The 55,273-nt window shown below is 59.4% G+C and carries 59 protein-coding genes and 1 other RNA gene (2 of these 60 cut by a window edge); 16 read left to right on the top strand and 44 right to left on the bottom strand.

Annotated elements, in window-relative coordinates; translation table 11 throughout:
- On the top strand, nt 1–393 hold the 3' portion of the coding sequence (locus CXK91_RS05200) for a ferritin-like domain-containing protein (RefSeq protein WP_103455234.1). The gene continues 141 nt to the left of window position 1, outside the view; 393 of the gene's 534 nt are visible here — the last part of the coding sequence; its start codon lies off the left edge, out of view; it ends in the stop codon at nt 391–393.
- Between the two features lie 129 nt (nt 394–522).
- On the opposite strand, the gene lpxC is transcribed toward CXK91_RS05200, so the two are convergent.
- The 18 genes from lpxC to rsmI all read right to left on the bottom strand — a co-directional run bounded on the left by lpxC (nt 523) and on the right by rsmI (nt 19,847).
- Nucleotides 523–1,434: a UDP-3-O-acyl-N-acetylglucosamine deacetylase gene (lpxC, locus tag CXK91_RS05195; protein ID WP_103455233.1), complete on the bottom strand. Its 912-nt coding sequence runs from the start codon at nt 1,432–1,434 to the stop codon at nt 523–525.
- A gap of 115 nt (nt 1,435–1,549) precedes the next feature.
- Entirely contained in the window at nt 1,550–2,737 is a 1,188-nt protein-coding gene (ftsZ, locus tag CXK91_RS05190) for a cell division protein FtsZ (RefSeq protein WP_103455232.1), read from the bottom strand.
- 48 nt (nt 2,738–2,785) lie between these two features.
- Entirely contained in the window at nt 2,786–4,033 is a 1,248-nt protein-coding gene (gene ftsA / locus CXK91_RS05185) for a cell division protein FtsA (RefSeq protein WP_103455231.1), read from the bottom strand.
- A gap of 12 nt (nt 4,034–4,045) precedes the next feature.
- On the bottom strand, nt 4,046–4,903 hold the full coding sequence (locus CXK91_RS05180; RefSeq protein WP_103455230.1) for a cell division protein FtsQ/DivIB: 858 nt from the start codon (nt 4,901–4,903) through the stop codon (nt 4,046–4,048).
- Between the two features lie 2 nt (nt 4,904–4,905).
- Nucleotides 4,906–5,850 (bottom strand): D-alanine--D-alanine ligase, encoded by a 945-nt coding sequence (locus CXK91_RS05175; protein ID WP_103455229.1) that lies wholly within the window; start codon nt 5,848–5,850, stop codon nt 4,906–4,908.
- Nucleotides 5,847–7,304: a UDP-N-acetylmuramate--L-alanine ligase gene (gene murC, locus CXK91_RS05170; protein WP_103455228.1), complete on the bottom strand. Its 1,458-nt coding sequence runs from the start codon at nt 7,302–7,304 to the stop codon at nt 5,847–5,849. The genes CXK91_RS05175 and murC overlap by 4 nt, the downstream gene beginning before the upstream one ends.
- A complete protein-coding gene (gene murG / locus CXK91_RS05165) occupies nt 7,297–8,367 on the bottom strand; it encodes an undecaprenyldiphospho-muramoylpentapeptide beta-N-acetylglucosaminyltransferase (protein WP_103455227.1) in 1,071 nt (356 codons plus the stop codon). The genes murC and murG overlap by 8 nt, the downstream gene beginning before the upstream one ends.
- The gene (gene ftsW / locus CXK91_RS05160) at nt 8,357–9,580 is read right to left on the bottom strand and encodes a putative lipid II flippase FtsW (protein WP_103455226.1); all 1,224 of its coding nucleotides are present in this window, start codon (nt 9,578–9,580) and stop codon (nt 8,357–8,359) included. Before ftsW ends, murG begins: the two co-directional genes overlap by 11 nt.
- The gene (murD, locus tag CXK91_RS05155; protein WP_103455225.1) at nt 9,580–10,923 is read right to left on the bottom strand and encodes a UDP-N-acetylmuramoyl-L-alanine--D-glutamate ligase; all 1,344 of its coding nucleotides are present in this window, start codon (nt 10,921–10,923) and stop codon (nt 9,580–9,582) included. Before murD ends, ftsW begins: the two co-directional genes overlap by 1 nt.
- 6 nt (nt 10,924–10,929) lie before the next feature.
- On the bottom strand, nt 10,930–12,012 hold the full coding sequence (gene mraY, locus CXK91_RS05150) for a phospho-N-acetylmuramoyl-pentapeptide-transferase (RefSeq protein WP_103455224.1): 1,083 nt from the start codon (nt 12,010–12,012) through the stop codon (nt 10,930–10,932).
- The gene (locus CXK91_RS05145) at nt 12,012–13,388 is read right to left on the bottom strand and encodes a UDP-N-acetylmuramoyl-tripeptide--D-alanyl-D-alanine ligase (RefSeq protein WP_103455223.1); all 1,377 of its coding nucleotides are present in this window, start codon (nt 13,386–13,388) and stop codon (nt 12,012–12,014) included. Before CXK91_RS05145 ends, mraY begins: the two co-directional genes overlap by 1 nt.
- Complete coding sequence (locus tag CXK91_RS05140; RefSeq protein WP_103455222.1) at nt 13,381–14,844, bottom strand: UDP-N-acetylmuramoyl-L-alanyl-D-glutamate--2,6-diaminopimelate ligase; 1,464 nt, start codon at nt 14,842–14,844, stop codon at nt 13,381–13,383. Before CXK91_RS05140 ends, CXK91_RS05145 begins: the two co-directional genes overlap by 8 nt.
- Nucleotides 14,844–16,571, bottom strand: a complete 1,728-nt coding sequence (locus CXK91_RS05135; protein WP_103455221.1) for a peptidoglycan D,D-transpeptidase FtsI family protein — start codon at nt 16,569–16,571, stop codon at nt 14,844–14,846. Before CXK91_RS05135 ends, CXK91_RS05140 begins: the two co-directional genes overlap by 1 nt.
- Nucleotides 16,571–16,840 (bottom strand): cell division protein FtsL, encoded by a 270-nt coding sequence (ftsL, locus tag CXK91_RS05130; RefSeq protein ID WP_219856823.1) that lies wholly within the window; start codon nt 16,838–16,840, stop codon nt 16,571–16,573. Before ftsL ends, CXK91_RS05135 begins: the two co-directional genes overlap by 1 nt.
- 17 nt (nt 16,841–16,857) lie before the next feature.
- Nucleotides 16,858–17,805 carry a 16S rRNA (cytosine(1402)-N(4))-methyltransferase RsmH gene (gene rsmH, locus CXK91_RS05125; protein WP_003281169.1) on the bottom strand — a complete coding sequence of 316 codons (948 nt, stop codon included), beginning with the start codon at nt 17,803–17,805 and terminating at the stop codon, nt 16,858–16,860.
- Nucleotides 17,802–18,257 (bottom strand): division/cell wall cluster transcriptional repressor MraZ, encoded by a 456-nt coding sequence (mraZ, locus tag CXK91_RS05120; protein ID WP_003281171.1) that lies wholly within the window; start codon nt 18,255–18,257, stop codon nt 17,802–17,804. Before mraZ ends, rsmH begins: the two co-directional genes overlap by 4 nt.
- 294 nt (nt 18,258–18,551) lie before the next feature.
- Nucleotides 18,552–18,911, bottom strand: an RNA gene (gene rnpB, locus CXK91_RS05115) — RNase P RNA component class A.
- A 72-nt stretch (nt 18,912–18,983) separates the two neighbouring features.
- Nucleotides 18,984–19,847, bottom strand: a complete 864-nt coding sequence (gene rsmI / locus CXK91_RS05110) for a 16S rRNA (cytidine(1402)-2'-O)-methyltransferase (protein WP_058063887.1) — start codon at nt 19,845–19,847, stop codon at nt 18,984–18,986.
- Between the two features lie 123 nt (nt 19,848–19,970).
- Here rsmI and CXK91_RS05105 point away from each other — a divergent pair, with 123 nt between their 5' ends.
- From CXK91_RS05105 to CXK91_RS05090, 4 genes are all read left to right on the top strand, one after another.
- Nucleotides 19,971–21,767: a penicillin-binding protein activator gene (locus tag CXK91_RS05105; RefSeq protein ID WP_103455220.1), complete on the top strand. Its 1,797-nt coding sequence runs from the start codon at nt 19,971–19,973 to the stop codon at nt 21,765–21,767.
- Complete coding sequence (locus tag CXK91_RS05100) at nt 21,764–22,126, top strand: YraN family protein (protein ID WP_103455219.1); 363 nt, start codon at nt 21,764–21,766, stop codon at nt 22,124–22,126. The genes CXK91_RS05105 and CXK91_RS05100 overlap by 4 nt, the downstream gene beginning before the upstream one ends.
- Before the next feature lie 107 nt (nt 22,127–22,233).
- A complete protein-coding gene (locus tag CXK91_RS05095) occupies nt 22,234–22,827 on the top strand; it encodes a phosphoheptose isomerase (RefSeq protein ID WP_103455218.1) in 594 nt (197 codons plus the stop codon).
- Nucleotides 22,824–23,402, top strand: a complete 579-nt coding sequence (locus tag CXK91_RS05090) for a BON domain-containing protein (RefSeq protein ID WP_003281177.1) — start codon at nt 22,824–22,826, stop codon at nt 23,400–23,402. The genes CXK91_RS05095 and CXK91_RS05090 overlap by 4 nt, the downstream gene beginning before the upstream one ends.
- Nucleotides 23,403–23,450: 48 nt before the next feature.
- Here CXK91_RS05090 and CXK91_RS05085 read toward each other — a convergent pair whose 3' ends face one another.
- From CXK91_RS05085 to rplM, 7 genes are all read right to left on the bottom strand, one after another.
- Nucleotides 23,451–23,855 (bottom strand): ClpXP protease specificity-enhancing factor, encoded by a 405-nt coding sequence (locus CXK91_RS05085; protein ID WP_003281178.1) that lies wholly within the window; start codon nt 23,853–23,855, stop codon nt 23,451–23,453.
- A gap of 14 nt (nt 23,856–23,869) precedes the next feature.
- Complete coding sequence (locus tag CXK91_RS05080; RefSeq protein ID WP_103455217.1) at nt 23,870–24,487, bottom strand: glutathione S-transferase N-terminal domain-containing protein; 618 nt, start codon at nt 24,485–24,487, stop codon at nt 23,870–23,872.
- 88 nt (nt 24,488–24,575) lie between these two features.
- The gene (locus CXK91_RS05075) at nt 24,576–25,355 is read right to left on the bottom strand and encodes a cytochrome c1 (protein WP_003302793.1); all 780 of its coding nucleotides are present in this window, start codon (nt 25,353–25,355) and stop codon (nt 24,576–24,578) included.
- Nucleotides 25,355–26,566: a cytochrome b gene (locus CXK91_RS05070; protein ID WP_003302794.1), complete on the bottom strand. Its 1,212-nt coding sequence runs from the start codon at nt 26,564–26,566 to the stop codon at nt 25,355–25,357. Before CXK91_RS05070 ends, CXK91_RS05075 begins: the two co-directional genes overlap by 1 nt.
- Nucleotides 26,566–27,159: a ubiquinol-cytochrome c reductase iron-sulfur subunit gene (gene petA / locus CXK91_RS05065; protein ID WP_014821354.1), complete on the bottom strand. Its 594-nt coding sequence runs from the start codon at nt 27,157–27,159 to the stop codon at nt 26,566–26,568. The genes CXK91_RS05070 and petA overlap by 1 nt, the downstream gene beginning before the upstream one ends.
- Before the next feature lie 253 nt (nt 27,160–27,412).
- Nucleotides 27,413–27,805, bottom strand: coding sequence for a 30S ribosomal protein S9 (gene rpsI, locus CXK91_RS05060; protein WP_003281187.1), 393 nt, complete (start codon nt 27,803–27,805; stop codon nt 27,413–27,415).
- Between the two features lie 14 nt (nt 27,806–27,819).
- Nucleotides 27,820–28,248, bottom strand: a complete 429-nt coding sequence (gene rplM, locus CXK91_RS05055; protein ID WP_003281188.1) for a 50S ribosomal protein L13 — start codon at nt 28,246–28,248, stop codon at nt 27,820–27,822.
- A gap of 437 nt (nt 28,249–28,685) precedes the next feature.
- Here rplM and CXK91_RS05050 point away from each other — a divergent pair, with 437 nt between their 5' ends.
- A complete protein-coding gene (locus CXK91_RS05050; RefSeq protein ID WP_058063883.1) occupies nt 28,686–29,723 on the top strand; it encodes an NADP(H)-dependent aldo-keto reductase in 1,038 nt (345 codons plus the stop codon).
- Nucleotides 29,724–29,790: 67 nt separating this feature from the next.
- Nucleotides 29,791–30,471 (top strand): energy-coupling factor ABC transporter permease, encoded by a 681-nt coding sequence (locus tag CXK91_RS05045; RefSeq protein ID WP_003281192.1) that lies wholly within the window; start codon nt 29,791–29,793, stop codon nt 30,469–30,471.
- Between the two features lie 30 nt (nt 30,472–30,501).
- Here CXK91_RS05045 and yacG read toward each other — a convergent pair whose 3' ends face one another.
- From yacG to pilB, 5 genes are all read right to left on the bottom strand, one after another.
- Nucleotides 30,502–30,696, bottom strand: a complete 195-nt coding sequence (gene yacG, locus CXK91_RS05040) for a DNA gyrase inhibitor YacG (RefSeq protein ID WP_003281194.1) — start codon at nt 30,694–30,696, stop codon at nt 30,502–30,504.
- The gene (gene coaE, locus CXK91_RS05035; protein ID WP_103455216.1) at nt 30,693–31,301 is read right to left on the bottom strand and encodes a dephospho-CoA kinase; all 609 of its coding nucleotides are present in this window, start codon (nt 31,299–31,301) and stop codon (nt 30,693–30,695) included. Before coaE ends, yacG begins: the two co-directional genes overlap by 4 nt.
- 157 nt (nt 31,302–31,458) lie before the next feature.
- Nucleotides 31,459–32,328 (bottom strand): prepilin peptidase, encoded by an 870-nt coding sequence (locus CXK91_RS05030; RefSeq protein ID WP_103455215.1) that lies wholly within the window; start codon nt 32,326–32,328, stop codon nt 31,459–31,461.
- Nucleotides 32,329–32,330: 2 nt separating this feature from the next.
- Nucleotides 32,331–33,548: a type II secretion system F family protein gene (locus tag CXK91_RS05025; RefSeq protein WP_103455214.1), complete on the bottom strand. Its 1,218-nt coding sequence runs from the start codon at nt 33,546–33,548 to the stop codon at nt 32,331–32,333.
- Nucleotide 33,549: 1 nt separating this feature from the next.
- Nucleotides 33,550–35,253: a type IV-A pilus assembly ATPase PilB gene (gene pilB / locus CXK91_RS05020; RefSeq protein WP_103455213.1), complete on the bottom strand. Its 1,704-nt coding sequence runs from the start codon at nt 35,251–35,253 to the stop codon at nt 33,550–33,552.
- 312 nt (nt 35,254–35,565) lie between these two features.
- Between pilB and CXK91_RS05015 the strand changes: the two genes are divergently transcribed.
- Nucleotides 35,566–36,015, top strand: a complete 450-nt coding sequence (locus tag CXK91_RS05015) for a pilin (RefSeq protein ID WP_103455212.1) — start codon at nt 35,566–35,568, stop codon at nt 36,013–36,015.
- Nucleotides 36,016–36,579: 564 nt separating this feature from the next.
- Nucleotides 36,580–37,134, top strand: coding sequence for an REP-associated tyrosine transposase (locus CXK91_RS05010; protein ID WP_103455211.1), 555 nt, complete (start codon nt 36,580–36,582; stop codon nt 37,132–37,134).
- Between the two features lie 242 nt (nt 37,135–37,376).
- Here the strand turns inward: CXK91_RS05010 and cysN are convergent, their stop codons facing one another.
- The 3 genes from cysN to CXK91_RS04995 form a co-directional block, all read right to left on the bottom strand.
- Nucleotides 37,377–39,275, bottom strand: coding sequence for a sulfate adenylyltransferase subunit CysN (gene cysN, locus CXK91_RS05005; protein ID WP_103455210.1), 1,899 nt, complete (start codon nt 39,273–39,275; stop codon nt 37,377–37,379).
- An 11-nt stretch (nt 39,276–39,286) separates the two neighbouring features.
- A complete protein-coding gene (cysD, locus tag CXK91_RS05000; RefSeq protein WP_014821370.1) occupies nt 39,287–40,204 on the bottom strand; it encodes a sulfate adenylyltransferase subunit CysD in 918 nt (305 codons plus the stop codon).
- Between the two features lie 190 nt (nt 40,205–40,394).
- The gene (locus CXK91_RS04995) at nt 40,395–41,153 is read right to left on the bottom strand and encodes a Nif3-like dinuclear metal center hexameric protein (RefSeq protein WP_103455209.1); all 759 of its coding nucleotides are present in this window, start codon (nt 41,151–41,153) and stop codon (nt 40,395–40,397) included.
- A gap of 162 nt (nt 41,154–41,315) precedes the next feature.
- Here CXK91_RS04995 and algW point away from each other — a divergent pair, with 162 nt between their 5' ends.
- Entirely contained in the window at nt 41,316–42,473 is a 1,158-nt protein-coding gene (gene algW / locus CXK91_RS04990) for a Do family serine endopeptidase AlgW (protein ID WP_103455208.1), read from the top strand.
- A gap of 79 nt (nt 42,474–42,552) precedes the next feature.
- Here the strand turns inward: algW and hisC are convergent, their stop codons facing one another.
- The 11 genes from hisC to CXK91_RS04935 form a co-directional block, all read right to left on the bottom strand.
- Nucleotides 42,553–43,599 carry a histidinol-phosphate transaminase gene (hisC, locus tag CXK91_RS04985; protein ID WP_103455207.1) on the bottom strand — a complete coding sequence of 349 codons (1,047 nt, stop codon included), beginning with the start codon at nt 43,597–43,599 and terminating at the stop codon, nt 42,553–42,555.
- Nucleotides 43,600–43,712: 113 nt separating this feature from the next.
- Nucleotides 43,713–45,023, bottom strand: a complete 1,311-nt coding sequence (gene hisD, locus CXK91_RS04980) for a histidinol dehydrogenase (RefSeq protein ID WP_003281212.1) — start codon at nt 45,021–45,023, stop codon at nt 43,713–43,715.
- A 169-nt stretch (nt 45,024–45,192) separates the two neighbouring features.
- Complete coding sequence (hisG, locus tag CXK91_RS04975) at nt 45,193–45,825, bottom strand: ATP phosphoribosyltransferase (protein WP_003281214.1); 633 nt, start codon at nt 45,823–45,825, stop codon at nt 45,193–45,195.
- A 76-nt stretch (nt 45,826–45,901) separates the two neighbouring features.
- Nucleotides 45,902–47,167: a UDP-N-acetylglucosamine 1-carboxyvinyltransferase gene (gene murA / locus CXK91_RS04970; RefSeq protein WP_003281216.1), complete on the bottom strand. Its 1,266-nt coding sequence runs from the start codon at nt 47,165–47,167 to the stop codon at nt 45,902–45,904.
- Nucleotides 47,168–47,270: 103 nt separating this feature from the next.
- A complete protein-coding gene (locus CXK91_RS04965) occupies nt 47,271–47,510 on the bottom strand; it encodes a BolA family protein (RefSeq protein WP_103455206.1) in 240 nt (79 codons plus the stop codon).
- Nucleotides 47,511–47,609: 99 nt separating this feature from the next.
- Nucleotides 47,610–48,098, bottom strand: coding sequence for a phosphate-starvation-inducible protein PsiE (locus CXK91_RS04960; RefSeq protein WP_003281219.1), 489 nt, complete (start codon nt 48,096–48,098; stop codon nt 47,610–47,612).
- 11 nt (nt 48,099–48,109) lie between these two features.
- Nucleotides 48,110–48,424: an STAS domain-containing protein gene (locus CXK91_RS04955; protein WP_058063872.1), complete on the bottom strand. Its 315-nt coding sequence runs from the start codon at nt 48,422–48,424 to the stop codon at nt 48,110–48,112.
- Nucleotides 48,417–49,064 carry an MlaC/ttg2D family ABC transporter substrate-binding protein gene (locus CXK91_RS04950; RefSeq protein WP_003281221.1) on the bottom strand — a complete coding sequence of 216 codons (648 nt, stop codon included), beginning with the start codon at nt 49,062–49,064 and terminating at the stop codon, nt 48,417–48,419. The genes CXK91_RS04955 and CXK91_RS04950 overlap by 8 nt, the downstream gene beginning before the upstream one ends.
- Before the next feature lie 11 nt (nt 49,065–49,075).
- Entirely contained in the window at nt 49,076–49,534 is a 459-nt protein-coding gene (gene mlaD / locus CXK91_RS04945) for an outer membrane lipid asymmetry maintenance protein MlaD (RefSeq protein WP_058063871.1), read from the bottom strand.
- Nucleotides 49,534–50,331 carry a lipid asymmetry maintenance ABC transporter permease subunit MlaE gene (gene mlaE, locus CXK91_RS04940; RefSeq protein ID WP_003281224.1) on the bottom strand — a complete coding sequence of 266 codons (798 nt, stop codon included), beginning with the start codon at nt 50,329–50,331 and terminating at the stop codon, nt 49,534–49,536. Before mlaE ends, mlaD begins: the two co-directional genes overlap by 1 nt.
- A complete protein-coding gene (locus CXK91_RS04935) occupies nt 50,324–51,139 on the bottom strand; it encodes an ABC transporter ATP-binding protein (protein ID WP_103455205.1) in 816 nt (271 codons plus the stop codon). Before CXK91_RS04935 ends, mlaE begins: the two co-directional genes overlap by 8 nt.
- Nucleotides 51,140–51,420: 281 nt before the next feature.
- Here CXK91_RS04935 and CXK91_RS04930 point away from each other — a divergent pair, with 281 nt between their 5' ends.
- The 6 genes from CXK91_RS04930 to CXK91_RS04905 all read left to right on the top strand — a co-directional run.
- The gene (locus tag CXK91_RS04930; protein WP_058063870.1) at nt 51,421–52,395 is read left to right on the top strand and encodes a KpsF/GutQ family sugar-phosphate isomerase; all 975 of its coding nucleotides are present in this window, start codon (nt 51,421–51,423) and stop codon (nt 52,393–52,395) included.
- Entirely contained in the window at nt 52,395–52,919 is a 525-nt protein-coding gene (locus CXK91_RS04925) for a KdsC family phosphatase (RefSeq protein ID WP_103455204.1), read from the top strand. Before CXK91_RS04930 ends, CXK91_RS04925 begins: the two co-directional genes overlap by 1 nt.
- 8 nt (nt 52,920–52,927) lie before the next feature.
- The gene (gene lptC, locus CXK91_RS04920) at nt 52,928–53,500 is read left to right on the top strand and encodes an LPS export ABC transporter periplasmic protein LptC (protein ID WP_058063869.1); all 573 of its coding nucleotides are present in this window, start codon (nt 52,928–52,930) and stop codon (nt 53,498–53,500) included.
- Nucleotides 53,487–54,032, top strand: a complete 546-nt coding sequence (gene lptA / locus CXK91_RS04915; RefSeq protein WP_003281230.1) for a lipopolysaccharide transport periplasmic protein LptA — start codon at nt 53,487–53,489, stop codon at nt 54,030–54,032. Before lptC ends, lptA begins: the two co-directional genes overlap by 14 nt.
- Nucleotides 54,032–54,757 (top strand): LPS export ABC transporter ATP-binding protein, encoded by a 726-nt coding sequence (lptB, locus tag CXK91_RS04910; RefSeq protein WP_058063868.1) that lies wholly within the window; start codon nt 54,032–54,034, stop codon nt 54,755–54,757. The genes lptA and lptB overlap by 1 nt, the downstream gene beginning before the upstream one ends.
- Before the next feature lie 146 nt (nt 54,758–54,903).
- Nucleotides 54,904–55,273, top strand: partial view of an RNA polymerase factor sigma-54 gene (locus CXK91_RS04905; protein ID WP_103455203.1) — the 5' portion only. Its footprint extends 1,139 nt past the window's final position; only the first 370 of its 1,509 coding nucleotides appear in the window; the start codon lies at nt 54,904–54,906; its stop codon lies off the right edge, out of view.

Genomic DNA, 55,273 nt, shown 5'->3' with positions numbered 1-55,273 from the left:
CTGGTCTGCTATCTGCGCTACAAGCGCCACTACTACATGGCCACAGGGCTTAAGTCAGGCGCTGCCGCCGACGAGTTTCTTGAGCACGCCAACGAAGAGCAGCAACATGCCGACCGCCTCGCCGAGCGTATTGTGCAGCTGGGTGGTGAACCAGACTTCAACCCCGATAGCCTGACCGAGCGCGCCCACGCGCAGTACACCGAAGGCAACGGGTTGCGCGACATGGTCTTCGAAAACCTGGTAGCCGAACGCATTGCTATCGATAGCTATAGAGAAATCGTCCAGTACATCGGCGATAAAGACCCCACCACCAGGCGCATCTTCGAGGACATCCTAGCGCAGGAGGAAGAGCACGCCGATGATTTGGCGGGGTTGCTCGACGGCATGAACTAGATTGGGCGTATCAGTGCTGCGCCGAGCCTCGTCATCAGGCGACGGCGTATTCGCTCCGCCTTGCTGGCAGTGACGAGCACAAAAAAAGGCCACCCGAGGGTGGCCTTAAATTTTGGAAGAGAGGTACAGCTAGCCGGCTGCCACCGGACGCATGTAGGAGATCGGTGCGGTCTGCGGGTCATCGAAGGTCACCAGTTCCCACGCATCCTTTTGTTCCATCAGGGTACGTAGCAAGCGGTTGTTCAACGCGTGGCCGGATTTATAGCCGCGGAATTCGCCGATCAGGCTGGTTCCCAGCAAGTAGAGATCACCAATGGCATCGAGAATCTTGTGCTTAACGAATTCGTCCTCGTAACGCAGGCCGTCCTCGTTCAGCACACTGGTTTCGTCCACCACGATGGCGTTTTCAACGCTGCCGCCGAGCGCCAGATTATGCGAGCGCAGGAACTCGATGTCGCGCATAAACCCGAAGGTGCGTGCACGGCTGACTTCCTTGACGAAGGAAGTACTCGAGAAATCCACACTGGCAGTCTGGGTGCGACCCTTGAAAACAGGATGGTCGAAATCAATCTCGAAGCTCACCTTGAAGCCGTCGAAGGGCAGGAAGGTAGCGCGCTTGTCACCCTCCTCGACAGTCACTTCACGCTTGATGCGGATGAACTTCTTGTGGGCGTCCTGCTCCTGCAGGCCGGCGGATTGAATCAGGAATACGAAAGGCCCAGCGCTACCGTCCATGATTGGCACTTCCGACGCGGAGAGCTCGACGTAGGCATTGTCGATCCCCAGGCCGGCCATTGCCGACAACAGATGCTCCACTGTATCGACCTTGACGTCACCGCTGACCAGCGTCGTGGACATGGTGGTTTCGCCAACGTTCTCCGCCCGCGCAGGAATCTCCACGGGTGGATTGAGGTCGGTACGACAGAACACGATTCCAGTGTCCACCGGTGCCGGTTTCAGGGTGAGATAAACCTTTTCACCCGAATGCAAGCCGACGCCAGTGGCGCGAATGATGTTCTTTAGTGTGCGTTGTCTGATCATGGCCTTTTGCTTCGCTATAGCGCTAGTTGCGAATTGTTTTCAACAATTGGCGGCGATAATAGCAGAAGCCAACTTTGCTGAACACCAATCACAACAATACTCCTGATAACTTCAATCAATCGGCCTGACGACGCAGGAATGCAGGAATGTCCAGATAATCCAGATCCTCTTGCGGGTTCATCTTCGCCGCAGTGGCAGCTGCATGGGCCTGATTGCGCATTACGGTCGGGCGCTCCAGATCACGATAGTTGACTGCCGCGTGCTCTTGTTGACGCTGCGCCGGTGCGGCGGAAGCAGCAACGGTGGTCTGCACGGTGTTGTCCACCACCTTGACCGGCTTTTCATGACGCGGACCAAGGCCGGTCGCGACAACGGTGACATGCAGCTCATCGGTCATGTCGGGATCAATGACGGCACCGACCTTGACGGTCGCTTCATCGGAGGCAAACGCTTCGATGATTTCGCCAACCGCAGCGTATTCGCCGAGGGACAGGTCCAGCCCAGCAGTGATGTTCACCAGGATGCCGCGGGCGCCCTGCAGATTGACGTCTTCCAGCAGCGGGTTGCGAATGGCCGCCTCGGTGGCCTCGCGAGCACGGTTCGGGCCGGTGGCACAGCCGGTACCCATCATCGCCATGCCCATCTCGCCCATGACGGTCTTGACGTCGGCGAAGTCGACGTTCATCAGACCAGGACGCTGCATGATGTCGGAGATGCCACGGACCGCACCAGCCAGCACGTCATCGGCCTTGGCGAAGGCGGCCAGCAGGCTGGCGTCCTTGCCTAGAATGGTCAGCAGCTTCTCGTTGGGAATGGTGATCAAGGAATCGACGCAATCGGACAGCGCGCGGATGCCTTCATCGGCCACCTGCATGCGGCGACGGCCCTCGAAGGGGAATGGACGGGTGACCACTGCGACGGTAAGGATGCCCATTTCCTTGGCTACCGAAGCAATGATCGGCGCAGCGCCGGTACCGGTGCCGCCACCCATACCGGTGGTGATGAACACCATGTCGGCACCTTCCAGCACTTCGGCGATGCGCTCACGATCTTCCATTGCAGCCTGGCGACCGATATCCGGATTGGTACCGGCACCCAAGCCCTTGGTGATGGCCGAGCCGAGTTGCAGCACGGTGCGCGCTTCGACTTTCTTGAGCGCCTGGGCATCAGTGTTGGCGCAGATGAATTCGACGCCTTCGACGTTGTTGCGAACCATATGGTTCACGGCATTGCCACCGCCACCGCCGACACCGATGACCTTGATGACTGCACTTTGCGGGGTATGATCTACGAGTTCGAACATTTCCCTCTCTCCTTCCAGCTTTCTAGTTTTGGTTTTACAGCGCACTGCTTAAAAATTGCCCTGAATCCAGCCCTTGAGCCGATCCAGAACAGACGTCTTTGAGTCTTCGGCGAAATTGCCGATGCCAGGCATGGGATTGCCGTCGGTCTGCTTGTGCAGTCCGTACAGCAGCAGGCCCACGCCCGTCGAATAGATTGGGTTGCGTACTACGTCGGCCAGTCCCTTGACCCCGTGCGGCACGCCAAGGCGCACCGGCATATGGAAGATTTCTTCGGCCAGGTCGATGGCTCCTTCCATCTTCGCTGTGCCGCCAGTGAGGACGATCCCGGCCGGAATCAGATCCTCGTATCCGCTGCGCCGCAACTCGGCCTGGATCAGCGTGAAGAGCTCGTCGTAACGCGGCTCGACAACCTCTGCCAAAGCCTGGCGAGAGAGCTCGCGCGGCGGACGATCGCCGACACTGGGGACCTTGATGGTCTCGCCTGCGCCTGCCAGCTTGGCCAACGCGCAAGCATAGCGAATCTTGATCTCTTCGGCATACTGAGTCGGCGTGCGCAGTGCCATGGCAATGTCATTGGTGACCTGGTCGCCAGCGATCGGAATGACCGCCGTGTGACGAATCGCGCCTTCGGTGAAGATGCAGATATCAGTGGTGCCACCGCCGATGTCTACCAGGCAGACACCCAGCTCCTTCTCATCATCAGTCAGCACGGCATGGGCCGAGGCCAGTTGCTCGAGGATGATGTCGTCCACCTCGAGACCGCAGCGACGCACGCACTTCTCGACATTCTGCGCAGCATTCACTGCACAGGTGACCACGTGGACCTTGGCCTCAAGGCGAACACCGGACATGCCCAGCGGCTCGCGTACACCTTCCTGGTTGTCGATCACGTAGTCCTGAGGCAGCGTATGCAGCACACGCTGATCCGCAGGGATCGCGACCGCCTGTGCGGCATCGAGCACCCGCTCCAGATCGGCGGCGCTGACTTCACGGTCGCGGATCGCGACGATGCCGTGGGAGTTCAGGCTGCGAATATGGTTACCGGCCAGGCCAACGAAGGCCGAATGGATGCGGCAGCCGGCCATCAGCTGAGCTTCCTCGATGGCGCGCTGAATCGACTGCACAGTGGACTCGATGTTGACCACCACGCCCTTCTTAAGCCCGCGCGAGGGGTGGGTACCGATCCCAACGATTTCCAGCTCACCATCGGCGGTCACCTCGCCCACCAGCGCCACCACCTTGGAGGTGCCGATGTCCAGGCCGACGATCATCTTGCCGCTTTGCACGCTCGACATGTGTTTCATTCCTCAATTCTTCGCAGCAACGGTCGTATCCGCCGCAGTCGGGACCGGCTCATGCCAGGCGACGGCCAGGCCGTTCGCGTAGCGCAAATCGATCCGTGCGATCTTCTCGCTTTCCTGCTCCAGCGCCTTTTGATAGATGGCGGTGAAGCGACGCATTTTTTCTACAACCTGATCCCTGCCCAGCAGCAACTCGATGCCCTGGTTGGTGGTCAGAAACCAGCTTCCACGTTCACGCAGCTCAAGACGGGAAATGGAGAACCCCAGCGGGCGCAGCATCTGACTGAGCATCTGGTATTGCTGCATGACACGCTGTTGGGCCCGCTTCGGACCATATAAATGTGGCAAGTGTTCATATCGGCTCAGGTCATCCGGCGAGAAAGCCTGTCCTTTATTGTTAAGCAATGCTTCACCCCCCCAGCGGGCAATCGGCAATTGCTCATCCAGACGCACCATCACCTGGTCCGGCCAGACGCGGCGAACTTCGACGTGAGCGATCCATGGCATCTGTTCGAGTTGGTGACGCATGCCGTTCAGATCAACCTTGAAGAAGCTCTGTTCGACAAAAGGTGCGATACGCTGCTGAACCGCTTCACGGCTGACATAACCCAGCTCACCTTGCACGCTGACCTTGGCGATCGGCCGGTCGGCATAGGGCAGCAGGCGCTCGCCCAGATCGTAAAGGCCAACTACCAGCCCAACCAGCAGCACAGGCCAGACGAAGCGCTTCAGGCCGGCGAGATTAGGCTTTGGCAGGCGCTGCGAAAGCGGCTGCGGTTGCACCAGTCGGCTCGCGCCCCGTTGCACGGGCTTGCGCGAGGCTCGGCCGCTTCCGGGTTGCGAATGGCGCAGCGTGACGATCATTTTTAGCTCCCCGCCTCGAGGCTGTCATCGAGAATGCTCAAGACCAACTGCTGAAAATCCAGGCCGGCGGCACGCGCCGCCATGGGCACCAGACTGTGGTCGGTCATGCCGGGTACGGTATTCACTTCCAGCAACCAGAAATTGCCAACGGCATCCTGCATCACGTCAACGCGGGCCCAGCCGCGAATACCAACCGCTTCGCAGGCGCGCGCGGACAATATCTTGAGTTCCTGTTCCCGAGCGGCGTCGAGGCCACAAGGAATCCGGTATTGGGTATCGGAGGCCAAGTACTTGGCGTCGTAGTCGTAGAAGCTGTGCGGGGTGCCCAGGCCAATCGGCGGCAGCACTTGGCCATGCAGCACCGCAACGGTAAATTCCGGACCTTGTATCCACTGCTCGACCAGCACCTGCGAATCGTAGGTACTGGCGGCACGCCAGGCGTCGATCAGCTCGGCAATGCCGGCGACCTTGGCCATGCCGATGCTCGAGCCCTCATGAGCCGGCTTGACGATCAGCGGAAAGCCCAGCGTTTCGGCAGCGGCCTTGCAATCGTCTTCGGTGGCCAGCACGGCGTGCTGCGGTGTCGGCAACCCCAGGCTCTGCCACACCTGCTTGGTGCGCAGCTTGTCCATTGCCAGGGCCGATGCCAGGATGCCGCTGCCGGTGTAAGGGATGCCGGCGCATTCCAGCAGGCCTTGCATACTGCCATCTTCTCCGCCACGACCGTGCAGGACGATAAAGGCGTGATCGATACGCTCGTTACCCAGGCGTTGCAGCAGGTCGTCGCCGGCGTCTATACCGAACGCATCTACACCTGCCTCCTGCAACGCAGCGAGGACCGCCGCGCCGGACTTCAGGGAAACTTCCCGCTCGGCACTCCTGCCGCCAAAAAGCACAGCGACGCGGCCGAATGCTTTGGGATCCCGAGTCGAATGCAGGGCCATCATTTGGATTTCCTCGCAGTTCCATCGCCACCGAATAGCGGGCTATTGAGCAATTGCGGCGCAAGCCCGCCGATATCGCCGGCACCTTGGCAGAGCAGGATGTCGCCGGCGCGCAGCAGCGGCTTGACCAATGGAGCGAGGTCGACGCCACGCTCGACGTAGATCGGATCCAGCTGCCCGCGCTGGCGGATGCTGTGGCACAGCTGACGGCTGTCGGCACCAGGTATCGGCTCCTCGCCAGCCGGATAGACTTCCATCAGCAGCAACACGTTTGATTCACCGAGCACTTGCACGAAGTCGTCGTAGAGGTCGCGGGTGCGGCTGAAGCGGTGCGGCTGATAAACCATCACCAGGCGCCGCTCCGGCCAGCCTCCACGTACCGCCTTGATCACGGCCGCAACTTCACGCGGGTGGTGACCGTAATCGTCGACCAGCATCACGCTGCCATTCTCGACCGGCAGATCGCCGTAGACCTGGAAGCGGCGGCCAACGCCCGCGAACTCCGCGAGCCCCTGAACGATGGCGTCGTCATCGATGCCTTCATCCGTCGCGATAGCGATAGTGGCCAAGGCATTGAGCACATTGTGGTTGCCGGGCATGTTCACCGACACATCCAGCGGCTCGCAGCCGTCGCGCAGCACGGTGAAGTAGGTGCGCATGCCTTCCTGGCGGATGTTGATCGCGCGTACATCGGCGTCTTCGCTGAACCCGTAGGTCGTGGTTGGCCGGCCGATCTGCGGGATGATCTCGCGCACGAACGGATCATCGACGCAGAGCACGGCCAGACCGTAGAACGGCAGGTTGTGCAGGAACTCGACGAAGGTCTTCTTCAGCTTGCCGAAGTCGCCGCCATAGGTGCTCATATGATCGGCGTCGATGTTGGTTACTACCGCCACCATCGGCTGCAAGTGGAGGAAGCTGGCATCGCTTTCATCGGCCTCGGCAATCAGGTAACGGCTGCTGCCCAACTGTGCGTTGGTGCCGGCCGCAGTCAGACGGCCGCCGATGACGAAGGTCGGATCGAGTCCACCAGCAGCAAACACCGAGGCAAGCAGGCTGGTCGTGGTGGTCTTACCATGCGTACCGGCGACCGCAATGCCATGCCTGTAACGCATCAGTTCGGCGAGCATCTCGGCACGTGGAACCACTGGAATACGTTGCTCGAGTGCCAGCGCAACTTCCGGATTGGCCGAGTTGACAGCGCTGGACACTACCAGCACGTCGGCACCGGCAACATTGCCGGCCTGATGGCCGATGAAGATCTGCGCACCGAAACTCTGCAACCGATCGGTACTGGCAGACTCCTTGAGATCGGAGCCGGAAACTTCATAACCGAGGTTAAGCAATACCTCAGCGATGCCGCACATACCAACGCCGCCGATACCGACGAAGTGAATGCGACGGATGCGACGCATGCGCCGTACTTCCGCTTTAACCGCGGCGGGGGATTTAGCCACGGGCCACCTCCAGACAGATTTCGACCACGCTGCGGGTGGCGTCGGGCCGAGCCAGACGGCGCGCGGTGGCCCCCATGGCCTTTAGTTTTTCCGGCTGCATCATTACCTCGGTCAGCTGAGCGGCAAGCGCGGCCGCGTCAGTCTTGGCTTGTGGCATAAGGACGGCGGCGCCCTCCTTCGCCAGATATTCGGCGTTACGAGTCTGGTGGTCGTCGATCGCATGGGGCAGCGGCACCAGGAAGGACGGCAGGCCTGCTGCGGCCAGCTCGCAAACGGTGAGCGCACCAGCACGGCAGATCACCAGATCGGCCCAGGCGTAGGCGCGCGCCATGTCCTTGATGAAGGGAGCGACCTCCGCCTCTACATTCGCTTCTGCATAGCGTTGCGTGGTGATTTCGGCGTGCTGCTTGCCAGCCTGGTGAAATACTTCCGGACGCAAGTTCAAAGGCAGCTGAGCCAACGCCGCAGGCAACAGCTTGTTCAAGGGCTCGGCACCCAGGCTGCCACCCAGCACCAACAGGCGTGGCCGGCGGCCAATCAGGGTGTCGCGCGGGGTTTCCAGAAACAGCTCTTCACGCACAGGGTTGCCAGTGGTCCGGCGCTTGGCGCTGGACTTGAAGGTGTCGGGAAAGGCTTCGCAAACACGGCTGGAGAGCGGCGCGAGGCTTCGGTTGGCGGTGCCAGCCACGGCGTTCTGCTCGTGAATTACCAGCGGCACACCCGCCAGCTTGGCGGCCAGCCCACCCGGGCCAGTCACGTAGCCACCCATGCCCAGCACGCAGACTGGTTGCAGCTCGCGAACAATGCGGCGTGCCTGGAACAGCGAGCGAACCAACTGCACTGGGGCCTTTATCAGCGATGCGAGGCTCTTGCCGCGCAGCCCACTGATCTGGATCAGATGCAGCGGCAGGCCAGCGGCCGGCACCAGTTCGTTCTCGATGCCACGCGGCGTGCCGAGCCAGTGCACGGCATAGCCCCGTGCCTGAAACTCGCGGGCACAGGCCAGCGCAGGGAAGACATGGCCGCCAGTGCCGCCAGCCATGATCAGCACATTAGCGGCCATGGGCGACCTCCTTGGCCGGCGGCTCGGCGAAATCGGCTTCGTCGAAGTCGGTATCCTCGCTGCCCAGCACGGTGCGGCTTTCCCATTCGATTCGCAGCAACAGCGCCATGCTCGCGCAAGTCACCACCAGCGAGCTGCCGCCATAGCTGAGAAAAGGCAGCGTCAGTCCCTTGGTCGGCAAGAGGCCGACGTTCACGCCGACATTGATCAGAAACTGACCCAGCCAGAGAAACGCCAGGCCCCAGGCAACGTAGGCGGCGAAGAACTGCCTGGCCTTCTCTGCCCAGAGACCGATATACAGTGCGCGGATGCCGACGAACGCGAATAGCGCGATGGTTGCCAGCGCGCCAATCATCCCCAGCTCTTCGGCCAGCACCGAAAAGACGAAGTCGGTATGCGCTTCCGGCAAATAGAACTGCTTCTGCACGCTGTTGCCGAGGCCGACGCCGAACCACTCGCCGCGACCGAAGGCGATCAATGCCTGGGTAAGCTGATAGCCGGCGCCGTACTGATCGGCCCAAGGATCGGTAAAGGTGATCAGGCGCTGCAGACGATACTCCTGGGTCTGCACCAGCACCACCACGGCGCCCACCGCCGCGATTACCAGCAGGCTGAAGCGGATCATCCCGACGCCACCGAGGAACAGCATCGCTACCGCGGCGCCCATCATGACTACCGTGGCACCGAAATCAGGCTCCAGCAGCAGCAGAAACGCCATCGGCAGCAGCACCAGGAACGGCTTGGCGAAACCCCACATGCTCTCGCGGACTTCTTCCTGACGACGCACCAGATACCCGGCCAGGTAGATCACCACGAATACTTTGGCCAGCTCCGACGGCTGCACGTTGAATGCGCCGAAGCCGATCCAGCGCATGGAGCCGTTCACTTCCCGACCAATGCCCGGCAACAGAACGAGGATCAACAGACCGAATGCGGCGAGCAGGAGCATCCAGTCCAGGCGCTGCCAAACCGACAGCGGCACCAGCAGCATGGCTGTGCCGGCGCCAAGCCCCAGCAACACATAAATGAGGTGGCGGATCATGTGGTACAGCGGGTTGCCGGAGTTAACCGCAGCCACTTCGGAGGATGCCGAGGTGATCATTACCAGGCCGAGGCCAAGCAATGCCAGGCAGCCGGCGAGCATGGGAAAATCCAGATCCAGACCGCGGCGGCCGAACAGTGGCGACGGTGCATGACGCAGGAAGGCAAACATCAGCTGAGCGCCTCCACTGCAGAGGCGAAAAGGCGGCCGCGCTCTTCGAAGTTCTTGAACATGTCCAGGCTGGCACAGGCCGGCGAGAGCAATACCGCATCGCCTTCCTCGGCGTATTCGGCAGCGCTCTGCACGGCCTCCTCCAGCGTCGCGACGCGAACGATGGTTGTCGCATCAGCCAAAGACTCAGCGAGACGCTGCGCATCGCGACCAAGCAACACGACGGCGCGGCAGTACCGCGTGACGGGCGCACGCAACGCCGAGAAATCCGCGCCCTTGCCGTCGCCACCGGCGATCAGCACCAGCTTGCCATCGATATCGGCACCCAGCCCTTCGATCGCTGCCAGCGCGGCGCCAACATTAGTGGCTTTCGAATCGTCGTAATAACTGACTTCGTGGCGCTGACCAACCCACTGACAGCGATGCGGCAAGCCGGCGAATTGGCGAAGCGTCTCCAGCATCGGCTCGAACGGAAGCCCAACGGCATTACCCAGCGCCAACGCAGCCAGCGCATTGGACTGATTATGCGCACCACGCATCTTCAACTCACGAACCGGCATCAGGGTTTCGAACTGGAATGCCAGGTATTTCTCACCCTTATCCTCGAACAGCCCAAACCCCTTGAAGTCGGGTTTGCCGAGCCCGAAGGTCCAAGTGGGCAAATCATCAGCCACCAATGGCCGACTGAGGCGATCGTCACGGTTGACCACCACTTGGCGCGCACCACGAAAGATTCGATGCTTGGCCTGGTGGTAGGCCGGCAGGCCGCTGTAGCGATCCATGTGGTCTTCGCTGATGTTCAGGCAGGTCGCCACCTCGGCATTGAGCTGCTCGGTGGTTTCCAGCTGAAAGCTGGACAGCTCCAACACGTAAAGCTCGACCTCGTCATCGAGCAAATCAAGGGCCGGAGTGCCGAGATTGCCGCCAACTGCCACTTTGCATCCTGCGGCTGTTGCCATTTCGCCCACTAGCGTGGTTACGGTGCTCTTAGCGTTGGAACCAGTGATAGCAATGATCGGGGCCCTGGCTTCGCGAGCGAACAGCTCGATATCCCCGGACAACTTAACTCCGCGGGCTTTCGCTTCCTGCAGCGCTGGAGTACTGACCGCCAGTCCCGGGCTCACCAGCAGCTCGCTGGCGGTGCAAAGAAACTCCACGTCTAATTCGCCACAGCGCACCTGCACATCCGAATACTCGGCCTTGAGCGTGGCCAGTTCCGGCGGGTTCACGCGGGTGTCAGCAACGGCAAAGGGCAGCCCACGGCGCGCCAGATGGCGTACCAGGGACATGCCGCTCTTGCCGAGACCGACAACGATGCGGAACTGATCGGAAGCGATGAGCACTCTCAATTACCTCAGTTTCAGGGTGGCGAGGCCGACGAGCACCAGGATCACGGTAATGATCCAGAAGCGCACGATTACCCGGGGTTCGGGCCAGCCCTTGAGTTCGAAATGGTGGTGAATCGGGGCCATACGGAACACGCGCTTGCCGGTCAGTTTGAAACTGGCGACCTGAATCATCACCGACAGGGTTTCCATCACGAACACCCCGCCCATGATGAACAACACCACTTCCTGGCGAACGATGACCGCGATGGTTCCAAGCGCCGCGCCCAGCGCCAACGCGCCGACGTCGCCCATAAAGACCTGAGCCGGATAGGTGTTGAACCAGAGAAAACCGAGGCCGGCGCCGATCAGCGCGCCACAAAATACGATGAGCTCGCCCGCGCCCGGGACGTAAGGAATAAGGAGGTACTCGGCAAAGTTCACGTTGCCGGACAGGTAGCAGAAGATACCCAGGCCACCACCAACCATTACCGTTGGCATGATCGCCAGTCCGTCGAGACCATCGGTGAGGTTTACCGCATTGCTCGAGCCGACGATGACGAAATAGGTCAGCACCACGAAGCCAATCCCCAGCGGGATCTCGATATTCTTCAGCAGCGGCAGGATCAACGTGGTTTCAACCGGCGTCTGCGCGGTCATATAAAGGAAGATTGCAGCCCCGAGCCCGAACACCGACTGCCAGAAGTACTTCCACCGGCTCGGCAGGCCGCGGGAGTTCTTCTCGATCACCTTGCGATAGTCATCGACCCAGCCGATCGCACCGAACAGCAACGTCACGGCCAGCACGACCCAGACATACCGGTTGGATAAGTCGGCCCATAACAGGGTGCTGATACTGATAGCACTGAGAATCAGTGCTCCACCCATGGTTGGGGTGCCGGATTTCGACAGGTGCGACTGCGGACCATCGGTGCGTACCGACTGGCCGATCTGGCGCATCTGCAGCGTGCGGATCAGCCAGGGGCCCATCCACAAGGACAGCACAAGCGCAGTGAGTACGCCGAGAATTCCACGCAGCGACAGGTACTGGAAGACTGCAAAGCCCTTGTGGAACTGTTGCAGATACTCGGCGAGCAGCAGCAGCATCAGTGTTTCTCCATGGATGGCCCAGCGAGCGCATCGACGACTTTGTCCATCGCCGCGCTACGCGAGCCCTTGATCAGAATGGTGGTACCGCTGCCCTGCTCGGCACGCAGGCTCTCGATAAGGCTGCTCTGGTCGGCAAAATGTCGGGAGCCCGGGCCGAACGCGTCGACCGCATAGGCCATCAACGGGCCGACGGCGTATAGTGTGCCGACCTTGCCAGCGGCATAGGCGCCGACTTCACGATGGCCCTGCTCGGCCCACTCGCCCAGCTCGCCCATGTCACCCAGTACGAGAATGGTGCGGCCAGCAAAGCTGGCCAACACGTCGATTGCGGCGCAGATCGATGCAGGATTGGCGTTGTAGCTGTCGTCGATAAGGCGCACACCGTTGGCGAGCATCTGCGCCACGGCGCGGCCCTTGACCGGTTGCAGTTGCTGCAGCCCGGCAACAACGGCGTCCGCGTCGACACCCAGCGCATAAGCCGCTGCGGCTGCCGCCAGGGCATTGGCAACATTGTGCCGGCCGAGCAGATTGAGCTGGATACGGAGGTTGCCCAGCGGGCCGGTCAGTACGAAGCTCGGACAACCGCGCTGATCGTAGGCGACCGAACCGGCGGAGAAATCGGCGAGCGGGTTGGCCAGGCCGAAAGAGACGATGCGCTTGCCCACGACACGCTCGGCCCAGACCGGATAGGCCTTGTCATCGCGATTCAGCACCGCAATGCCGCTTTCATTCAAACCGTCGAGGATCTCGCCTTTGGCTTCGACGATCTTGTGCGGGCCGCCGAACTCGCCGACATGGGCGGTTCCGGCGTTGGTAATCAGGCTGACATCAGGGCGTACTAGATTGACGGTGTAGGCAATATCGCCAGGACGTGAGGCGCCTAGCTCGATAACCGCCGCGCGGTGCTCAGCGCTCAATTCCAGAAGCGTCAAAGGCGCGCCCAGATCGTTGTTAAGGTTACCGCGAGTCGCCAATACTGCGTTTTGGCCGCGGGCGCAGCGCAGGATGCTGGCCAGCATCTCCTTTACGCTGGTCTTGCCGCTGGAGCCGGTAATCGCGGCGACCGGCCCGTTGAAGGCGTCACGATTGCGCGCACCAAGGCGCCCTAGTGCCAAACGGGTGTCGGCGACTACCAACTGTGGCAGCGGAGCTCCCTCCACCTCGCGCTCAACCAGCGCCGCCACCGCGCCTTTCGCAGCCACATCGGCCAGATAGGCGTGGCCGTCGAAGCGAGGCCCGGTCAGGGCGATGAACAGCTGCCCGGGCTGGACGGCTCGACTGTCGGTACTTACCGCGTCGAAGCTGGCATCCGCACCTACCAGGCGGCCGGAGAGAGGCTGCTGCAGCTCGCTCAGGCGCATCGTGTCAAGCATGGGGCTTCTCCCAAGTGGACAGACCCGCGCAGGCTTCTTCTATATCGGAGAACGGCAAGCGCTCACCGCGAATTTCCTGATAGTCCTCGTGACCTTTACCCGCGAGGACCACAATGTCCTCGGCATGTGCGGTTGCGATAAGGCTGGCAATCGCTTGGGCGCGGCCGTGCATGACGGTGACGGCCGCGGGGTTGACGAACCCTGCCCGGATGTTATCGATGATCTGCTCGGGCGCCTCGTTGCGCGGATTGTCGTCAGTCACCACGACGCCGTCGGCCAATCGCTCGGCGACCTCAGCCATAAGCGGGCGCTTGCCGGTGTCGCGATCGCCGCCGCAACCGAACAGACAGAGCAGCCTGCCGCACGCGTGTGGGCGAAGTGCGGTGAGGACTTTTTCCAATGCATCGGGTGTGTGTGCATAGTCGACCACGACCAGCGGACGATCGCCGCCGCCCAGGCGCTGCATGCGGCCAGCAGGCCCCTGGAGATCAGGCAGCACAGCCAGGATTTCATCCAGCGGGTAGTCCATGCCCAGCAAAGCGCCGACAGCGGCCAGCACATTGCTGACATTGAAGCGCCCCAGCAGCGGGCTTCGCATCGAGCGCTCGCCCTGCGGCGTGATCAGGCGCGCATGAATGCCGTCATCGTTGAGCAGGGCTTCGGCGCAAAACAGATAAGCCGAGCGGTCCTCCAGGCTGTAGGTAATTAGCCGCGAGTCGCGCTCTTCGCCAGCCAACACGCGACCAAAGCCATCATCAAGATTGATCACCCGGCAGCTCAATCCGGGCACGTCGAACAGGCGGGCCTTGGCAGCGCCATAGGCTTCCATCGTGCCGTGGTAGTCCAGATGGTCACGGGACAGGTTGGTGAATACGGCGACATCGAAATCCAGCGCAGCGACACGGCCCTGATCAAGGCCATGTGACGACACTTCCATAGCTACGGCGCGGGCGCCCTCCTGCTTGAGATTGGCCAGCGTCGCCTGCACCCCGATGGCATCCGGCGTCGTATGGCGGCCAAGCTCCAGTTGGCCGTGAAATCCCGTACCCAGTGTGCCGATGATGCCGCACGGCTCGCCGAGCCGATCAAGCGCCTGAGCGATCAGCTGGCTGACACTGGTCTTGCCATTGGTTCCGGTAACGCCAACCAAGCGCAGGCTGCGGCTGGGTTCACCGTAGAAGCGCCCGGCAATAGCCGACAACTGGCTGGACAGGTGCTGTACCGGCACCATTACCGCATTGCCGGTCAGCGCCTGGTCGAGCCCTTCAGCTTCGTATGCGACCGCAGCTGCACCGCGAGCAATGGCATCGTGCACATGGTCGCGACCATCGAACTGCAACCCTGGCACTGCCAGAAACAGATCTCCGCCGCGGACCTTGCGGCTATCGAGCGTCAGCTCGCGAATCAGGATATCGCTGCCCGCTTGTGGCAGCAGGTGATTCAGTGGCATCGGCATCAGATTCGCCCTCCATTGCCTTTTACCGCTTCTGCGGTCTGTAGATCGGCCGGCGGAGGCAGATTGTCCGGTGCAACATTCATCAGCCGCAGCGCGCGCGCCATAACCGTGCCGAATACCGGTGCCGCGACCAGGCCACCGTAGTACTGGCCCTTGCTCGGCTCATCCACGACGATTACCGCAGCAATCCGCGGATTGGAAAGCGGTGCCACCCCAGCAAAGAACGAGCGATAGGCGTCCTTGGTGTAGCCACCGGTACCGGAAATCTTCTTCGCGGTCCCGCTCTTTCCGCCGACCTGGTAGCCCGGCACTCTGGCACGAGCACCACCACCACCTTCCTCTTCGACGACGGCGCGCAACATCTGCAGAACCGTGCCGGAAATCTGCTTGTCGATGACCTGCACGCCATCCTGCACGCGGTCCAGACGCAGCAGGGAAAGCGGTACATTGGACCCCTGATTGCCCAGTACCGCATACGCATGAGCCAGCTGGACGGCAGTCACCGACAAGCCGTAGCCATAGGCCAGGGATGCAGTTTCAGCGTCCCGCCATTTGCGATGATTAGGCAGATTGCCAACCCGCTCGCCGGGGAAACCCAGCCCGGTATCCTGGCCGAAGCCAGCTTGTTGCATCACTGCGTAAACCGGCTCGGCACCGATATCCAGAGCAATCTTGCTGATGCCGACGTTACTTGACTTCATCAGAATGCCAGTCAGCGACAACATGCCGCCGCGGGACACGTCGCGGATGGTGTAGCGACCAATGCGCATCCAGCCAGGCAAGGTATTGACGACCGAGTCAGGCTTATATTTTCCGGTACCCAGCGCTGCCGCGATGCTGAACGGCTTGACGGTCGAGCCAGGCTCGAAAACGTCGATCATCGCGCGATTGCGCATGGCCGCCGGCTGCAGGTTGCGGCGGTTGTTCGGGTTGTAGGTGGGCTGATTGGCCATGGCGAGGATTTCACCGGTTTTGACGTCAACCATCACCAGACTCGCCGCCTTGGCACCGTATTCATGCACCACTTTGCGTAGCTCGCTGTGGGCGAGGTACTGCAGGCGGAGATCGATCGACAAAGCCATGGCCTTGCCGGCCTTGGCATTCTTCACCACCTGCACATCCTTGATCAGCCGGCCGCGGCGGTCCTTGAGCACCTGGCGCTTACCCGGCACGCCGGCAAGCCACTCGTCATAAGCGAGCTCCATGCCCTCACGACCACGGTCATCAATATCGGTAAAACCCACCACATGTGCGGCCACTTCGCCAGCTGGATAGAACCGGCGGAACTCTTCCTGGGCGTATACACCGGGAATTTTCAGATCCAGCACGTCCTGACCCTGCTCGGGCGTCAGGCCGCGCACCAGGTAGATGAATTCGCGCGAAGCTTGCGACTGTAGCCGCTCGCTCAAAGTCGCTGCGTCCTGACCCAGGGCCTTGGCCAACTCCGCCCACCGTGCGCGGGATGTCTGCAGCTCCTTCGGGTTACCCCAAAGCGTGGTGACTGGCGTGCTCACTGCAAGTGGCTCACCGTTGCGGTCCGTGATCAAGCCCCGGTGGGCAGGTATCGGTATGTGCCGAACGCTGCGCGCGTCACCCTGGCCTTTGAGAAACCCCTGATCCATCACCTGCAAATCGACAATACGCCAAGCGATGGCGCCCACCAGCAGAGCCAGCAGCGTCAGTACGATGCGGAAGCGCCACGGATAAAGCGCGCCCTGAAGGTTCATCATGGCTTCACCAGCCTGACGTCTGCCGCCGCAGGAATATGCATGCGTAGCTGGTCAGTCGCTAGCGTCTCGATGCGGCTGTGAGCCGTCCAAGTGCTCTGCTCAAGAATCAAGCGCCCCCACTCGGCCTGGGCTTTGTCGCGCACACTGAGCTCGCCATACAGATCATTGAGCAGCTGGCGATTCCAGTGCGCGCAGTAGGCAACCGCGATAGCCGACAGCAGAACGCTGACGAACAACACCAGCATCAACAGGCTGCCGCGAGGCATCGAACGAAGCACACGGCTCACCGTAGTTTCTCCGCAACGCGCATGACCGCGCTACGCGAACGCGGGTTGGCCTTGACCTCAGCATCAGATGCGTACTGGGGCTTGCCAAACAGCTTCAATCGCGGTTCGAAGGCCTTTGGGATGATTGGCAGATCGCGCGGCAGCTTGTCCGCTTCGCCTTTGGCGTGTCGGCGCATGAACTGTTTGACGATGCGATCTTCCAGCGAATGAAAGCTGATAACAACGAGCCGGCCACCGACTTCAAGCGCGTCCAAGGCAGCCTCAAGCCCACGCTCAAGATCGCCCAACTCGTTGTTGATGTAGATACGCAAACCTTGGAAGGCGCGTGTCGCCGGATTCTTGCCTTTTTCCCAGGCCGGATTGGCCTCGGTTAGCACTTTGGCCAGGTCGGCCGTGCGCTCGAATGGCGCCTCTACACGGCGCTGCACCACCGCGCGCGCCATGCGTTTGGCAAAGCGCTCCTCGCCATATTCCTTGAATACGCGAGCGATCTCTTCCTCTTCGGCATGGGCGATCCATTCAGCTGCGCTCACGCCACGGCTTGGATCCATTCGCATGTCCAGAGGGCCGTCGTGAAGAAAGCTGAAACCACGAGCAGGGTCGTCCAGCTGCGGCGACGACACACCGAGGTCCAGCAAAATTCCACTGACAGTCCCATTCCAGCCGCGCTGCGCCAATTCCTCACCCAGCTCGGCAAAACTTCTCTGCACAACGACAAAGCGGCCGTCCTCGGCCGCTAGTGCTTGCCCCGTAGCGATGGCTAACGGGTCCTTGTCGAAGCCTAGCAATTGGCCATCAGAGCCAAGTTGCTGAAGTAGCAGTCGGCTATGACCGCCTCGCCCGAAGGTTCCGTCCAGATAACGGCCATCCGCGCGCACGTTCAGCGCCGCGACGGCTTCGTCGAGCAACACGGTAATATGTCGCAGGCTGCTGATCTGGCTCACAGGATTAGGTCACGTAGTTCTTCCGGCAGACCGCCGGGTTGCTTGATGGCCGCCAGGTCCGCGTCGGATATCGCGTTCCAGTCGTCCTCGTTCCACAGTTGAAACTTGTTCAGTTGCCCTACCAACATCGCCCGTTTGTCTAGCCGGGCGTACTCGCGAAGGCGCGGCGGCACAACCACGCGACCGCTGCCATCCATCTCAAGATCAACGGCATTACCGATCAGCAGACGCTGCAACCGACGGGCTTCTTCGCGCAGAGAGGGCAGCTCGCGGAGCTTCGCCTCAATCAGCTCCCACTCGGGCAGGGGATAGATGCACAAACAGCGGTCCACAGCGTCGATTGTGATGATCAACTGGCCATCGCCACGGGAATTCAGCTCGTCGCGATACCGGCTGGGCATAGCTAGCCGGCCTTTGGCGTCGAGACTGATGGCGTTAGCTCCGCGAAACACGGCTGCGCTTCCCCTAAATTAGCTATCCATGCCCATATTTACCCACTTTCTGCCACTTCCTACCACTTGTGCGCACTATAGAAACGCAGCCGCCCCACCGTCAAGGCAAGCCGGACGGGAAAAAGCCTTACGGAGCGGCAATTTAGCGACGCTAATGCTGGAATCGAGCAGAACAGCGAAGGGAAGGAAGGGAGGTTCCGAACAGGCGCAAGCAGTTACTCAACAAAGTTAATGTGCTTTGTTAAGAGCAATAATCTTTCGGAATTAAAATCGGGCGTCACGAAGGTAAAAGAGGAGGAGAGTCGATCTGTAAGCCGGGTTCTGTCGAGGACAGCCATTCCTCTACGACAGCCATCACTGACTGCCTCTAGCAACCTACCCGGATCCAGCGCGGGCCACGCCAATGGATCCCTATTTGGTCTTGCTCCAAGTGGGGTTTACCTAGCCACGGACTGTTGCCAGCCGTGCGGTGCGCTCTTACCGCACCTTTTCACCCTTACCGGCGCCGAAACGCTTAGGCGGTTATTTTCTGTGGCACTTTCCGTAGGCTCACGCCCCCCAGGCGTTACCTGGCACTTCGCCCTATGGAGCCCGGACTTTCCTCCCTCCCTTCTTGCCGGAACAAAAAGAGACAGCGACTGTCCGATCGACTCTCCAGGCGCCAGAGTATCGTTGCGAGGAGCTTGCTGCAAGCGCACCTCCCTAGCGCACGCGCAATGGGTCCTGCTATTTGCGCTCCAGCGCTGCCTGATACAACAGATTCTTACGCACACCCGTGATATCAGCTGCGATGGCAGCTGCTCGTTTAAGCGGCATTTCAGCTAGCAACAAATCAAGCACCCGCAACGCCTCCGCACTCACCGCACTTTCACCCGGCGGAGCCTGCCAACCCTCTACAAGCAGTACGCACTCGCCCCGCTGCTGGTTGCTGTCTGCCTCGACCCAAGCTCTCAGCTCGGCCAAGGGCAAGCCTTTCAGCGTTTCAAAGGTTTTGGTCAACTCCCGGCCAAGCACAGCGACACGCGCCCCACCGAATATCGCCTCGAAGTCACACAGAGACTCGAGTATTCGATGCGGCGCCTCATAAAAAATAAGGGTGCGAGGCTCTTCCTTCAGCGCCTCAAGGCGCGTGCACCGAGCAGCAGTCTTTGCGGGCAGAAAACCCTCGAAAATGAAACGATCCGACGGCAAGCCGGCAGCGGATAGTGCCGCAATCAACGCGCAGGCGCCCGGAACCGGCACGACCGCAATCCCCGCAGCGCGAGCCTGACGCACGAGGTGGTAGCCCGGGTCGGAGATCAGCGGTGTGCCGGCATCAGAAATCAGTGCAACATCATCCCCCGCCTGCAATCGGCCGATGAATCGACTGCCCTCGTCACGCTCATTGTGCTCATGGCACGCGGCCAAAGGAGTCTGGATGCCAAAGTGCGCCATTAGGCGAGACGAATGCCGGGTATCCTCCGCGGCAATAAGCGCTACATCACCAAGCACGCGCAGGGCACGAGCACTGATGTCTTCCAGATTGCCGATAGGTGTGGCAACGACATAAAGCGTACCCACTCCGGAATTCGCACCAGCGCTGGCAGTCACAGGGCTTACCTCTGTTACGGAAATGCGCATTGTAGCCCGATTCACCGTCGCAACATCGCGGCCACTTCAGTGCTTGGGTACAATCCGCAAACACTCGCCAGTGCTTTCAGGAACGATCAAACAATGGCCTGCCTACGTCCTCTCCTACTACTCTGCCTCGCTGCCATGCTTGCAGCTTGCGCCAGCTCCCCATCCTCCACCTTGGGCGAGCTTCCTCGCACCCCGCAAGCAACCACTCAACAGCTCCTGGAAAAAGCCAGCCAGAGCGACCCAGAACAAGCTGCTCAGCTGCGCCTCGCGGCAGCAGATCAGAGCATGCAGCAGGGCAACACCGCGCAGGCGCAGAACATTCTGCGGCAAGTTCCCCTGGATGGATTGATGCCGGCGCAGCAAATCTTTGCACTGACCCTGCAAGGCGAGATCGCACTGGCTAACGGGGAGCCAGAGAAGGCTGAACAGTCATTTCAGCACCCTGCATTCGAACGTCTCGGCGAACTTCCGGTGGCACAGCAAATCCGTAGCCAGCTCGCTCGCGCTGCCGCACTGGAAGCCACTAACAAACCTCTTGCCGCAGCGCGCGAACGCGTTTTCACCGCTCCACTGCTGAGTGGCGAACAAGCCAAGACGAACCACGAAGCGATCTGGAAGCTGATTTCCGCCCTCCCCGAAAAACAACTACAAGGCGCCACGGACACCGATCTGGCCGGCTGGCAGGCGCTTGCCCTGTCATTGAAGCGGGCGGGCACCGTCGCCCAGCAACAGCGTGCCATGGACGACTGGATCGCCCAGAATCCTCAGCATCCAGCTGCGCTGCAGCTGCCGGAATCGCTACAGAAGCTACGCGAACTGGCCGACCAACCGCTGACCCATGTCGGCCTGCTGCTACCGATGGACGGCCAGCTGGCGAGCGTCGCCCGCGCCTTGCGTGATGGCTTCCTGGCCGCTCATCTGCAAGCGCAACAGGCTGGCCAAGCGCTACGCATCGAACTGTACGACAGCACCCGCATGAGCTCCATCGATGACTTCTATCGACAGGCCCAGGCAGATGGCGTGCAGCTGGTAATCGGCCCGCTAGAGAAGGATCTGGTTCGGCAACTCGGCGAACGCGACCAGCTGCCAATTACCACCCTCGCCCTCAACTACAGTGACGCAGGACAAAACACTCCACCTCAGCTGTTCCAATTTGGACTGGCTGCCGAGGATGAGGCCCGCGAAGTTGCACGCCGCGCCTGGGCAGACGGCCACCGCCGCGCCATCGCCCTTGCGCCGCGCGGGGAATGGGGCGCCCGAATCCTCGATGCATTTCGCCAGAGCTGGCAAGAGGCCGGCGGCACCCTGGTCGCAGCCGAGCCGCTGGCCGAGCCAGTGAAGCTAGCCAATCAGATCGCCGACCTGTTACAGCTGCGAAATAGCGGAAGCCGCGCAGGCAGTACCACTAGCGCATCCGCAGCCAACCAGCCATCTCGCCGCCAGGACGTTGACTTCATCTTCCTGGCCGCAACTCCGCAGCAAGCTCAGCAAGTCAGACCCACGCTGATATTCCAGTACGCAGGTGACCTGCCGGTATATGCAACTTCGCACCTGCATACCGCCAGCCACAACCGCACGCAGTATCTGGACCTCGAAGGCATCCGCTTTGCCGAAACCCCCTGGCTGCTGGATGACCAGCTACCACTGCGCCGGGAGGTCGAACAGAAGTGGCCGCAGGCCGGTGGAAGCCTGGGGCGTCTCTACGCCATGGGGGCTGATGCTTACCTTTTGGCCCCGCGCCTGAACCAGTTACTCGCACTGCCGGACACACGGCTGGAAGGACTTTCCGGCACCCTGAGTCTGAGCGCCGAGCAGCGCATCCAGCGTGAGCTGCCGTGGGCTCAGTTCCGCGATGGCATGGTGGAACGACTGGAAGACGCCCAGCAATGAGCGAAAGCCAGAGCAGTGGACGCTCTGCTGAAATGCTCGCCCTGGACCATCTACGCGACAAAGGATTGCGCCTGCTCGAACGCAACTGGTCCTGTCGCAGCGGCGAGCTCGATCTGGTCATGCTAGATGGCGATACAGTAGTATTCGTCGAAGTCCGCTACAGGCGCCACGCTGCCTGGGGCGGCGCGCTGGAGAGCGTCGACACGCGCAAGCAGCAGAAGCTGATAAAGGCAGCCCAGTTCTTCCTGCAGAAGGAAAGCCGCTGGGCTAAACATCCTTGCCGCTTCGATGTAGTCGCCATCGCCGCAGCCGGCCATACCCAGGACCTGAACTGGATCCGCAACGCATTTGATAGCTGAACGATCCATAGCGCGATTGCTGCGCTATGTCACCCAGCCCAGCGAACCGTAAGCGCATTGCCCGATCGACACCCGGACGCGCCCATCACCTTGAAGGTCAACCACCGATGGACATGCAAACCCGTATCCGCCAGCTTTTCCAGGCCAGCATCGAAACCAAACAGCAGGCCATGGAAGTGCTGGCTCCCAGCATTGAGCAAGCCGGTCAAGCAATGGTCAACGCCCTGCTGAGTGAAGGCAAAATTCTCACCTGCGGGAACGGCGGCTCAGCCGGCGATGCCCAGCACTTCTCGTCAGAGTTGCTCAATCGTTTCGAACGCGAGCGCCCCAGCCTTCCGGCAATCGCGCTAACCACCGACAGCTCAACCATCACCTCGATCGCTAACGATTACAGCTACAACGAAGTGTTCTCCAAGCAGATTCGCGCACTGGGCCAGCCAGGCGACATATTGCTGGCCATTTCCACCAGCGGTAACTCCGCCAACGTCATTCAAGCCATCCAGGCAGCGCATGATCGGGAAATGCTCGTCGTAGCGCTGACCGGTCGAGATGGCGGCGGAATGGCATCGCTGCTGTTGCCGGAAGACGTAGAGGTCCGCGTACCGGCCAAGGTCACAGCGCGAATTCAGGAAGTCCACCTGCTGGTCATCCACTGCTTGTGCGATCTGATCGACAACCAATTGTTCGGAAGTGAGGAATGAACGTGTTTCGCCTACCTGTGATCACCCTCGGACTTTGCCTGGCCGTCAGCGGCTGCAGCTCGGTACTGACTGCCACTCGCGACGATCCAATTGCCGACAACCGCGGCACCCGCACCATTGGCAGCAAGATCGACGACTCACTGATCGAAACCAAAGCCGCCGTCAACATCGCCAAGGCCCACCCCGACCTCGATAAGGCCTCGCACATTGTTGTAGCAAGCTACAACGGCGTCGTCCTCCTCGCAGGCCAAACCCCACGCGCAGAGCTCAAGGAAATGGCGGAAAAGGCCGCGAGCAGCGTGCAGCGGGTCAAGCGGGTACATAACGAGCTACAGATCCTGCAGCCTTCATCTGCGCTGGCGCGCAGCAACGACTCCTGGCTGACCACCAAGATCAAGACCCAAATGCTGGCAGACAACAACGTGCCCGGCTCACGCATCAAGATCATCACCGAAAACGGTATCGTTTATTTGTTGGGCCTGGTCACCCGCCAGGAAGGCAATCGCGCCACCAACCTCGTCCAGGGAGTCTCGGGCGTACAGCGAATCGTGAAGCTCTTCGAATACATCGACTGAGTCATCAGCGGAGCTCAGAGTTTCTGAGCTCCGGCATCTAGCACCCGCTTACTTCACCACCTTCAGACTCGGGCGCCCGCCTGGTCGCGGCCCCTCATCACCAGCCCCACCGTTATCACTCGGCGCATCATCATCCGGCGGGCTAGGCTCGATTTCGAAAACCATGCCCTGCCCATTCTCTCTGGCATAGATCGCCATAACCGCCGCGGACGGCACATTAAGCGAGTGAGCAACACCACCAAAACGCCCCTCAAAGCTGATCGCTTCATTGTCCATGTGCAAATGGCGCACAGCGCTTGGCGCAACGTTGAGCACGATCTGACCGTCGCTGGCGAAACCGGCAGGCACTTGCACCCCCGGATAATCGACGTTGACCAGCAGATGCGGCGTGCACTCGTTGTCAACGATCCACTCGTAGAGCGCTCTCACTAGATACGGGCGACTTGAGTTCATGACGACATCCTCTCTCAGCGCATGCGGCGCTCGACGGCGGAAAGACTGGCCTGGAAGGCCTCGCGGGCGAAATTGCGCTCCATGTAATCAAGCAGTGGCTTGGCTGCTCGGGGCAGCTCGATACCGAGTTTGGGCAAACGCCATAGGATAGGCAACAGACAGCAGTCGACCAGACTGATCTCGTCGCTCATGAAATAAGCCTTCTCGGTGAATATCGGGGAAACGCCCGTCAGGCTTTCGCGAAGCTCCTTACGGGCCTGCGTACGCTGTGGCTCGCTGGTACGTTGATCGAGAATGCGATCAACCAGAGAACACCAGTCACGCTGAATACGATGCACCAGTAGCCGCGTATTGGCCCGCGCCACGGGATAGACCGGCAATAGCGGCGGATGCGGATAACGCTCTTCCAGATACTCCAGAATCACTCCCGGCTCATACAGCGCCAGATCCCGATCCACCAAAGTCGGCAAGCTGCCATAGGGGTTAACCTCCGCCAACTTCACCGGGCACTGCCCTGCCTCGACATCAAGGATGTCGACGCTAACGCCCTTCTCTGCGAGCACGAGACGAACGCGATGGGAATAGTGGTCGGCGGGATCGGAGTAGCAGCCCAACCGATTGGTTGCAGCCATAGGTCCTTCCTCACTCTTTTATCTTGAAGCAGAAAAAACACGCGCGCCCAGAGGGCGCGCGCAGGGTACAGCAGTTGGAACGTGCAGCTTAGTGAACGTCTTTCCAGTACTCACGCTTGAGCAGGTAAGCGAACACGAAGAACACCGCCAGGAACAGCAGCACATAGGTACCGATGCGCTGGCTCTCCAGCTTGACCGGGTTTGCCGAATAGGCAAGGAAGGTCACCAGGTTCTTGATCTTCTCGTCATACTCGGCCTCGGAGAGCGTGCCGGTACCAGGCTCGATGACCATCTGATCGCATGCCTCTTTAGTGATCGGCGTGCCGGTCAGAGGATCAAACTGCTTGCGACCGTCTTCGACCACCTGCACCTGCTTGCAGCCCACGACGCGACGCCCCTGAAGCGGAGCCAAGACGTGCGGCATACCGACGTTCGGGAAGACCGTATTGTTGACGCCATAAGGGCGGGCCGGATCTTCGTAGAAACTGCGCATGTAGGTGTACAGCCAGTCGTTGCCGCGAACGCGAGCAACCAGGGTCAGGTCCGGCGGAGCAGCACCGAACCAGACTTTGGCGTCATCAGGCTTCATGCCGATCTTCATGTGATCGCCAAACTTGGCATCAGCAAAAACGACGTTGTCCATCATGACCTCTTCGGGAATACCGAGGTCAGTGGCAACACGCTCATAACGCTGGTACTGCGCGCTATGACAACCCATGCAGTAGTTGGCGAAAGTCTTCAGACCGTCCTGCATGGCCGCTTTGTCAGTCAGGTCGATATCGACCTTATCCAAGTGCACCTCGGTCCCTGCAGCGGAGGCAAAGACCGGCAGAATTGCAAGAATCAATGCAGCAAATTGCTTTTTCATCAGCCAGCCACCCTTTGCGGAACCACTTTGGTCTTCTCGAGCTTGGTATAGAACGGCATCAGGATGAAGTAGCCGAAGTAGATAGCAGTACATATCCGCGCGAGCAGAGTGCGCTCGGGAGTCGGTGCAAGTACGCCAAGCACGCCGAGAATGATGAAGGATACACAGAACGCCAACAGCGTTACTTTGCTCATCCAACCCTTGTACTTCATGGATTTGACCGGGCTTCGATCCAACCAGGGCAACACGAAGAGCACTGCGATCGCCGCCCCCATGGCAATGACGCCAAGCAGCTTATCCGGCACCGCACGCAGAATCGCGTAGAACGGAGTGAAGTACCAAACAGGAGCAATGTGTGCCGGAGTCTTGAACGCGTTCGCCACTTCGAAGTTCGGCTTCTCAAGGAAATAGCCGCCCATCTCAGGGAAGAAGAACACGACCGCACAGAAGACGAAGAGGAATACTACGACACCGACAATGTCTTTAACGGTGTAGTAAGGGTGGAACGGGATGCCATCGAGCGGCACGCCATTCTCATCCTTGGTCTTCTTGATATCGACACCCATCGGGTTGTTCGAGCCAACCTCGTGCAGCGCCAGGATGTGCAGAACGACCAGGCCAAGAATGACGATTGGCAGCGCGATCACGTGCAGCGCGAAGAAGCGGTTCAGCGTGATGCCTGAGATGAGGTAGTCACCGCGAATCCACTGGGTCAGGTCACCACCGATGACCGGAATGGCACCAAACAGCGAGATGATTACCTGGGCACCCCAGTAGGACATCTGTCCCCAAGGCAGCAGATAGCCCATGAAGGCCTCAGCCATGAGCGCCAGATAGATCATCATGCCGAAGATCCACACCAGCTCGCGCGGCTTCTGATAGGAGCCGTAGAGGATCCCACGGAACATATGCAGATAGACCACCACGAAGAACGCGGACGCGCCCGTGGAGTGCAGGTAGCGAATGATCCAGCCGTACTCAACGTCGCGCATGATGTATTCGACGGAGGCGAAGGCACCCTCAGCCGAAGGCTCGAAGCTCATGGTCAGCCAGATACCGGTAAGTATCTGATTGACCAGTACGAGAAGGGCCAGCGAACCGAAGAAATACAGGACGTTGAAGTTCTTGGGGGCGTAGTACTTCGAAAGATGGTCTTCCCACATCTTGGTCGCGGGAAAGCGGGCGTCGACCCATTCCATGAACTTGCTCATCAGGCGTTCTCCTGGTCCACACCGATGATGATTACATTATCGGTCTCGTACGAGTGCGGGGGCACCGGCAGGTTCAAGGGAGCTGGCTGCGACTTATAGACGCGACCGGCCATATCGTATTTGGAACCATGGCAAGGACAGAAATACCCACCAAGCCAATCGGCACCGAGATCGGCCGCAGCCACCTCAGGACGGAAGGACGGCGCACAGCCGAGGTGAGTACACAGACCGACCACCACGAGCAACTCGGGCTTGATCGACCGGTTTTTCGGATCGACATAAGCAGGTTGCTCGGAAGCCTTGGACTCAGGATCGGCTACCTGGCCGGCAACCTTCTCCAGATTTCCGAGGACCTCGTCGGTCCGACGCACGATAAATACCGGCTGACCGCGCCACTCGGCGACCATCTGCTGCCCCGGCTCGATCTTGCTGATATTTACCCTTACCGGCGCACCGGCAGCCTTGGCCTTGGCACTCGGGAACCACGATCCCACAAACGGGACCGCAGCACCCACCGCTCCTGCAGCGCCCACCACCGAAGTGGCGGCCACAAGGAAGCGACGCCGGCCTGCATTCACGCCGTCATTGCTCATTCAGTCGTCTCCCATCAGCTTCTTATGGCCTGCTTTAAAACAGGCATGTACTACGTAAAATTGAGCCGCGAAAAATTCGCCAAATGGTAAAGAAAAGACCTTCTTCTGACAAGGTAATAGCCAGTCACAAAGCCTCTCCCCCCAGACAACCTGGCCTAGCGACGCGCGACACACTGTCGCACCAACACAAAACGAGCAGAAAAAAAAACGCCCAGCTCCGAACGAAACTGGGCGTTTCTTTTGAAAGCGCGAATTAGCGCTTGGAGTACTGCGGACGCTTACGCGCTTTGCGCAGACCGACCTTCTTACGTTCAACTTCGCGAGCATCACGAGTAACGAAGCCAGCCTTACGCAGCGAGCTACGCAGCGTCTCGTCGTACGAAATCAGGGCGCGAGTAATACCGTGACGAATTGCACCAGCCTGACCACTTACACCACCACCCAGAACAGTGACGTAGATGTCGAACTTCTCGACAGTCTCAGTCAGCTCCAGAGGCTGGCGAACTACCATGCGGGCAGTTTCGCGGCCGAAGAAGTTGTCCAGCTCACGGTTGTTGATGGAGATCTTGCCAGTGCCCGGGCGCAGAAAAACGCGCGCGGTTGCAGTCTTGCGACGGCCAGTGCCGTAATTTTGAGTCGCCGACATAATGAACTATTCCGTTAAATCTTCAGTTCTTGGGGCTGCTGAGCGGTATGAGGATGGCTAGCACCCTTGTAAACCTTCAGCTTACGATACATGTCGCGACCCAGCGGGTTCTTCGGCAGCATGCCTTTGACCGCGGTCTCGATCACACGCTCGGGCGCCTTGGCAATCAACTTCTCGAAGTTGATGGACTTGATGCCACCCGGGAAACCGGAGTGAGAGTAGTACATCTTGTCAGTGGTCTTGGCACCAGTAACACGCACTTGCTCAGCATTGATCACAACGATGTAATCGCCGGTATCTACGTGAGGGGTGTATTCCGGCTTGTGCTTGCCACGCAGGCGGCTAGCGATTTCGGTTGCCAGACGACCCAGGGTCTGGCCGGCAGCGTCGACGACGAACCAGTCGCGCTTGACGGTTTCCGGTTTAGCAGTAAATGTCTTCATTCGTTATAGCCTCAGGGGCCGCCCTGAAAATAAGACGGCGAATCTTACTGAATGGTGCTCGCCCTGGCAAGACCAGGGCAGCCGGAAACAGACGCTATCGGGGGCTCGGGTCAGCGCGTCCGCTACGGCAATGATTCGGCAGGCTTGGCATCCCCTACCTTTGACTTGCGTCGACGGGCTAGGCATCCCCGGCGACAGGCTGCGGAATTATCCTGATTACCAGAAAAATAGCAACCGACATTTACTACTTCCACGCACTTATCTAGGCGGACGCCCCAGGGAAAATTTATCGCACCCTTAAGCCTCGAAGCTCGGTCCAACGCTTCAAACGAACACACGTGGCACTTCAATGCACGCAGTCACTCTCATGCTCACGAGCCGCCCATCTTCGATAACCTACCCGCTCTCCGATTCGCCCTACTGCACGAGGTACCCCCATGCAATATCGCCAACTAGGCCGCACCGACCTGAACGTCAGCGCACTCTGTTTAGGCACGATGACATGGGGCGAACAAAACACCGAAGCCCAAGCATTCACCCAGCTCGACCGCGCGAAAGCGGCCGGGATCAATTTTATCGATACGGCCGAAATGTATCCGGTCCCTCCGCGCCCGGAAACCTACGCAGCCACCGAGCGCTGCATTGGCAGCTATCTCAAGGCTCGCGGCGATCGGGCCAATTGGATTTTAGCGACCAAGATCGCCGGGCCCGGCAACGGCATCACCCACATCCGCGATGGCCATCTTAAATTCAACCGCAAACACATTCGCGCTGCGCTGGACGACAGCCTCCGCCGGCTCCAGACGGACTGGGTCGACCTCTATCAGCTGCACTGGCCTGAACGCAGCACGAACTTCTTCGGACAACTGGGCTACCAGCATCAGGAGGGCGATTTCACAGAGCTTGAAGAAACCCTGGAGGTACTAGACGAGGAAATTAAAGCCGGCAGGATTCGCCATATCGGCCTTTCAAACGAAACACCCTGGGGCACAATGAAGTATCTGCAGCTGGCCGATTCCCGTGGCTGGCCGCGCGCCGTGTCGATACAGAACCCATACAACTTACTCAACCGAAGCTTCGAAGTCGGCCTGGCCGAGATCGCCATACGCGAACAATGCGGACTGCTTGCTTACTCGCCACTTGCATTCGGCATGCTGAGTGGAAAGTACGAGAACGGGGCACGACCGGCCAATGCACGCCTTACGCTTTTTCAACGCTTCGCACGCTATAACAATCCTCAGGCAAGGGCAGCCTGCTCCCGATACGTCGCTCTAGCTCGCGAACACGGCTTGAGTCCGGCCCAGATGGCCCTCGCTTACGTCACAGCACAACCCTTCGTTACCAGCAACATCATTGGTGCCACGACGCTCGAGCAGCTTGAATCAAACATTTCCAGCATCGAGTTAGAACTGTCGGGCGAAGTGCTGAAGGAGATCGAAGCGATCCACACGGGACAGCCGAACCCTGCGCCCTGAGAGATCCAATAGTCGGGAATATTCAGCAGAAAATGACCCAGCACGACCACCGCAAAGGAGTCACGAGATGATAGCCGCTCATCTGCTCTCTCCCTCCAGCCTTCTGCTCGGCTGGCTGATTTATTCGACCGCCTTGCTCTGGGCGGTATGGCGAGCACCGTGGGTGGAATTGTTCAGTGATACACGCCGACAGCACCTCCTGTTCGGCGCAATGCTATCCATATTCCTGCTCTGGCTGGTACGTCGAGACTTCGACTCAGGTCTCTCTTTCCACTTTATTGGACTGACAGCCATAACCCTGCTGCTTGACTGGCCCCTCGCCATCATTGCAGCACTGGTCGCACAACTCGGCCTGACATTGACCGGCCACCAACATCTGGCGGCCTTAGGCATGAATGGCGTTCTGCTTGTTCTGCTTCCGGTACTGGTCACCATCGTCTGCGCACGCCAAGTCGAGCGCGCCCAGCCGCGCAACCTGTTCGTGTTTATTTTTTTCGCAGGGTTCTTCCCAGCGGCCCTCGCAGCACTGACATGCATCCTGGCGTCGCTAGGTGTGCTGCTATTTGACGGGCGCTACCCAATGCCGCCCTGGCTAGACGACTTTGCCGGATACATCTGGCTGGTAATGTTTCCCGAGGCATTTATCAATGGCACAGCCATTACGGCGCTGGTCGTCTTCTATCCTGACTGGATGGAAAGTTTCAACCATAGCCGTTACTTGCAAGCGCCTTGGAAAGAAGAGAAGTAACAAAAAGGAAACGCGAAGCCCGAAAAGAGCCTAGTGCTCACGCGGGGGCATATCGCCCGAAAACACATCATCCTCCAGCTCGTTACCTGGAATGGCATGTGCTTCGGCAGCCCAAGCGCCGAGATCAATGAGCTTGCAGCGTTCGGAGCAAAATGGCCGATTCGGGCTCTGCGGCCCCCACTCTACTGGCGCCCCACAAGTGGGGCACTCAACTGTTGCGGTCATTCCTGGCCTCCTCGCAATGTCAGATAAAAACGGTGCAAACGCTCGACCTCCACCCCAAGCCATGACAGGTCACGATCGTTCACAAGCACATCATCGGCATGCTTCAAGCGCTCTTCACGCTGAACCTGAGCGCTGAGAATGGCGCGCACCTGCTCCTCGCTGGCCTGATCACGAGCCGTCGTGCGTGCGATCTGGAGCGACTCCGGTACATCCACGACCAATACGCGACCAACCTGACGATACTGCCCGGACTCGATAAGCAGCGGTGACACCATGATTGCATAAGAAGAATCGGCAAGCGCGAGTTGCTGAGCGACCTCGGCACGAATCAAGGGATGCAGAAGCTTCTCCAGCCACTGCCGCTCAGCCGGATCGTCGAATATCCGCTGACGTAGCGTAGCCCGGTCCAGCTCACCGCTCTGCAGCAGAACATCTTCACCAAAGTGCTCAACGATCTGCTGCAGTGCTGGGCGACCAGACTCAACCACCCAGCGCGCCGCCTGGTCGGCATCGACTACATGCGCACCCAGGCTGGCGAACCGATCCGCCACAGCGGTTTTGCCGCTACCGATACCACCAGTCAATCCAAGAACCCAGGGTTTCATCCGTCAGCCACACCCCTAGCCAAGAAACAGGACGCGCAGTAGTAACCACTCAGCAAGCGAAGTGCAAGCCTGCGGCACAGGCGCCGCAGGACGGTAACACCATGAAGCTCATCATAGTTCCGCCGGCAAGAAGCTGACTCAGCCGGTCATTGATCGATTAGAAGCGTACGAACTGCAAGTAGCTTTCGGTAATCCAGTCACCCCACAGCAATGCAATCCATCCTGCGATAGCAAGGTAAGGGCCGAAAGGAATTGGCGTATTGCTTTCTGCCTTCTGCATCCGCAAGAGGATGCTACCGAGCACAGCGCCAACTACCGAGGACAGCAGGATGGTCAGCGGTAGAACCTGCCACCCGCCCCACGCACCGAGCATCGCTAGCAGCTTGAAGTCACCGTACCCCATGCCCTCCTTGCCGGTGACCAACTTGAACAGCCAGTAAACCGACCAAAGACTCAGGTACCCCGCTACCGCCCCCCATAGCGCACTTTCCAGCGGCACGAACAAACCGAAGTTATTGAGAATAAGACCGAGCCACAATAGCGGCAGCACCAATACGTCAGGCAACAACTGGTGATCGACATCGATCATGCTCATCGCCAACAAGCCCCAGGTCAGCAACAGCATCGCCCCGGCCTGCCAGGAGAAGCCGAAATGCCAGGCGACATACCCGGACAACAGCCCGCAAGCCAGCTCCACCAACGGATAACGGCAGCTGATCGGTGCCCGACAAGCCGAGCATTTGCCGCGCAGGGCCAACCAGCTGACTAAAGGAATGTTCTCCCAAGAGCGAATCCTATGATCACAGTGAGGACAGTGCGAGTTCGGCAACAGCAGGTTGAAGCGCTCGCCGGCCGGCTCCGGTGGGTACTCCAGATACTCACGCGCCTGCATACGCCAATCGCGCTGCATCATGATCGGCAGGCGGTAAATCACGACATTGAGAAAGCTGCCAACCAACAAACCAAGCAAAGCAGCACACAAAACAAAGGCCAGCACGTGGCTGGCCAGATAATCGATCAGAGTCATGCTTAAACAACAGCACCCAATTGGAAGATGGGGAGGTACATGGCGATGATCAAACCACCGACCAGCACGCCCAGCACTGCCATGATTAGCGGCTCCATCAGACTAGTCAGGCCGTCAACCATATTGTCGACCTCGTCTTCATAGAAAGTAGCAACCTTGGCCAGCATTTCATCCAGCGAACCCGACTCCTCGCCAATGGCGGTCATCTGGATCGCCATACTGGGAAAGGTGCCGGTCGTGCGCATGGAGAAATTCAACTGCATACCGCTGGAGACATCACTCTTGACCTTCATCGTGGCATTACGGAAAACCACGTTGCCTGTCGCGCCCGCCACCGAGTCCAACGCGTCCACTAACGGCACGCCTGCGGCAAAAGTAGTAGCCAGGGTACGGGCGAAACGCGCAACGGCAGATTTATAGAGGATATCCCCCACAATCGGCATCTTGAGCAGGAATCGGTCAAACGAGTTACGAAAGCGTTCGGACTTGCCGTGAGCAGTTTTGAAGGCGTACGCAGCGCCAACCATGGCAAGCAGCACCAAATGCCACCACGCCTGCAGAGCTTCAGATATGCCAATCACAAACAAGGTGAATGCAGGTAGCTCCGCACCAAAGTTGGAAAAAACATCCTGAAACTGCGGGACCACCTTGATCAGCAAAATCGCCGACACGATGATCGCAACCAGAACGACTGCGATGGGGTAATTCATCGCTTTTTTGATCTTGGCCTTCAGTGCCTCGGTTTTTTCCTTATAGGTCGCGACACGATCCAGCAGGGTTTCCAGCGAACCAGATTGCTCACCGGAATCGACCAGGTTGCAATACAGGTCGTCAAAGTATTTGGGCTGCCTGCGCAGCGCGCTGGCGAAACTGTTACCCGCCGCGACATCCTGCTTCAGGTCATCCACCAGCTTGCGCATGTTCGGGTTGTCGAAGCCCTCGCCGATGATGTCGAACGACTGGAGCAGCGGAACGCCGGCTTTCATCATGGTCGCCATCTGCCGCGTAAACAAGGCGATGTCCATCGGCTTGATCTTCTTGCCAGCACTGAACAGTGAAACCGACTTTTTGCGCACCTTCTGCGGGTTGACACCCTGCTTGCGCAGCTGCGCCTTTACCAGCGCAGGGCTGACGCCGCTCAGCTCGCCTTTGATCTTTGCGCCCTGCCTGTTCGTCCCTTCCCAGGTGAACACACTGGTCTTTATCGCTTTCTGCGCCATGTTAGTCCTTGGTCACCCGATTCACTTCTTCCAGGCTGGTCACGCCCTGCATGGCTTTAACAAGAGCCGAAGCACGCAGATCGTTGAAGCCGTCTTTACGCATCTGGGTGGAAATGTCGATGGAGTTGCCGTCTTCCATGATAATCCTGGCCAGTGCCGGCGTGTTTTTAACCACTTCATAAATACCAACACGGCCTTTGTATCCGCCTTTGCAATTTTCACAGCCTATCGGGCCGTAAATTTTGAAGGTTCCGATCTTATCGGCAGGGAAACCCTCTTCCAACATGGCCTCGCGAGGCAACTCCACTTCTTTTTTGCAACTGTTGCAAAGTTTGCGTGCCAGTCGCTGCGCAATGATCAGATTAACCGAGGTCGCAATATTGAATGCGGCCACGCCCATATTGCGAAGACGGGTCAGGGTTTCTGCAGCGCTGTTGGTATGAAGAGTCGACATGACCATGTGTCCCGTCTGCGCCGCCTTGATAGCAATCTCAGCGGTCTCCAGATCGCGGATCTCACCCACCATGATGATGTCCGGATCCTGACGCAGAAATGCGCGCAGCGCTTGGGAGAAGTCCATCCCCTGACGAGGATTGACGTTGACCTGGTTGATACCCTCAAGGTTGATCTCTACAGGATCTTCTGCGGTCGAGATATTCACATCGACCGTATTGAGGATATTCAGGCCGGTATAAAGCGATACTGTTTTGCCGGACCCGGTTGGGCCGGTTACCAGAATCATGCCCTGCGGTTGCTTCAGGGCATTCATATAAAGCTCTTTTTGATCCTCTTCATAACCCAGCGCATCAATACCCATTTGAGCACTTGAAGGATCAAGGATTCGCATCACGATCTTCTCGCCCCACAACGTGGGTAGGGTATTGACGCGAAAATCGATGGCCTTGTTCTTGGACAGCTTCATCTTGATACGGCCATCCTGCGGCTTGCGGCGTTCAGAAATGTCCAGCCCCGCCATCACCTTGAGTCGCGCAGAAATTCTCGGAGCCAGCTGGATCGGCGGCCGCGCGACCTCATGCAGAATGCCATCGGTACGAAGCCGCACGCGAAACGCCTTCTCATAAGGCTCGAAATGTAGGTCGGAAGCCCCCCCACGAATGGCGTCGAGCAGCATTTTGTTGACAAAACGAACCACGGGCGCATCGTCTGCAGCCTCGCCCGTTTCATCGCCCTTAGCATCATCAGTGACCGACTCGACATCTACGCCATCCAGATCGACATCACCCAAATCCTCCAGTCCGGTAGCACCATTGTCGTATAGCTTGTCGATTGCCTCACCGAGCTTATCGTCTTCTACCAGGATCGGCTCGATCGAAAGCCCGGTGCTGAACTGGATATCAGCAATCGACTGATGATTCGCAGGGTCGGAGATAGCGATGAACAGCTTGGTTCCACGCTTGGAAAGGGGGAGCACGCGATGCAGCTTCGCCAACTTCTCGCTAACCAGCTCCTTGGGCAGCGCCTCCTTATCCAGCGCCCCAAGGTCCAGTAATGCCACACCAAATTGTTCGAAAGCAAGCTCCGCAATGGCACGCCCCTTGGCCAACTTATTCTGAACAACATAAGTGACAAAGGGTGTTTTGCTGCGCAGCGCCTGAGCCTGTGCCTGCTGCGCCGTTCTCTCGTCTAGCACACCAGCACCAACCATCTGCCGTGCCAGTCCGGATAGAGAAATGTTCTCGCTCATAAGGGCCTCGCCTTGTTCTAAGCCCGCCTTATAGCGCGAAAGCCTTCGACTGCAAACATGCGCGACGCAGAGTGCCGCTATTGGTCACATAACGCCCCAGCGGTTAACCAATGCGCGGTACGTGCCAACGCTCCTCTCTCACAGGATCGATGCGCTTTGCTCTCTGCCAGCAGAGCTAGCCCTCAGAAAGGCGCACAAGCATTGAAGTCCATCACACTCTGCGACGCTCGACTTTTGCCGAGGGGCAATCTGGCACGCCAACTGCTTTATCTCCGCTAGGCTCATAGCCTTAACACATTAAAGGAGAATCACATGAAAGCTCAGATGCAAAAGGGTTTTACCCTGATCGAATTGATGATCGTTGTGGCGATTATCGGTATTTTGGCTGCTGTGGCGATTCCGCAGTATCAGGATTACACCCAGCGCGCTCAAATGTCTGAAGCGTTTACGATGACCGCCGCAGCAAAAACAGCTATTGCTGAATTCGCTCAGTCAAACGGCGCTTACCCAGCTACGGCTGATTTGACCGATCTCGGAATCGCAACAATTACTGGTCAGTACGGATCTGCCGCTGTTACTGAAAGCACTGGCGTCATTACTATCACCATGGCTGCTGCCGGCGTTGTAGGAGCAGATATAGCAGGGAAAGCCGTCACTCTGACCCCGCCGACACTAGCTGGTCTCACTGGCGCATTTACTTGGACGTGCGCGAGCACACAGATCAAGCAAAAGTTCCTTCCCAAGAATTGCACAGGTAGCTGATTGCGCTGAGCCCTGTAGCCTGTATGGCGGGGTGCAATCCGCGCGGTTATACACAACGCCTGACCGGAACCCAGAACCCTACCCTGACACGGCAGGGTTCTGTTTTTTCTGCATCGGCTCACATGGCCAACACGGTAAGGCGGATCGATTCGTAACCGCGGTACGGCGGATCGATTCGTACGATGGATTAGCGAAGCGTAATCCGTCATTCATCGCGAAACTACTGTACCCGCTATAGCAAACTCAACGCCTCGCCTTTGTGCGGGGCGTTGAGTTTGCAGTTTCGTAGGATGGTATCGCCAGAGGCGCTTCCATCGTTTCCCGCAGATGGGCCACGTCTCCCAGATACCGAAATCGCTCCGACCTTCCCGATCGCCGGAATACGCCTTCGGCTATTCCAACCTACACCGGCTGGGCACCGCATCGTGGTATGGCGATACTGCGGATCGCTTTTCGTAGGATGGAATCGCCGAAGGCGCCTCCGTCGTTTACCGCGGATTGGCACACATCGCCGGTAACTGATCCAGCCTACACTTCGGGTCCGTAAAAGTCGGAGAGGCATGGATGCCTAACTATCGTCGCGCCCTCGCGCCAGGGGCGAGCTGGTTTTTCACTGTGAATCTGTTGGAGCGCCGCGGCAACGATCTGCTGGTGCGGCATATCGACCTGCTACGGGCTTCAGTCCGCCGCGTGCATCGGCTCCATCCATTCACCATTGATGCCTGGGCGGTGCTGCCCGAGCATATGCATTGTGTCTGGACACTACCGCCGGGTGACGCGGCCTATCCTCTGCGCTGGCGGTTGATCAAAACTTTCTTCTCCCGCACGTTGCCTCCTGACGAATATCGGTCAGCAGTGCGCCTGCAGAGGGGCGAGCGCGGTATCTGGCAGCGCCGTTACTGGGAACACTTCATCCGTAATGAAGACGACTTCAGACGACACGTCGACTACGTATACGTCAACCCGCTCAAGCATGGCCTGGTTCGGCGCGTAAGGGATTGGCCCTATTCGAGTTTTCATCGTGACGTTCGTGCGGGACTGTACCCTGCCGACTGGGCGGGCGACCCGAAGCTTTTGGTGCCAGGAAATAACCGCAGTATCGCGGGTCGCTTTTCGTAGGATGGAATCGCCAAAGGCGCTTCCGTCGTTTGCCGCGAAACGACTGCGGCCTTTCTCCCTAACACCGCAACTTCACCCACCCTGAACGTCGGATTACGCCTTCGGCTAATCCAACCTACGTTGGCAGGGCGTCGCAGATCGCCGGAGCGCTGGGCAAGACTAATCGGCGAAGCGCCTTCCGCTAACTGTGCTCAAACAAAAACGCCCTGCATAAGCAGGACGTTTATTGTCATACGGTCGCGTTAAATAACGCCACGCTCACGCAGCAGCTCCATAACCATCTTCACGCCATCGTCCAGTGACGACGTTTCGCTGTCCACCACCAGATCAGCATTCCCCGGCACATCGTAAGGGAAGGACTCGCCCGGAATGTTATCCCCCCCGGCCGCATACAACCCCTGCGGATCGCGTTGACGGCAGGCTTGCGGGGAGGCCTGGATATAGACGGTGATCAGGCGTTCGTCGCCAATCAGTGCCTTGGCCTGCTCGCGGCCTTCGGTGTCTGGCGCGACGAACGCGGCCAGAGTGATCAGACCCGCCTCATTGAACTGCCGGGCAACATGAGCGGCGCGGCGCCAGTTTTCGGTGCGGCCGGCACGGTCCTGCGGTAGGCCTTTGTTGAGGTCGTGGCGAAGGTTCTGGCCGTCGAGGACGTAAACCGCGCGGCCCATATCGAACAGCTTGCGCTCCACCGCATAAGCCAGCGTGCTCTTGCCAGCGCCAGAAAGCCCGGTAAACAGCACGGTCGCCGGTTGTTGGCCGAAGCGAGTGGCGCGATCTTCGGTAGACACGTGCGCCAGCGCACCGTGATGACCGCCCGATCCATGGGCAACCGGTTCGGCGATGATCATGCCGGCGCCGACGGTGCCATTGGTGAGGCGATCAATGACGATAAAGGCACCGGTGGTGCGGTTCTGCGCGTAGCCATCGAGCGCGATAGGCGCATCCAGGCTGACCTTGACCTTACCGATCTCGTTGAGCTGCAGACTGCTCGCAGCGCCCTTCTCCAGCGTATTCACATCCACCTTGTGGGCGATGCTGGCAATCGAGCCCGGCACGTAGCTGGTGGCACGCTTGATGTCGTACTTTTTGCCCGGCAGCATCGGCTCTTCGCCCATCCACACCAGCATTGCCTCGAAGCTGTCGGCGATACGTGGGCGACTGTCCGCATGTACCAGCATGTCGCCGCGCGAGACATCGATTTCGTCTTCCAGCGTCAGGGTGACGGCTTCACCCGGCGTCGCCTGCTCGAGCTCGCCATCGAAGGTGACGATGGACTTCACCCGGCTGGTCTTGCCGGACGGCAGCACAGCGATTTCGTCACCCTTGCGCACGATACCGCTGGCCAAGGTGCCGGCGAAGCCGCGGAAGTTCAGATTCGGGCGGTTGACGTACTGCACCGGGAAGCGCAGGTCATCGAAGTTACGGTCGCCGGCGATCTCAACGCTCTCGAGAATCTCCATCAGCGACTGCCCCTCATACCAAGGCGCACGTTCGCTGCGATTGACCACGTTGTCGCCCTTCAGCGCCGACATCGGCACAAAGTGCAGAGACGACGGCTTGAGTTCGATGCGATCGGCAAATGCCAGATAGTCGGCCTTGATCTTCTCGAACACGTCCTGATCGAAGTTCATCAGGTCCATCTTGTTGATGGCGACGACGATATGCTTGATGCCCAGCAACGAGGTGATGAAGCTGTGGCGCTTGGTCTGGGTCTGCACGCCGTAACGGGCATCAACCAGAATGATCGCCAGGTCGCAGGTCGATGCACCGGTCGCCATGTTGCGCGTGTACTGCTCGTGGCCTGGCGTGTCGGCAATGATGAATTTGCGCTTGGCGGTGCTGAAGTAACGGTAGGCCACATCGATGGTGATGCCCTGCTCGCGCTCAGCCTGCAGGCCGTCAACCAGCAGCGCCAGGTCGACGTCTTCGCCAGTGGTACCGACCTTCTTGGAGTCGCGGGTGATCGCTTCGAGGTGATCTTCGTAGATCATCTTCGAGTCGTGCAGCAGACGGCCGATCAGCGTGCTCTTGCCGTCATCGACGTTGCCGCAGGTCAGGAAACGCAGGAGTTCCTTGCGCTCGTGTTGCGCCAGGTAGGCGAGGATGTCCTCGCTGATCAGTTCGGATTGGTGACTCATGATGCGTTTCCTTAGAAATAACCCTGGCGTTTCTTTTCTTCCATCGAGCCGGTGGCGTCATGGTCGATGACGCGCCCCTGACGTTCGGAAGTACGGGTCAGGAGCATCTCCTGGATGATTTCCGGCAGGCTGGTCGCGGTCGACTCGACCGCACCGGTGAGCGGGTAGCAGCCGAGGGTGCGGAAGCGGACCATGCGTTTTTCGATGCGCCCTTTTTCCTCATCGGTGAGGTGCTCGAGAATCCGCTCATCGTCGATCATGATCAGCGTGCCGTTCTTCTCGATGACTTCCCGCTCGGCAGCGAAGTACAGCGGCACGATCGGGATCTGCTCGAGGTAGATGTATTGCCAGATGTCCAACTCAGTCCAGTTGGAGAGCGGGAACACGCGGATCGACTCGCCCTTCTTGACCTTGCCGTTGTAGAGATTCCACAGCTCAGGGCGCTGGTTCTTCGGATCCCAGCGGTGCTTGCTGTCACGGAAGGAGTAGACACGTTCCTTGGCGCGGGATTTTTCCTCGTCGCGACGGGCACCACCGAAGGCAGCGTCGAAGCCGTACTTGTCCAGCGCCTGCTTGAGTCCTTCGGTCTTCATGACATCGGTGTGCTTGGCACTGCCGTAGGTGAAGGGATTCATATCCTGCGCCACGCCCTCAGGGTTGATGTGCGTGATCAGCTCAAGCCCCATCTCCTCCACCATCTTGGTGCGGAAGCTGTACATCTCCTGGAATTTCCAGCGCGTGTCGACATGCAGCACCGGGAACGGCAGCTTGCCAGGGAAGAAGGCCTTGCGCGCCAGGTGCAGCATTACGGCCGAATCTTTGCCAATGGAATACAGCATCACCGGGTTGCCGAACTCTGCAGCGACCTCACGAATGATATGGATGCTTTCCGCCTCCAGCTGTTTCAGATGCGTCAGTTTGTCGACCATGGCTACTCACGATTTGGCAGATGGACGGCCGGCCGGCCGTGGAATGGGCGCAACTCTAGCACGACCTTCCATTCTAATCAGGCCGCCTTTTAGATCTAAAAGCTATAGATTTATATCGAGTAGCAGCCCTCGAAGAATGCTGCCCGCCTATCGCACACCATGCTTGCTGGTCACTGGCTGCCCCTGCGCGCTAGGCCGGATTGGGGCAATCGATGAACTGGTGCTCAATGCCGAATCGGTTGGCGAGGTACTCCCCCAGGGCCCGAACTCCGTAACGCTCGGTGGCATGGTGGCCAGCCGCGTAGAAGCTCAGGCCATTCTCGCGCGCGATATGTGCCGTGGGCTCGGAGATTTCTCCAGTGACGTAGGCATCCACCCCGGCCGCCACTGCCTGTTCGATATAGCCCTGAGCGCCACCGGTACACCAGGCAACCCGCTGAATCAGGCCATTGCCTTCAACCATCAGCGGCTGGCGCCCGAGCACCTGCTGTATCCGGCGCATGAAATCCATCGGTGACATAGGCTCACTCAGCGACCCTACTAAACCCACCGAGCGCGGATTTCCCGGCTCCAGCGGCCCCTCTGCAGTTAACCCCAGCAGTTGCCCCAACCGGATATTGTTACCAACCTCTGGATGGACATCGAGCGGCAGGTGGTAGGCCAGCAGACTGACATCGTTGCTAAGCAGCGTTTTCAGACGCCGCTGCTTCATGCCGACAATGCGCGCATCCTCGTTCTTCCAGAAATAACCGTGGTGTACCAGCACCACATCTGCCCGCGCCTCGACGGCCGCATCCAGCAACGCCTGGCTGGCCGTCACACCGCTGACGATTCGCGCCACCTGCTGCCGTCCCTCCACTTGCAGGCCGTTGGGGCAGTAATCGGAGATCCTGGCGGCATCCAGATAACGATCTGCTTCCTGAACCACGGTGGTGAGCGCAACAGTCATGGGAAACCTCTTGGTCAATGCGACACGGCCCGATGAATTTCTCGGTTAACGGTCGCGGCAAATCATGCAAGCATGAAGCTGCATTTCAGTTGCAGCTTCGTATAATGCCGCCACCTTAAGGGCCACTTCCCGCGCCCGCAACTCTGTCCGGACCCTTGTGCGATGTTCAATGCCCTGCGTTTCCTCGGCTGGCCGTTGCTGGTCGGCTTGCTCGTAGCCCTGCTGATCATCCAGCGTTACCCACATCTGGTGGGCATCAAGGAACACGACATCGGCCTGCAACAGGCGCCGCTGGTGGCAGCAGCGCCGCAGCAGGGACCGCACTCCTATGCCAACGCGGTAGCCGGCGCCGCGCCGGCAGTTGCCAACCTCTATACCACCAAGGTCATCGAGAAGGCCGAGCAACAGGCGCCGCTATCCAAAGATCCGTTATTCCAACGCTTTTTCAGCGACAACCTGCCCAGGCAACGGCGCATGGAGTCGAGCCTCGGCTCGGCGGTGATCATGAGTTCCGAGGGCTACCTGCTGACCAACAACCATGTGACTGCCAACGCCGAGCAGATCGTCGTGGCACTCAAGGACGGGCGGGAGACCCTGGCCCGCGTGATCGGCAGCGACCCGGAAACTGACCTCGCGGTACTGAAGATCGATCTGGCCGACCTTCCAGTCATCACTGTCGGTCATTCTGATCGCATACGCGTGGGCGACGTTACGCTAGCCATTGGCAACCCGTTCGGCGTCGGACAGACCGTCACCATGGGCATCATCAGTGCAACCGGCCGCAATCAGCTGGGCCTGAACACATACGAAGACTTCATCCAGACCGATGCCGCCATCAATCGTGGCAACTCGGGCGGTGCATTGGTAGATGCAGGCGGTAATTTGATCGGCATCAACACTGCCATCATTTCCGAGTCTGGCGGGTCCCAGGGCATCGGTTTCGCGATCCCGGTGAAGCTTGCGCTGGAAGTGATGAAATCGATCATCGAGCACGGCCAGGTGATCCGCGGCTGGCTGGGCGTGGAAGTACAGTCGCTAACCCAGGAGCTCGCCGAATCCTTTGGTCAGGAAGGTCGCCCGGGCATCGTCGTGGCCGGCGTATACCGCGATGGCCCCGCAGCCCGCGCAGGACTCCAGCCTGGAGATCTGATTCTGAGCATTGACCGAGTGCAATCGGCCGATGGGCGCAGTTCGATGAATCAGGTGGCCCGCGCACGCCCAGGCGAGAAAATCGACATCGACATCCTGCGCAACGGCAAACCGCTGACTCTAACCGCCGAAGTCGGTATGCGGCCGCCGGTAAACGCCGCACCGAAATAGCGAGCTCATAGCGCTGACGACCGACGCGCAACCGCAGCGCGTCTTCGCCGAGAAACAACAGCAGGAAGCACAGCCGGCGCTAGCCGAGTGCGGCCAACAGCGCCTGATTCTGCTCCGGCGTGCCGATGGTGATGCGCAGAAATTGCTCGATCCGCGGCTGCTTGAAGTGCCGCACGATTACGCCCTGCTCGCGCAGACTGGCAGCGATGGTTGCCGCATCGCGCTGCGGGTGGCGCGTGAAAATGAAGTTCGCCGCCGACGGCAGCACCTCAAAACCCAGGCCCTGCATGGCGTTCACTACTGCTTCACGACTTTCGATGACCTGCTGACAGGTCTGCTGGAAATACGCGCGATCCTCGAACGCTGCAGCGGCACCCGCAATGGCAACGCGATCCAGCGGGTACGAGTTGAAGCTGTTCTTGATTCGCTCCAAGGCCTCAATCAGGTCTGGGTGACCAACCGCGAGCCCTACGCGAAGCCCGGCCAACGAGCGCGACTTAGACAGCGTCTGCGTCACCAGCAAATTCGGATAACGATCGATCAGAGCAATGGCTGACTCGCCACCAAAATCAACATAGGCCTCATCGACCAGCACGACGGATTCAGTATTCGCCTTAAGCAACTGTTCGATCGCCTCAAGCGCAAGCAGGCACCCGGTCGGCGCATTTGGATTGGGGAAGATAATGCCGGCATTCGGACGGTTGTAGTCCGCCACCTCGATCTGGAACTGCGGGTTCAGTGCGACTGCTTCGTATTCGATGCCGTAAAGCCCGCAGTAGACCGGGTAAAAGCTGTAGCTCACATCCGGAAAGAGAAGCGGGCCATCGTGCTGAAACAAGCCATGGAAAGCGTGGGCGAGGACTTCATCCGAGCCGTTACCGACAAACACCTGATTCGGCTGCACCGCATAATACTCAGCCACAGCCTGCTTAAGGCGCTCGCCGTTGGGATCCGGATACAGCCGCAGGTTGTCGTTGAGCTCCGCCTGCATCGCGGCAATTGCGCGCGGGGAAGGACCATAAGGGTTCTCGTTGGTATTGAGCTTGACCAGCTTGCTCAGCTTCGGCTGCTCACCCGGCACGTAGGGCACCAGGTCCTTGACGAAAGGGCTCCAGAATTTGCTCATCTGCCCTTCTCTCCTTGAATGTGATCGGTTTGCCGTAGACGGAAATATCGACGCTTCCGCCATTCGAATAGGCTTAAGTGGTCAACGACGCTGCCCACTCAAAGTCCCAGACGTTAGTTCTTGATGCGGTACTCGGCGCTGCGGGCATGAGCCGTGAGCGACTCGCCGCGCGCAAGGACCGACGCCACCTTGCCCAACGTAGAGGCACCCTCGGCCGAGCAATTGATGATCGACGAACGCTTCTGGAAGTCATACACGCCCAGCGGCGAGGAAAAGCGTGCTGTTCCGGAGGTCGGCAACACGTGGTTGGGCCCAGCGCAGTAATCACCCAGCGCCTCGGCGGTGTAGCGCCCCATGAAGATGGCGCCCGCATGACGAATCTGCGGCAGCCACTGCTCCGGCTCAGCGACGGACAACTCCAAGTGCTCCGGCGCGATGCGATTGGCCACGTCGATGGCCTGCTGCATGTCAGCCACCTGAATCAGCGCACCGCGACCTTCGATGGAAATGCGGGCAATATCGGCACGCTCCAAGGTCGGCAGCAGGCGGGTAATGCTTTCGGCAACTCGATCAAGAAATTCGGCGTCAGGGCTGACCAGGATCGACTGGGCATCCTCGTCATGCTCGGCCTGGGAGAACAAGTCCATGGCGATCCAGTCAGGATCGGTCTGGCCGTCACAGACCACCAGGATCTCCGACGGCCCGGCAATCATGTCGATACCGACCTTGCCGAATACGTGACGCTTGGCAGTAGCAACATAGATGTTGCCCGGGCCGACGATCTTGTCCACCGGCGGCACGCTCTCGGTACCGTAGGCCAGCGCCGCGACCGCCTGTGCACCACCGATGGTAAACACCCGATCGACACCGGCTATACAGGCTGCGGCCAGCACCAACTCATTGAGTTCGCCGCGCGGAGTGGGCACCACCATGACCACCTCCGGCACACCAGCAACCTTGGCAGGGATGGCGTTCATAAGCACCGACGACGGATAGGATGCCTTGCCGCCCGGCACATAGAGACCGGCGCGGTCCAGCGGGGTGACTTTCTGCCCCAGCACCGTGCCATCGGCCTCGGTATAGGTCCAGGAGTCCTGTTTCTGCCGCTCGTGATAGCTGCGCACCCGCTCGGCAGCAACTTCGAGGGCCTCGCGCTGCTCAGGGGTGATGCGCTCGAGGGCCTGCTCCAGCCGTGCGCGCGGCAGGATCAGATCAGCCATGGAGGCGACCTGTAGTCCATCGAAGCGCTGGGTTAGCTCGACCAGCGCAGCATCGCCGCGCTCGCGCACAGCCTTGATGATCTCCAGCACTCGCTCGTTTACGCCATCGTCGGAAACGCTTTCCCAGCTCAACAGATGATCCAGATGACGTGCGAAATCGGCATCGGCAGCGTTGAGTCGGCGAATGGCGGAGGGAGCGGTCATAGCGGGCCTCATGGTTGGCTAGGCATCGGAAGCGGCCTGCTTCATTGCAACGGCACGAAGCGCAGGCCGGGCTCTCAGGCGCCGCTAGAATATCAAGCCCACCGTGCGGGCACCTGAGAATTTCAGCTATGGCACGGATAGACAGGCGCGGTGGCGACCGCGAGATTCATCAATGCTGATGCTGTTGGACGGCCGCGTGCAGAGTATCAATCAGCGCCTGGATACGCCCATGCTGCATTTTCATGGAAGCCTTATTCACTACCAGGCGGGAACTGATGTGAGCGATCAGCTCCTGGGGCTCCAGACCGTTGGCCCGCAGCGTATTGCCGGTGTCGACCACGTCGATGATCTTGTCTGCCAGCCCCACCAGCGGAGCGAGTTCCATGGAGCCGTACAGCTTGATGATATCGACCTGACGCCCCTGCTCGGCGTAGTAACGTTTGGCGACGTTGACGAACTTGGTGGCGACGCGCAAGCGGCCTTTAGGCTCCGGCGCGCCGACCTTGCCAGCAGTCATCAGCTTGCAATTGGCGATGCGCAAATCGAGCGGCTCGTACAACCCCTGACCGCCGTACTCCATCAGCACGTCCTTGCCGGCAACGCCGAGATCGGCTGCGCCATGCTCAACATAGGTGGGAACGTCGGTGGCACGGACGATCAGCAGACGCACATCGTCCTGGGTGGTCGGAATGATCAGCTTGCGGCTCTTGTCCGGGTTCTCGGTGGGCACGATGCCGGCCGCGGCGAGCAGCGGCAGGGTATCGTCGAGAATGCGGCCTTTGGACAGGGCGATGGTGAGCATGGAACACATTTCCTTTGGGAACTGGGAAGGACCCTCGGCAAAAACGAGGGCCCGCTAGCCATCCGTCTTGCGAAACCTAGCCTGGAACGCGGCGAATCTTCGCCCCCAGCAGCTGCAGTTTCTCCTCAATGCACTCGTAGCCACGATCAATGTGGTAGATGCGGTCGATCAGCGTATCGCCCTCGGCGACCAGGCCGGCAATTACCAGGCTCGCCGAAGCGCGCAGGTCGGTCGCCATGACCGGTGCACCTTTGAGACGCTCAACGCCGGTGACAACGGCCGTATTGCCTTCGACCAGAATCTGCGAACCCATGCGATTCATTTCGTAGACGTGCATGAAACGATTTTCGAAGACCGTTTCGATTACCGTACCGGTGCCTTCGGCAATCGCGTTCAAGGCGATGAACTGCGCCTGCATATCGGTAGGGAACGCCGGGTACGGTGCCGTCCGTACGTTAACGGCCTTGGGCCGCTTACCCTTCATGTCCAGCTCGATCCAGTCGCTGCCAGTATCGATATGCGCACCCGCTTCGACCAGCTTGTGCAGCACGGCCTCGAGCAGCGTTGCATCGGTATCCTTCAGGCGGACACGGCCGCCAGTGGCGGCAGCCGCCACTAGATAAGTGCCGGTTTCGATACGGTCGGGCATAACGCTATAGCGTCCGCCGCCAAGGCGCTTGACGCCATCGATGGTGATGGTATCGGTGCCGGCACCGGAAACCTTGGCGCCCATCGAGTTGAGGAAGTTGGCCAGATCGACCACCTCAGGCTCGCGTGCGGCGTTTTCCAGCACGCTACGACCGTTGGCCAGGGCAGCGGCCATCATGATGTTCTCGGTACCAGTCACACTGACCGTATCAAAGAAGAAGTGCGCGCCGCGCAAACCACCGGCCGGCGCCTTGGCCTTGATGTAGCCGCCCTCGACATCGATGTGTGCACCCATCGCCTCAAGACCACGGATGTGCAGATCGACTGGCCGCGAGCCAATCGCACAACCGCCTGGCAGGGCAACTTCAGCCTCACCGAAGCGCGCGACCATCGGACCGAGCACCAGAATCGATGCGCGCATGGTTTTCACCAGCTCATAGGGCGCAACCAATGTCTTGATACTGCTGGCGTCCACTTCGACGCTGAGTTTCTCGTCGATGACCGGCTGCACGCCCATACGGCCGAAGAGCTCGATCATCGTGGTGATGTCATGCAGATGTGGCAGGTTGCACACCGTGACTGGGGTGTCGGCCAGCAATGTGGCGGCCAGAATCGGCAAAGCAGAGTTCTTCGCACCGGAGATGCGGATTTCGCCGTCGAGGCGAATGCCGCCGGTAATGATCAGTTTGTCCATGGATATTCCCGTAAGCCGCAGGCTGAAAGCACTGTCGAAGGAGGCCGCGCAGTCAGCGAGACGCGCTCTGCCTGAAATGGTTGGTAGCGCTGGCCGGCGGCGATCAGGCGCGCCCAGCCCAGTCGGCACGACTGAAGAACTTCATGGTGACGGCATGAATGCTGCCATCGGCGATCCAGGGATTGAGGTGGGCGTATATCTGCTGCTGACGCTTTACCGGGCTGAGCCCGGCCAGCTCATCGCTGATTACGTTGAGCTGGAAGTTGCAGCCTTCACCTTCCACTTCTACCTGGGCTTCTGGAATCTTCTGTTCCAGGAAACTCTTCACTTCTTGGGCCTGCATGTTCAACCTCGATCGGCGCAGGACGCGCACGGGCCGGTCATCATACAAAAAAGGCCGGAGGCTGCGAACCCCGAACCTCGTCGATCCGACACAGGCGTCTCAATCAAGCGTCTCGGCGCCTTGGTCTCGGCTGCGCTGGCGAGACCGGCCGCTATCGCTCTGCACTGCAGGGAATCGTGAGGAGGCAAAGCGCACCACAAGAATGGCCAACGCCAACAGCAGGATTGCACCGGAGATATAGACCACACCCATATCAGGACGGTGGTGGTGAGAAACGTCGGAGATCAGCAGACGCGTCAGCGCGGTAATCGCTACGTAGATGAGGAAGCGAACCGGCATGTGGTTGGTCTTGAAGTAAATCCCGACCATTGCACCCAGCTCTAGGTAGATGAACAGCAGCAGGATGTCATCGACCGTGATATGCCCCTTCTCGACCATGCCGAGAAAGGCCATGACCGCGGCCCAGGCCGTGACCGCGCCGATCGCAAACAGCGCCAGGTAGTGGAAGCTCTCCACCAGCAGGTTGCCCAGCGATTCGGCCAGTTCGTGCACGCTATCGCGCAGCTCTTCCGCCCAGCGCAGTTTCATACAGCCGTCCTTTAAGCGTGAATTGCTTCCAGCGGAAGGATATCCAGCAAGCCGGACACCTTGGCAATCTTTTCCATCTCTTCAGGTAACGCGCTGACGCGCAAATCGACACCAGCAGCCTTGGCGTCACGCATGAACGCCAGCAGCAACGAGAGACCAACGCTACTGGAGCGCTCGACCGACGAGCAATCCAGCGTCAACGGCGTACGACTGGCGGCTATCAACGCCCGCCCAGCCTCTCGCAGAGCAGGGCCGGTCTGGTAGTCCAGCACACCAATCAGGCGTAACTCGCCTTCGGCAACGCGCTCGATTCGCGTCTCACTCATCGCCGACAGCCTGCTGTCCAGCCTCGGTGTCCTTGGCGCGCGCCACCACTTCAGCCCAACCATCGATGGTCTTGTCCAGATCACCGCCGTTGCGCTGCATGGAGTCGGCAAACTGATCGCGGAACAGCTTGCCGATGTTGATGCCATTGATGATCACGTTGCGCACGCGCCACTCGCCATCCTTGACCATGGTGTAGGACACCGGATAAGTCTCACCCTGCCGCCCAACCACTTCCATTCCAACGCTGGTGCGTTTGTCGTCCTGCTTGCCGCTTGGTGCCAACACACGAATCTGTTGGTTGTTGTACTCCAGCAGCGCATTGCCATAGAACTGCATCAGGCTACGTTTGAAGTTTTCCTGGAAGCGCGCGATCTGCTCCGGCGAAGCATTACGCGAGTATTTCACCGTCATAATGCTGCGCGAGATGCCTTCGGCATCGACCACCGGCCCAAGAATCTCGTTTAACGAGTCATAGAAAGCCGCAGGATCATTACGGTACTGCTCCTTATTGTCCTTCAGGTCCGCCAGCAGCTCATCGGTGGTTTTCTGAATGACCTGATGGGCGGTCAGCGCAGCGTGGGAGAACATGGGCAGTACAGCCAGCAGAATCAGCAGGCCACGACGCAAGGCAGTCATCATGAGCATCTCCTTTAATCTTTATTAACCGAGTTGAGCAAGAATTTGCCGATCAGGTCCTCAAGCACCAGCGAGGACTGGGTGTCCTGAATGGTGTCACCATCCGCCAACAATTCATCCTCACCGCCGACACTGATACCGATGTACTTCTCGCCAAGCAGCCCGGCAGTGAGAATCGAGGCGGTCGAATCGGCCGGCAGGATTTTCACGTCCTGTTGGATTTCCAGCGTCACTCGTCCGGTATAGCTGTCGCGATCCAGATCGATCGCTGTGACCTTGCCGATCGTAACGCCGGCCATGGTCACCTTGGATCGGACAGTCAAACCGGCAATATTGTCGAAATAGGCATACAGCTTATACGTGTCGGCATTGCCGACGGTCAGTCCGCTGACGCGCAGCGACAGCAGCAACAAGGCCAGCAGGCCGGCAAGCAGGAACAGGCCGACGCCTATTTCCAGTGTGCGAATACGCATCAGAAATCTCCAAACATCAACGCGGTCAAAATGAAATCGAGGCCGAGCACCGCCAGCGAGGCGTACACGACGGTCCGGGTGGTGGCACGACTGATTCCCTCGGAGGTCGGCTCGCAGTCATAGCCTTGAAATACAGCAATCCACGTAACCACCAACGCGAACACCACGCTTTTGATCACGCCGTTGAGCACATCCGAACTGAAGTCGACACTGTTTTGCATGTTGGCCCAGAACGAGCCTTCATAGACCCCCAGCCACTGCACCGCGACCATCGCCCCGCCCCAGATCCCAACGACGTTGAAAATCAGGGTCAGCAGCGGCAGCGAAATGAAACCGGCCCACAGGCGCGGCGCGATGATGTACTTGAGCGGGTCGACACCAATCATCTCCAGGCTCGAGAGCTGTTCGGTGGATTTCATGTTGCCGATCTCGGCCGCCAGCGCCGAGCCGGCACGCCCAGCAAATAGCAGCGCAGTGACCACCGGCCCGAGCTCGCGCAACAAGGTCAGAGCGACCATCTGCCCAACCGCCTGCTCCGAACCGTAGCTGCTAAGTATGCTGTAGCCCTGCAGCGCAAGCACCATGCCGATGAAGATGCCAGAGACCACGACAATCGCCAGCGACAGCACGCCAACCGAATACAGCTGCTTGACTAGCAGCGAAAAGCCGTTATGTAGCGCGCTGCGACCAAACAAAACATGCACGAGGAATATGGTCGAGCGCCCCAGGGCCGCCAACACATCCAGACCGGCGCGACCCAACAGGGCGATCCGATCCAACAAGGAACGCTTACGCATCGGTGCCTCTCAGCAGATCGTCGGCATAGGCCGGCGCAGGAAAGTGGAAGGGTACCGGCCCATCGGCCTCGCCTTTCATGAATTGCCGAATGCGCGGATTGTCCGACTTCATCAACTCGGCCGGCGTACCCTGCCCGAGTACCTGGGCGTCGCCTACCACATAGATGTAGTCGGCAATGGACGCGGTTTCGGCGAGATCGTGAGATACCACGATGCTGGTGATGCCAAGCGCGTCATTGAGCAACCGAATCAGGCGCACCAGAACGCCCATCGCAATCGGATCCTGTCCGGCAAACGGCTCGTCATACATAAGGATTTGCGGATCCAGAGCAATAGCCCGCGCCAGCGCGACACGCCGCTTCATACCTCCGGAAAGCTCATCGGGCATAAGCTCGATGGCACCACGCAGACCCACCGCCTGCAACTTCATCAGCACGATGTCGCGAATCATCTCGCCTGACAGCTTGGTGTGCACACGTAGCGGAAACGCGACGTTCTCGAACACGTCGAGGTCGGTAAACAGCGCGCCACTCTGAAACAACACGCCCATCTGTTTGCGCATATCGAACAGCTCGCTACGCGAGAGGCTCGGCAAATTGTTCCCAGCCACCCAGACTTCTCCCTGGGCAGGCATCAGTTGAGCGGCGATAAGCCGCAGCAGAGTCGTCTTGCCACACCCGGACGGCCCCATGATGGCCGTTACCTTCCCTCGCGGGATGGTGATGTCGACATTCTCGAAAATACTGCGCTCACCGCGCTTGAAGGTCACTCCCTTCAGCTCGACGGCGTAGTCGTTGCAGGCGCTCATCTGGTCTCCTTGCATGCAGTCTGCGTAACAGACGGCTCCCGATGCCGTCGGGATACTTTCTGCCATGACCGTTTTCGGCGGCGCACTATAGCACTGCCCCCCAAGCCGCCCAACTGATGAGCGTTTCAGCAGATGACTAGCCATGTACCGTTCAGCCGAGGTTCAGCCAGCACTGTTGAAAAGCGAATGGACGGCAGCAGACGTTGCGCGGACATTTTCCATGAGCGCGTAGCGGATTCTCGCTATAATCGCCGCCTTTTAATCGGACGACCTCGCCAGTTATGAGCCAGAGCAGCCAGTTGATCGAAACCGCGCAGCGCACCATCCGCCTTGAAGTCGAGGCCGTTGAGCAGTTGAACGCACGTATCGATTCCTCCTTTGTGAAGGCCTGCGAACTCATTCTCAGCTGCAAGGGCCGTGTCGTCGTGGTTGGCATGGGCAAGTCAGGCCACGTCGGGCGCAAGATTGCCGCAACCCTAGCCAGCACCGGAACCGCGGCTTTCTTCGTGCACCCGGCAGAAGCCAGCCACGGCGACATGGGCATGATCACCCAAGATGACGTGGTGTTGGCCCTGTCCAATTCAGGCTCAACCAGCGAAATTGTCACCCTGTTACCGCTGATCAAGCGACTGGGCATCACCCTGGTCAGCATGACCGGAAATCCAGCCTCGGTACTGGCCAAGGCGGCAGCGGTCAATCTGGACGCCAGCGTGGCGATCGAAGCCTGCCCACTGAATCTCGCGCCTACCTCCTCCACCACGGTCAGCCTTGTGCTGGGTGATGCATTGGCCATCGCGCTGCTTGAGGCGCGTGGATTCACCGCCGAGGACTTCGCCTTTTCTCATCCCGGCGGCGCGCTGGGCCGTCGTCTGCTCCTCAAGGTCGAACATGTCATGCACACCGGCGAGCGTCTGCCGAAAATCGCCCGCGGCACCTCGCTACGTGACGCGCTGCTGGAGATGACTGAAAAAGGACTGGGCATGACCGTCATTGTCGAAGCCGACGGGAGGCTGGCCGGAATCTTCACTGATGGCGACCTGCGCCGAGCGCTCGACAAGGGTGTTGACGTACGCCAAACCAGCATCGACGAGGTGATGACCGTACACGGCAAGACCGCTAACGCCGAAATGCTTGCCGCCGAAGCGCTGAAGATCATGGAAGACCACAAGATCAGTTCGCTGGTGGTGATCGACGATCAACAGATGCCGGTTGGAGCACTGAACATGCACGATTTGCTTCGCGCAGGAGTCATGTGATGCACGAACAGCTACTACAACGGGCCCGGGACATCCGTCTGGCCATTTTCGATGTCGATGGCGTACTCACCGACGGTCGCCTGTACTTTCTGACCGACGGCAGCGAGTTCAAGACGTTCAATACGCTGGACGGCCACGGCATAAAGATGCTGATCAACTCAGGCGTAAGCACCGCCATTATCAGCGGACGCAAAACCCCAGTGGTGGAGCGTCGGGCGCAGAATCTGGGCATACAGCATCTATATCAAGGCCGCGAAGACAAGCTGGTAGTGCTCGACGAGCTGCTGGCCGAGCTCGGGCTAAGCTACTCTGAAGTGGCTTATCTTGGTGACGACCTTCCCGACCTGCCTGTGATTCGCCGCGTCGGCCTTGGCATGGCGGTCGCCAGCGCCGACGGCTTCGTGCGCGAACACGCCCACGGTGTGACACAGGCACGCGGTGGCGAGGGTGCGGCGCGCGAGTTCTGCGAGTTGATCATGCGCGCCCAGGGCACCCTGGCTGCAGCGCAAAACGCTTACCTGTAGAGGTCTGGATGCTTCGCAAACTGCGCTTCGCCGCCCTGCTGACCTTGGTCGCCGCCTTATTGGTCGCAGTTGGCTACTGGAATATCCGCCCGGAAAGCTTCATGCAGCAGCCTCCCGTTGCCAGCAGTGATACGCCGGATGTCGATTTCTACGTAATCAACTCGCGCACGGTGCAATACCAACCCGACGGCAAGCTCAACTACGAGCTGAAAGCGGACAAACTCGAACACATCAAGGCCAGCGACGTCAGCCTGCTGACCAAACCCGACCTGATGTCCTACCGCGGCACAGACCTGCCCTGGCATGTGCGCAGCGAACGCGGTGAAGTGTCGGCAGAGGGCGACGAAGTCTTGCTGATCGATAAGGTCAGAGTCGAGCGCACCGATGCCAAAGGCCGACCGACGATCCTTACCACCAGCCGGCTAACGGTCTGGCCGGAGAAGGATTATGCCGAGACAAACCAAGCCGTTAGAATCGAGGCCGCCAATGGCGTGACCACAGCGACCGGCATGAAAGCGTACATGGATGACGGCAGGATGCTCCTGCTGTCCAACGTAAGAGGCCAGCATGAGCTGCGTTAAGACTCTCCCCCTCCTGCTCGGTTTGAGCGCATTCTGGCTTGGCGCCAGCGCCTGGGCGCTTCCCGAGGATCGTGAACAGCCAATCCGCGTACAGGCCGATTCCGCCGAACTGGACGACCGACAAGGCGTAGCGGTTTACCGCGGTGACGTAGTCATCACCCAGGGCACGATGAAGATCACCGGCGATACGGTGACCATCACTCAGAACAGCAGCGGTGACGTCGAGGTTTTCACCTCTATCGGCAAGCCTGCCTATTACGAACAGAAGCCTGCGGTGGACAAGGAAATCGTCAAAGCCTACGGCCTGACCATCCAGTATTTCGCCGCCAACGAGCGCATCGTACTCATCGATCAGGCCAAGGTCGTTCAGGAAGGCAACACCTTCGAAGGTGAGAAGATCGTCTACGACACCCGTCGGCAAATCGTGAACGCCGGCCGCGCCACCAATGCCGACGTGACCACACCACGTCCACGCGTGGATATGGTCATCCAGCCGCGCAAGAAGGAAGCGGCTGCGGAGCAATCCGAATAATGGCAGTTCTAAAAGCTCAGCATTTGGCCAAGAGCTACAAGAGTCGCCAGGTCGTCCGGGACGTCAGTCTTTCCATCGAAAGTGGGCAGATCGTCGGCCTTCTCGGCCCTAATGGTGCCGGCAAGACCACCTGCTTCTACATGATCGTCGGCCTGGTCAACGCCGATCAAGGCCGGGTTCTGATCGATCAGAACGACGTTACCCATTTGCCAATGCACGGCCGTGCACGGGCCGGGATCGGTTATTTACCGCAGGAAGCGTCCATTTTCCGCAAGCTCTCGGTTGCCGACAACATCATGGCGATTCTCGAGACACGCAAGGATCTAGACCGCAGCGGCCGCCAGCAGGCTCTGGAAGGGTTGCTGCAGGAATTCCACATCAACCATATCCGTGACAGCCTCGGCATGAGCCTGTCCGGCGGCGAACGGCGCCGCGTGGAAATCGCCCGCGCACTGGCTACCGCACCTAAGTTCATCCTGCTTGATGAGCCCTTCGCCGGCGTCGACCCTATCTCCGTAGGCGACATCAAGCAAATCATCCACCATCTCAAGGCCAAGGGCATTGGCGTTCTGATCACCGATCACAACGTCCGCGAGACACTCGATATCTGCGAAACCGCCTATATCGTCAACGACGGGCAGCTGATCGCTGAAGGCGATGCCGAGACTATCCTGAGCAATCAACTGGTCAAGGAAGTCTATCTGGGCCACGAATTCCGGCTGTAAGACAGTTTTTTTGCACGGCTCGGCAAATCGGCTCTAGGCAAAGGCTTCATCGGCAGGCATATAATTTGCTTTCTGTCGGCGCCTGGCGCGTCGCATGTCGGAATGGGCGCGGTTGCGCCGGCATTTAAGGTTCGAAGTCCTCTGCCATGAAACCATCGCTAGTCCTGAAGATGGGCCAGCAGCTGACGATGACACCGCAGCTGCAACAGGCCATACGGCTCCTCCAGTTATCCACCCTCGATCTGCAACAGGAGATCCAGGAGGCACTGGATTCCAATCCCATGCTCGAGCGGGAAGAAGACGGTGACGACTTCGACAACGCCGACCCCATGGCCGAAGCTGCCGAACGGCCGGGCGAATCCGGCGCTGAGAAAAGCAGCAGCCAGGAAAGCACCTACGAGGAACCCTCCCACAGCGCCGAGAGCCTTGAAGACGGCGACTGGGGCGAGCGCATTCCCAGCGAGCTGCCGGTAGACACTGCCTGGGAAGATATCTATCAGACCAGCGCCAGCAGCC

It is taken from the genome of Stutzerimonas stutzeri, from assembly GCF_002909485.1.
GTDB lineage: Bacteria > Pseudomonadota > Gammaproteobacteria > Pseudomonadales > Pseudomonadaceae > Stutzerimonas > Stutzerimonas stutzeri_AH.
The sequence above is the reverse complement of the archived record's forward strand: the minus strand, read 5'-3'. Positions and strand labels throughout refer to the sequence as shown.

Excerpts from the sequence above, each read along its gene's own strand:
- ftsZ (WP_103455232.1), bottom strand. The coding sequence starts at position 2,737 with ATGTTCGAACTCGTAGATCATACCCCGCAAAGTGCAGTCATCAAGGTC.
- algW (WP_103455208.1), top strand. The coding sequence starts at position 41,316 with ATGTTCAATGCCCTGCGTTTCCTCGGCTGGCCGTTGCTGGTCGGCTTG.
- CXK91_RS05010 (WP_103455211.1), top strand. The coding sequence starts at position 36,580 with ATGCCTAACTATCGTCGCGCCCTCGCGCCAGGGGCGAGCTGGTTTTTC.
- CXK91_RS05140 (WP_103455222.1), bottom strand. The coding sequence starts at position 14,844 with ATGCCGATGCCACTGAATCACCTGCTGCCACAAGCGGGCAGCGATATC.
- CXK91_RS05025 (WP_103455214.1), bottom strand. The coding sequence starts at position 33,548 with ATGGCGCAGAAAGCGATAAAGACCAGTGTGTTCACCTGGGAAGGGACG.
- CXK91_RS04925 (WP_103455204.1), top strand. The coding sequence starts at position 52,395 with ATGCACGAACAGCTACTACAACGGGCCCGGGACATCCGTCTGGCCATT.
- ftsL (WP_219856823.1), bottom strand. The coding sequence starts at position 16,840 with ATGCCTCGCGGCAGCCTGTTGATGCTGGTGTTGTTCGTCAGCGTTCTG.
- CXK91_RS05075 (WP_003302793.1), bottom strand. The coding sequence starts at position 25,355 with ATGAAAAAGCAATTTGCTGCATTGATTCTTGCAATTCTGCCGGTCTTT.
- CXK91_RS05095 (WP_103455218.1), top strand. The coding sequence starts at position 22,234 with ATGGACATGCAAACCCGTATCCGCCAGCTTTTCCAGGCCAGCATCGAA.
- hisD (WP_003281212.1), bottom strand. The coding sequence starts at position 45,023 with ATGACCGCTCCCTCCGCCATTCGCCGACTCAACGCTGCCGATGCCGAT.
- CXK91_RS05175 (WP_103455229.1), bottom strand. The coding sequence starts at position 5,850 with ATGATGGCCCTGCATTCGACTCGGGATCCCAAAGCATTCGGCCGCGTC.
- murG (WP_103455227.1), bottom strand. The coding sequence starts at position 8,367 with ATGGCCGCTAATGTGCTGATCATGGCTGGCGGCACTGGCGGCCATGTC.
- CXK91_RS04955 (WP_058063872.1), bottom strand. The coding sequence starts at position 48,424 with ATGAGTGAGACGCGAATCGAGCGCGTTGCCGAAGGCGAGTTACGCCTG.
- CXK91_RS05105 (WP_103455220.1), top strand. The coding sequence starts at position 19,971 with ATGGCCTGCCTACGTCCTCTCCTACTACTCTGCCTCGCTGCCATGCTT.
- CXK91_RS05080 (WP_103455217.1), bottom strand. The coding sequence starts at position 24,487 with ATGGCTGCAACCAATCGGTTGGGCTGCTACTCCGATCCCGCCGACCAC.
- lptA (WP_003281230.1), top strand. The coding sequence starts at position 53,487 with ATGAGCTGCGTTAAGACTCTCCCCCTCCTGCTCGGTTTGAGCGCATTC.
- CXK91_RS05100 (WP_103455219.1), top strand. The coding sequence starts at position 21,764 with ATGAGCGAAAGCCAGAGCAGTGGACGCTCTGCTGAAATGCTCGCCCTG.
- murA (WP_003281216.1), bottom strand. The coding sequence starts at position 47,167 with ATGGACAAACTGATCATTACCGGCGGCATTCGCCTCGACGGCGAAATC.
- cysD (WP_014821370.1), bottom strand. The coding sequence starts at position 40,204 with ATGGTCGACAAACTGACGCATCTGAAACAGCTGGAGGCGGAAAGCATC.
- CXK91_RS04950 (WP_003281221.1), bottom strand. The coding sequence starts at position 49,064 with ATGATGACTGCCTTGCGTCGTGGCCTGCTGATTCTGCTGGCTGTACTG.
- CXK91_RS04995 (WP_103455209.1), bottom strand. The coding sequence starts at position 41,153 with ATGACTGTTGCGCTCACCACCGTGGTTCAGGAAGCAGATCGTTATCTG.
- ftsA (WP_103455231.1), bottom strand. The coding sequence starts at position 4,033 with ATGTCGAGCGTGCAAAGCGGCAAGATGATCGTCGGCCTGGACATCGGC.
- CXK91_RS05135 (WP_103455221.1), bottom strand. The coding sequence starts at position 16,571 with ATGAACCTTCAGGGCGCGCTTTATCCGTGGCGCTTCCGCATCGTACTG.
- petA (WP_014821354.1), bottom strand. The coding sequence starts at position 27,159 with ATGAGCAATGACGGCGTGAATGCAGGCCGGCGTCGCTTCCTTGTGGCC.
- CXK91_RS05180 (WP_103455230.1), bottom strand. The coding sequence starts at position 4,903 with ATGATCGTCACGCTGCGCCATTCGCAACCCGGAAGCGGCCGAGCCTCG.
- CXK91_RS05070 (WP_003302794.1), bottom strand. The coding sequence starts at position 26,566 with ATGAGCAAGTTCATGGAATGGGTCGACGCCCGCTTTCCCGCGACCAAG.
- CXK91_RS04965 (WP_103455206.1), bottom strand. The coding sequence starts at position 47,510 with ATGCAGGCCCAAGAAGTGAAGAGTTTCCTGGAACAGAAGATTCCAGAA.
- mlaD (WP_058063871.1), bottom strand. The coding sequence starts at position 49,534 with ATGCGTATTCGCACACTGGAAATAGGCGTCGGCCTGTTCCTGCTTGCC.
- hisG (WP_003281214.1), bottom strand. The coding sequence starts at position 45,825 with ATGCTCACCATCGCCCTGTCCAAAGGCCGCATTCTCGACGATACCCTG.
- pilB (WP_103455213.1), bottom strand. The coding sequence starts at position 35,253 with ATGAGCGAGAACATTTCTCTATCCGGACTGGCACGGCAGATGGTTGGT.
- CXK91_RS05050 (WP_058063883.1), top strand. The coding sequence starts at position 28,686 with ATGCAATATCGCCAACTAGGCCGCACCGACCTGAACGTCAGCGCACTC.
- lptB (WP_058063868.1), top strand. The coding sequence starts at position 54,032 with ATGGCAGTTCTAAAAGCTCAGCATTTGGCCAAGAGCTACAAGAGTCGC.
- CXK91_RS04935 (WP_103455205.1), bottom strand. The coding sequence starts at position 51,139 with ATGAGCGCCTGCAACGACTACGCCGTCGAGCTGAAGGGAGTGACCTTC.
- coaE (WP_103455216.1), bottom strand. The coding sequence starts at position 31,301 with ATGAAACCCTGGGTTCTTGGATTGACTGGTGGTATCGGTAGCGGCAAA.
- CXK91_RS05045 (WP_003281192.1), top strand. The coding sequence starts at position 29,791 with ATGATAGCCGCTCATCTGCTCTCTCCCTCCAGCCTTCTGCTCGGCTGG.
- rpsI (WP_003281187.1), bottom strand. The coding sequence starts at position 27,805 with ATGTCGGCGACTCAAAATTACGGCACTGGCCGTCGCAAGACTGCAACC.
- CXK91_RS05030 (WP_103455215.1), bottom strand. The coding sequence starts at position 32,328 with ATGACTCTGATCGATTATCTGGCCAGCCACGTGCTGGCCTTTGTTTTG.
- lptC (WP_058063869.1), top strand. The coding sequence starts at position 52,928 with ATGCTTCGCAAACTGCGCTTCGCCGCCCTGCTGACCTTGGTCGCCGCC.
- mlaE (WP_003281224.1), bottom strand. The coding sequence starts at position 50,331 with ATGCGTAAGCGTTCCTTGTTGGATCGGATCGCCCTGTTGGGTCGCGCC.
- cysN (WP_103455210.1), bottom strand. The coding sequence starts at position 39,275 with ATGAGTCACCAATCCGAACTGATCAGCGAGGACATCCTCGCCTACCTG.
- mraY (WP_103455224.1), bottom strand. The coding sequence starts at position 12,012 with ATGCTGCTGCTGCTCGCCGAGTATCTGCAACAGTTCCACAAGGGCTTT.
- CXK91_RS04960 (WP_003281219.1), bottom strand. The coding sequence starts at position 48,098 with ATGAAACTGCGCTGGGCGGAAGAGCTGCGCGATAGCGTGCACGAACTG.
- CXK91_RS05090 (WP_003281177.1), top strand. The coding sequence starts at position 22,824 with ATGAACGTGTTTCGCCTACCTGTGATCACCCTCGGACTTTGCCTGGCC.
- ftsW (WP_103455226.1), bottom strand. The coding sequence starts at position 9,580 with ATGTTTGCCTTCCTGCGTCATGCACCGTCGCCACTGTTCGGCCGCCGC.
- yacG (WP_003281194.1), bottom strand. The coding sequence starts at position 30,696 with ATGACCGCAACAGTTGAGTGCCCCACTTGTGGGGCGCCAGTAGAGTGG.
- CXK91_RS05015 (WP_103455212.1), top strand. The coding sequence starts at position 35,566 with ATGAAAGCTCAGATGCAAAAGGGTTTTACCCTGATCGAATTGATGATC.
- CXK91_RS05085 (WP_003281178.1), bottom strand. The coding sequence starts at position 23,855 with ATGAACTCAAGTCGCCCGTATCTAGTGAGAGCGCTCTACGAGTGGATC.
- CXK91_RS04930 (WP_058063870.1), top strand. The coding sequence starts at position 51,421 with ATGAGCCAGAGCAGCCAGTTGATCGAAACCGCGCAGCGCACCATCCGC.
- rplM (WP_003281188.1), bottom strand. The coding sequence starts at position 28,248 with ATGAAGACATTTACTGCTAAACCGGAAACCGTCAAGCGCGACTGGTTC.
- hisC (WP_103455207.1), bottom strand. The coding sequence starts at position 43,599 with ATGAGCAAATTCTGGAGCCCTTTCGTCAAGGACCTGGTGCCCTACGTG.
- CXK91_RS05145 (WP_103455223.1), bottom strand. The coding sequence starts at position 13,388 with ATGCTTGACACGATGCGCCTGAGCGAGCTGCAGCAGCCTCTCTCCGGC.
- lpxC (WP_103455233.1), bottom strand. The coding sequence starts at position 1,434 with ATGATCAGACAACGCACACTAAAGAACATCATTCGCGCCACTGGCGTC.